The sequence below is a fragment of the Methanoculleus sp. UBA291 genome, from assembly GCF_002499755.1.
Taxonomy (GTDB): domain Archaea; phylum Halobacteriota; class Methanomicrobia; order Methanomicrobiales; family Methanoculleaceae; genus Methanoculleus; species Methanoculleus palmolei.
Window position 1 is genome coordinate 1 of record NZ_DANC01000024.1, and the last position, 52031, is coordinate 52031.

A 52031-nucleotide genomic window follows, 5' to 3' on the forward strand; every position below is an offset into this window, starting at 1 on the left:
ATGTTAGGTGCAATGGTCCACTACCGACATATGGGAACCAACGGTGCCGTTCGGCCCTGGATTTAAGGGTCGCAAGCGGCACTCTTCACGTATCCGTCCCCCATTCCTCCCGCGAATTCCCCTCATTTGGCGGCAAAGGTTGCCATCTTCTTCATGTATTTAGGACGCGCCCGTCAACGTTATCTGGATCACACATGGCCAGATTACCTGAAACAGAAGCGAAGAAGTTCGCGGAAGAGTTCGAACGGGCAACCCCAAAAGAAGTCCTGCATTGGGCGGGAGAGAAGTTCAAGGGAAAGATCGCTCTTGCCTCCAGTTTCGGCCTCGAAGACGTCGTTCTGATCGATCTCATCGCGAAATCCGGTGCCGATATCCGGGTCTTCACGATCGATACCGGAAGGCTTCATCAGGAGACCTACACGCTCATGGAAAGAATCGAAGAGAAGTATTCGATCCCGGTCGAGATCTTCTTTCCGGACACAGCGGCAGTCGAGGCCATGGTCAACGAGAAGGGAATTAACCTCTTCTATTCCAGCAGCGAGGCCCGTGTGGAATGCTGCCACGTCAGGAAAGTCGAACCGCTCCGGCGTGCTCTTGCGCCGCTCGACGCGTGGGTCACCGGGCTCCGCCGCGAGCAGGCGCCGACCCGTTCGGGTATCGCCAAAGTTGAGATCGACCACGTCAACGGCGGGCTTGTCAAGGTAAATCCCCTTGCCGACTGGACCGGCGATCAGATACTCGCGTACATCAAACAGAACGATGTTCCGTACAACCCGCTCCTTGACCAGGGGTATGTCAGCATCGGCTGCGCCGCCTGCACGAGACCCATCCGGAAAGGCGAAAACCCGCGGAAGGGCCGCTGGTGGTGGGAAGACGATGCCAAGAAAGAGTGCGGCCTCCACCTGAACTTCAGTAAGTAGATCGGACGAGGTGCGATATTTCATGACAGCCTTACCTTACGGCGGCACGCTCGTCAACCGCGTCCTTTCAGACGCTGCCCGGCGAGAGATCCTCGCCGGGATCGACGGCAGAAAGACCATCGCTGTTGATACGCAGGGCGCGCTCGACGCCGAGAAGATTGCGATCGGAGCGTTCTCCCCCCTCACCGGTTTCATGGGCGAAGCGGACTACTCAGGCGTCCTCGCCCGGTCCCGGCTGAAGAACGGTCTTACGTGGACCATCCCGATCATTCTTGCCCCGCGAATCGCCGAAAACCCGGGACTCGGCGATATCCATGTCGGCGACAGTCCGGTGCTCCTGTATCACGGAGAGCCGATCGCGGTGCTCCACGTTGAGGAAAAGTTCCCCTTCGACAAGACGGAGTTCGCCCGCCGGGTCTACGGGACGACGGAGGATGCACATCCCGATGTAAAGATACTCCGGAATGCCGGGGATACGATCTTTTCCGGTCCAATCGATCTCATCAACCGGGTCTCCGGCGCCGACGAACTCACCCCTGAAGAGACACGAGAGGAGTTCGACCGGCGCGGGTGGGAGACCGTCGTCGCGTTCCAGACCCGGAACCCCCCGCACGTGGCTCACGAGTACATCCAGCGCTGCGCCCTCGAACAGGTCGACGGCCTCTTCATCCACCCGGTCGTCGGCGAACTCAAAAAGGACGACTTCCCCGCCGAGGCCGTCATCGAGAGTTACCAGTATCTCGTCGATCACTACTATCCGAAGTCCCGGGTCTTCCTCGCGCCGCTCGCGATCTCGATGCGCTACGCGGGGCCCAGGGCGGCGGTCTTCCTCGCGATCATCCGAAAAAATTACGGATGCACGCACTTCATCGTCGGCAGGGACATCGCCGGCGTCGGAAACTACTACGATCCCTACGGCGCCCACGCGCTCTTCCGGAACCTCGATCTCGGTATTGAAGCGATGCTCTTCCGGGAGTCGTATTACTGCCGCAAGTGCCGGAGCATGGTAACGGAGAAGACCTGCGGCCACCCGGAGTCGGATCACTCCCGTGTCAGCATGACCCAGATCCGAAAGATGATCGTCGCCGGAGAGCAGCCCCCCATTGAGGTGATGCGCCCCGAGCTCGCGGACCTTCTCGTCAAGTACAGGCCGTACCTTGAAGCGGGCTTAAAGTGAGGCCGGGGACGTTTCGCTTCGCCCTCCCCCTCCCGCGAGTTAAATGCTTCTTCGGCGGAGATTGAGGAGATTATTGCCGGGAAATGTCTCTATAAATGATCTCCGCCGAAATGATACACCATGCACGGTCCTATGAACGGCACCGCCTGCCCTGCTCGTCTCTCTGCCGGGCGGGGGTCCTTCCGGATCGTTTCAGTCGGGTCACCCCGGATCTTCCGGATGGACCATCCCTGCAATTCACACGAGGGAATAAATCCATGAAAATTACCATTAATGGAAATGAAGAAGAGATAGCGTCTGAGATGACAGTCCGCGATCTGCTCGCGGCGTGTAACGTAGAGTCTCCCGATATGGTCTCCGTCGAGCACAATGGGACCATCCTCAATCGGTCCGAATTTCCAACGGTCGTCGTCCGGGAAGGCGACGTCATTGAGTTCCTCTATTTCGTGGGAGGCGGCTCGCTTTCATGAGTCCGGGTTTCTCGACACGGGCGATTCATGGTGCCGGCCCGGGGACCGAACCCCGTCGCGCCCTCCAGTTTCCCATCTACGCAGGGGTGGCACATGACTTCGAGTCCGCCGAGGCGATGGGGGCGACGTTCTCCGGCAGGAAGGCCGCGTTTGCGTACTCGCGGATCGCGAATCCCACCGTCGATGCCTTTGAGAAGAAGATGGCGTTACTCGAGGACGGACTCGGATCGGTTGCGGTCTCCTCGGGCATGGCGGCAATCTCGACCACGCTCCTCACCCTGCTCGCGGCAGGGGATAACATCGTCTCCTCCTCATCGCTCTTCGGGGGGACGTTCTCTCTCTTCCGAAACGTCCTCTCCCCGCTCGGTATCGAGACCCGGTTCGTGCCGATCGACGATCCGGATGCAATAGAAGCGGCTATCGATGGACAGACACGGGCGATCTTCCTTGAGACGATCTCCAATCCCCGCACGGTCGTCCCCGATTTTGCGGAGGTCTCCCGGATCGCACGAGCTCACAGACTTGTCCTGATCGCCGACAGCACCGCGACGACGCCGTATCTCTTCTCCGCGAAGCGACACGGAGCAGACATCGCCCTTCATTCGACGACGAAGTACATCTCCGGGGGAGCGACGAGCATGGGCGGGGCTATCGTCGACCTCGGTACCTTCGACTGGTCGGCGGTACCGGCCCTCGAAGGGTATCACCGGTTCCGTGAGATGGCGTTCATCGCCCGGCTGAGGAAGGAGGTGTACCGCGATACCGGGAGCTGCATGTCCCCCTACGACGCCTATCTTCAGAGCCTCGGCCTCGAGACGCTCGCCCTGCGCATGGAGCGCGTCTGCGAAAACGCCCGGGCTATAGCGGAGTTCCTGGCCGGAGAGGATGCGGTGAGATCGGTCGACTATCCGGGCCTCCCCTCCTCGCCGTATCATGATCTGGCGAACCGGCAGTTTGACGGGAGGTACGGGGGGGTCCTCGCGTTCTCGCTCCCCGACAAGGCCTCCTGCTTCCGGTTCCTGAACCGGCTCCGGCTCATGCGGCGGTCGTCGAACCTCGGCGACAACAAGTCTCTTGCGCTGCATTCGTCGACGACGATCTACGTGGAATTCACCGCAGAGGAGCAGAAGGCCATGGGCGTGGACGATACGATCATCCGGCTCTCGGTCGGGATCGAGGACCCGGACGACATCATTGCCGATCTCCGGCAGGCATTGGCCGGAATCTAAATTACAGGTGGACCATGAGAGAAGACCAGATCGAACGCTACAGCAGGAATATCATCTTAACCGAGATCGGCGGTAAGGGACAGGAGCGACTTTTAGATTCAAAAGTCCTGATTGTCGGTGCGGGGGGCCTTGGTTCTCCCGCTGCCCTCTATCTGGCAGCGGCCGGCGTCGGGACGATCGGGATTGCCGACGGCGACAGGGTCGACCTGACCAATCTTCAGCGGCAGATCATTCACTTCACGGATGACGTCGGCACAGGGAAAGCGGACTCTGCAAAGGCAAAGATTGCCCGGCTCAACCCGGACGTTGAAGTGCGGGTTCATCCCGAGATGATACGGGCGAAGAATGCGAGGAAGATCATCTCGGGCTACGATTTTGTCATCGACGGTACAGACAACTTTGCGGCCAAATTCCTCATCAACGACGCCTGTGTCCTCCAGAAGATACCGTTCTCTCACGCCGGCATCCTGAGGTTCAACGGGCAGATGATGACGGTCCGGCCTTATTCGAGCGCCTGTTACCGGTGCGTCTTTACCGCCCCGCCTCCCGCAGGCGCGGTCCCAAGCTGCGCAGAGGCAGGCGTGCTCGGCGCGATGGCCGGGACCATTGGAACCCTGCAGGCCGTCGAGACGCTGAAATATCTCCTCGGCGTCGGAGATCTGCTGACCGACCGGCTCCTGATCTTCGATGCCCTGCCCATGAGTTTCCGCGAGGTGAAGGTTAAACGGGACCCGTCCTGCCCGGTCTGCGGCGAGCACCCGACCATCACGTCGCTCATCGATTACGAACAGAAGATCTGCGGGTTGAAACGATGATCCTGCCGGCCGAAATCGTGGAGGAGATGTATGCTCACGCGGAGAAAGAAGCCCCGATCGAGGCCTGCGGCTACCTAGCCAGCTTTGGGGAGCGCGTCGTGCGCCGCTATGCGATGAGAAACATCGATCGGAGCGAGGAGCATTTTGCGTTCGACCCGGAGGAGCAGTTCTCGGTCCTGAAGACGGTGCGGAACGAGGGTCTGAGCATCGTTGGGGTCTATCACAGCCATCCTGCCTCGCCTGCGAGGCCCTCCGCCGAGGATATCCGGCTCGCGTACGACCCGACGGTCGTGTATGTGATAGTCTCGCTGCATGGCGGCGCGAGGTCTATTGGAGGGTTTCGCATCCGACAGGGAGCGGTCGAGGAGGAGCAGCTGACAATTATGGGGGAGAACCTATGACGGACAAAGTTTTCGATATCGCGGCTTTCAAGAAAGTCGGGATGATCCAGCAGAAACAGAAGGAATACTTCGCACTGCGCCTCCACGCTGTGGCCGGTGATTTTACCGCCGAACAGATGCAGAAGATCGCGGAGGTCGCAGTGAAGTACGGGACGGGCCAGATCCACTGCTCTACACGGCAGGGGATCGAGATCCACAACGTGCATCATACAAACCTTGAGGCCGCAAGGGCCGAACTGGAGTCGGTCGGCGTAGCGATGGGGGCCTGCGGCCCGAGAATCCGGATCGTCACCGGCTGCCCGGGGGCCCGGACGTGCCGGTGGGGGATCATCGATACGAAGGAGGTTGCTGCCCGGCTCGACCGCACCTGGTTCCGGGAGGAGACGCCTCACAAGTTCAAGATGGCCGTCACCGGCTGCCCGCACAACTGTGCGAAGGCGACCGAGAACGACATCGGGGTCATGGGCGGGATCGTTCCCGGGTGGATGGCGTCCTCGTGCACCGACTGCGGCCTCTGTGTGAACATCTGCCCGACGCACGCGATAGAGAAGGCCGGCGACGAATACGTGGTCGATCTTTCTCTGTGCATCAACTGCAGCATCTGCACATCGAGCTGCCCGGCGGGCGCATGGGTGGTCGTCTCAAGAGGGTATATCCTCTGGATCGGCGGTACCATGGGAAAGGTTCCCCGGCTCGCAACCCGGCTCGGCGGGCTGATCGAGTCAAAGGAGCGTCTCTATGAACTCGTGGGCAACGCTATCGATTACTACCGCAGAATGGGGCGGAAGAAGGAGCGTTTCGGGCACATGATCGATCGAATCGGTCCGGATGTCGTAAGTGAGGCGATCCTGAATGGGAGATGAGGTAAAAAAACGGGTGGACCTTGCAGGCGTCGTCTGCCCCATGAACTTTGTGAAGACAAAGCTCGCCCTTGAGGACCTTGAACCGGGCGATCTGCTGGAGGTCATCCTCGACGAGGGTTCGGCCATGCTGAATGTCCCCCGGAGCGTGAAGGAAGAGGGGCACCGGATCGTGAAGGTCGAGCCTCTTGGCGAGTCGTTCCGGGTCGTTATCGAGAAGGGCGGAAGGTAAGCCGGTTTGGGAGGTCTCCCTCCCGGCATCCCCTGAATCTCACGCCGGGGACCCGGTGGGTATAACCGCCGCCCTCGCTTGAGCGGATCGACTTTTAGTGAAGATGTTTATCTTGCGGGGGTGAAGGGGGCGGAGCGGGAAGCCCCCACCCTTCGTCATGTTCCCGGAGAGATTAGCAAAAACCATATATTATTATAAGGTTCAATATTGTTTGTATGCTCCACGCCTACAAGTATCGGATGTACCCTACTCGGACACAGATTCCGCTCCTCATGAGACACATCCATGCCTGTCGGTTTGTGTACAACCATTCTCTGGAGCAGAAGATCCGGGCATACGAGCAGGAAGGGCGTAAACTCTCCTGTTTTGACATGAACAATCATCTTCCCGCCCTCAAAGAAGAACACCCGTGGCTCAAGGAGATCAACTCCCAATCGCTTCAGAGCGCGAACAAGAACCTCGACAACGCGTTCACCCGGTTCTTCCGGAAGAAAAAGGGATTTCCAAAGTTCAAGTCAAAGAAGAATCCGGTACAGTCCTTTCAGGTGCCTCAGCATTACGCGGTGGATTTCGGGCGGCGTCGGATCAAACTCCCGAAGATCGGCGAGATCAAGACCGTTTTCCACCGGATCTTCACCGGGAAGATGAAGTACGTCACGGTCTCTGTGACTTCAACCGGGAAATGGTTTGTCAGCATTCTCGTTGATGATGGAGCAGCAACACCGGAACCCGTACCGTTTACGCTGGATACCACCCTTGGGATCGATGTCGGGTTAACGGACTTTGCAACCCTCTCGACTGGAGAGAAGGTTGAGAACCCTCGGCACTTGAAGAACTCCCTCCAGCGCCTGGAAGTGTTGCAGCGACGCGTCTCACGAAAAGTGAAAGGATCAAAGAACCGACAGAAAGCGATTCAAAAATTAGCCCGATGTCATGAGAAGGTTGCAAACCAGAGGAACGATTTCCTGCACAAACTCTCTAATCGAGTCGTGAGTGAGAATCAAGCCATAGCAGTGGAATCGTTAAACGTTGCTGGAATGCAGAAAAACCATAAATTGGCACAGAGTATTGGCGATGTATCGTGGAGTGCATTCTTTGCGATGCTGGATTACAAGTGCCGGAAGTACGGGAAGACCCTCCTCTCGATCGGGCGGTTTGACCCCTCCTCAAAAATATGCAGTAAATGTGGGTATCTCAAGCGGGATCTAATTCTCTCTGAGAGAGAATGGATCTGTCCCGACTGCGGCACTCATCACGACTGCGATATCAACGCAGCGATCAATATCAAGAAGTTCGCCCTGCAAGAACAGAACCTTGTCGGGGTAGCAGGTGCGGAACGCGCCGTCGAGCCTGTGGACTTGCCTCAGTAGAGGGAGGATGAAACAGGAAGCCCCGCCCAAAAGGCGCGGGTAATTCACTTTATTATCTTCTACGCCAAATGGAGTAGAGCAAGTTTTCTGAGAAGAAAACTTGTAAAGTGTATTCACCCGAAGGACTTGAGCATACCCCCGTAGTGTAGTGGTCAATCATGCAGGACTTTGGATCCGGCGACACCAGTTCGAATCTGGTCGGGGGTATAAGGACACGGAGTTTAAATCCCTTGCTGCGGCGCAACAATTCTCCTGGCGCGCGTTGTCCCCTTTCGGCACTATAAACACGATTTTTTGGGGAGTATCCCTCGCACCGTTATCAGCGAGATTGCCTTGCAACTCCCGTGAGGTCCACATATTTCTTAAGGCATCATCGCCCAGTTATGGTAATAATGGAAAGCGCCTTATCTATCGAGTTCCAGTTGAGCCTCCTCCTCTTCCTTGCGCTTGCAGGCTACCTTCTGGCATCCAGGATCAACCAATCGGCGACGATCGGCGCTATTCTCGTGGGAGTTCTGGTAGGACCGAGTGCGCTCGGCTGGATCACTTACACGGACTTTGTCGCGAGTCTGGCCCACATGGGAGCGATCATCCTCCTTTTCGCCATCGGGTTCGAGTTCGACATCAAGGACATCCTCAAGTTGCGCAACGGCGTCATCGCCTTCTTCGGCGTGGTCGTCCCGTGGATAGGTGGCTATGCCACTTCCGTTCTCTTCGGGTTTGACTTTGCAACTGCGGTCTTCGTCGGCGCGGCACTGACCGCGACGAGTACCGCCATCACCGCAAACGTCCTCAAGGAGATCGGCATGCTCCAGACCGATGCCGCGAAGGCGATCATCGGTGCCGCCGTCATCGACGATGTCCTCTCCTTGCTCGCGCTCTCCGTCTCCATGGACCTGGTGAGCGGGGGAGTTTCGGTGGAGGCGCTCGCCATAACGGTCGTTCAGGCTCTGGGCTTTGTCGTCGTCGCCGGCGGCATCGGGGTCCTCGGCGTGCGGAGACTCATCCAGCGGATGGACACATCGGTTCTGGCCCGGAAATTTCCCGGTTTTGTCTTCGTCTTTGCCCTGATGCTGGCGTTCCTCTACGCGATGCTCGCCGACATGGTGGGCTTATCGGGGATCGTCGGTGCATTCCTTGCCGGGGTCGCCTTCAGCGGCGTCGAGATCCGCCAGAGCAGGAGCGTCACAGAGGGCGCCGAGTATTTCCAGATTGTTTTTGCCTCGATCTTCTTCATATCGCTGGGTATTCTCGTCGATCTTCAGGCGCTCACATCCGAGATCGCTCTCTTCACGGCGGCGCTGACCGTGGTTGCCCTTGTCACCAAGATCATCGGGTGCGGTCTACCGGCCCGGGTGATGGGGATGTGCCGGGAAGATTCCCTCATCGTCGGGTTCGGGATGGCGGCGCGGGGAGAGGTGACGATGATCGTCGCGTTGATCGGCCTGAATTCCGGTTTCATCGACCAGGGGATCTTCGTGGCGTGTGTCGTGATGAGTCTGCTGACCACCCTCATAACCCCGATCATCTATCGGAGCTGGTTCTTCAAGGGTGCATACTGTAGTACCACTGAGTGATGCAGGTAGCCCTGCATTCTTTTCTCAAAATCTCTTATTCTTCTCTTCCCGGCCGGAAAAAAAGGTGGGGACGCGCCCCTCTGCCTCACCAGGCTTCCGGGAACGCCATGTTGGTGTAGATGTCCTCGAGGCGCGCTTTGTGGCCCCGCTCCATCGAGGCGAGGCTCTCGAAGAGCTCGATCTGCTCCGGGTCCACGCTGAGGCCTGCCAGCTGGGTGTACATCTGCATCGCGTCGAGCTCCTTCCTGATCGCGATGACGAGACCGTCGAGCGGCTTTAAGTCGGCCGAGAGCGGAGGAGCCTCCAGGATGTCGGCGACTTTGTAGTCCCGCTTCGTGTTGAACCCGAGTTCCCCGGGCTCTTTTGCGAGAAAGCCCTCGAGGGTCTTTCTGTGTTTGCTCTCCTCCCCGGCAAGTTCGTTGAAGAGGTTTTTCAGGTTCTCATCCCTGACCTTCTCTCTGACCGTCCGGTAGAAGGTGTACGCTTCAATCTCCCTGTCGATGGCGTTTGATATGATAGAACGATACTCTTCGGCATCCATGGTTCATGCACCGGTGGAGAGTAGCATTTGAGGCATTTAAAGATTGTTCGGGCCGGGTACCCGCGCAAGCACAGGGGCGGTATGCACGTGAGAACCTGCGGAAAAAAGTATCGGGATTCAGACCTGGATGCCTGCCCGGGCAAGGGCATTCTTAATGGAGGTGAGCTCTTTTTTGATCTCTTTGAATTCGTCGTCAAGATATTTCCCGGTATCTTTCCGGAGCGCTGCAATCTCTTCTTTCGTCTCAATACCAACCTGAAGCATCTGGTCCTGTTTATCCAGCATCCGGTCCTGTTTATCCAGCATCTGATCCTGTTTCTTCAAACTCAGTTCAGAGTTCTCCAGCGTTTGATGCATGATTGTGCCGGCATAATCTATCCGCTCAAATATCTCCTCCTGGATATCCCCGCGGATGATCTCAAAACTCGTGTACTCCCCGGTAGCCTCCTGCCATTTGATGGTGAATGACTTGACCGCAATAGGGTAGCGAATGATATTGATCGCGTTTGCGAGGGCGCGAAGGTCCTCTTCGCTTCCCTCCGCGACGATCTCGACCTTTCCGGTGTCGAGATTCTTTACATATCCGGTGATATCCTTTTCAAACGTCTCTTTGTAGACATGTTCCCGAAATCCAACCCTTTGCACGCGCCCCGCTGCAATGGCAGAAAACCGTTTCATCAGAATGAACTTAAGAACGGTCGACTTAAATAGTTTCCTCCGACTGCCCGGTGGCGGATCATGGGAGGAGATCGTGTTGTCGCGTCGCGAGACCCCCAGGGCGGCCCCGCGAAAAAAAGTTGGTTAGATGAACCGAGGCTTTTTGGAGAGGAGCCTCGGGGTGTAGAGCGGGCGGAAGGGCTTTCCGGTGGTCTCCATCTTCACCGCCTGGATGAGTTCGTCTTCGCTCATCGACTCTTTGTAGGGCTTCTTATTCTCCGAGAGTCTCCGAACGGTGACCGTGAGCCGGCCGGTCTCGGCCTCCTGGTCTCCGATCACCGCAACGTAGGGCACCCAGTCCATCCCGGCTTCGCGGACCTTCTTGTTCACGCTCTCGTCCCGGTCGTCGACGTCCGCCCGGAGGCCGGCGGCGTTCAGGCGGGTGCCGATCTCTTCGGCAAAGCAGACATGCCTTCCCGCCACCGGCACCAGCCTGACCTGGGTCGGGGCGAGCCAGGTCGGGAACGAGGGGACCTCCTCTGTAGCGGTGTTTTCGAGCATCGCGCAGATCACCCGCTCAAGCGAGCCCGTCGGCGAACAGTGGAGGATCGGGGGGTGGACCTCGGCGCCCTCCGGGGTGTAATACTTGATGTCGAACCGGTCCGCACTCTCGACGTCGATCTGGACCGTCGGGTTCTCGATGGGTCTCCCCTGTGCGTCGATCGCCGCAAGATCGACCTTTGCTATCCAGTAGTGGCTCCGCTCCGAGAGGAGCTCAATGAGCATCGGCACACCCGACTTTGCAACAATCTCCTTTACCCAGAGTTCGTACTGGTCGAAGAAGTCCCGGGTGCATCGGAAGGCTCCCACGAGCGGGGTTTCAAGGTCCACACCGCTCTGCCAGCCAATTGCGAGCTGTTCCTCAAAGCTCGCGAGCGCGTCGTCCACGTCGCGGCAGAGGGTGTGCATATCGGGCATCGTGAAGGCGCGGAGGCGCTTCAACCCGATAACTTCGCCCTTCTGCTCGTGCCGGAACGAGTAGGTTGAGAGTTCATAGAGCTTCATCGGGAGGGTGTTCGGCGAGATATGCATGTCGTGCATGGTGCAGAACATCCCGAAGCACGCCGCGAACCGGAGCATCATGTCGCGATTGCCGCTCCTGAACCGATATTGCCGCTCCCCGAACTTGGCGGCGTGTTCCGAGATCGCCTTATCGCCGAGGTCGTACATCACCGGGGTCTCCACGGGCATTCCGCCGTAATCGAGCACCCGCGCAAGGATGTAGTCGCTGAGGAGGTCCCGGATCAACTTGCCCCGGGGCATCCAGCGGAGGTTCCCGACGTCCGAACGCGGCTCGTAATCCACGAGTTCCTTCCCGCGCATCAGGTCCACGTGAACCGGCTCGCCTCCCTCCTGCCCCGGATGGCCGAGTTCTTTCCTGATCAGGGAGGCAAAACGCGTGTCCTCTTTCAGGTAGTCGTCCACGTTTTTGCGTTCCCCTTCGGGCGTGAGGACAAAGAACTCGTGCTCGATCTCTTTCTTTTCGGCGGCCGCTCCTTCACCGGGTACGATCGTCCGGGAGAGTTCCGAGAGCGGGTGGCCCTTGCAGGAGATCGAGAAGGCCTTGTACCAACCGAACGGTGCGCGCTTCACAACAAAGCCGCCCTTCCTCGCGAGGGCGTCCTCGATACCCCGGAGAGCGCTCACCGCCGCTTCCGGCGATGCAAGGTCGGCGGAGAGGTGGGCATAGGGGTAGATCATGATATTGGTAGTGCCGAGCTGCCCGGCGGTGGCGACAATCTCGTCTACCGCCTGCCTGACGGCATCCTCGATGTTCTCCTCGTCGACGGACTCAACCGCGCAGAAGACGGTGAGGGCCTCATCGAGAGCGTCTTTTGGGACGACGTTCTCTTCGGCGACCTTCGTCTTCTTCCGGGTCTCGTATTCGATATGATCAGAGTGGATTAGAAGAAGTCGCATTGCTATCCCCAGTTGAACCGTTTAATATCTGTTTTCCTGCTATATAGTGCATAATGCTCTTCGGGTGAGATCATGGAGCATCCCGCCCGTTTCCTCCCCGCCGGATGGGGCGGCGGGGTGCGGCTTTGTCCGATTGTCGGCGACGTGAATCACGCGCGGCGCGCGTTCTCATGGTAGCGGGAGAGGGTCGCCTGCTGCTGGTCCATGTACTTCGCGTCCTTCTTCATGTTGTACGGGCGCGCGGCACGGTCCGTGCGGTAGAATACCAGTTGTCCGATCGGCATCCCCGCGTAAACCCGCACCGGCCGGGCGTTCACGTTGCACATCTCGAGGGTGATCGTTCCTCGAAACCCTGCATCAATCCAGCCGCCCGTCTGGTGGAGTTCAATCCCGAGGCGCGCGATGCTGCTCTTCCCTTCGATGCTCGCCACGACATCGTCGGGGAGCTCGATCGTCTCCAGGGTCTCGGCGAGGAGAAATTGCCCGGGGCGAAGGACGATTGAGTCGGCCACCGTCTGCTCGGTGTTCGAGCAGACGCTCTCTTTTTCATAGGGGTCGATCACGGAGTCTCCCGGAACATACCAGACGAAGTGGGAACCGAGTCTGATATCGAGGGAATTGGGCTGGATCAGGCCGGGGTCGTAGGGATTCACCTTGATATACCCATGCCTGATGCGGTCTTCGATCTGCCAGTCGACAAGAATCATTCTTCTAGATCTCTCCCGCAAACTATTCTTTGTTTTCGAGATGCCACTCCGTCCGGCGCATCAGCCCGTGAAGCGTGCTCACCTCGCGGGTGGTCAGTTTCGTCCGGCCGAGCACCCGGTGAATGAGGATCATTGTGTTCTCCCGCTTGAAGTCCGGGTGATCGATCCGGTCGAGGAACGCATCGAGGTGCCGGTAGAGCGACTCCATCTCGGTGGGTCCCGCGAGGGGGTAGGTCCCACGGGGCAGGTTTGCAAGTTCGTAGCAGAGGATGCCCACTGCGTGAGAGAGGTTGAGGATCGGGTAGACCTCCGAGGTCGGGATGGTGCAGATGAGGTTTGCCCGTTTCAGTTCCTCGTTTGAAAGCCCCCAATTCTCCCGCCCGAAGAGGATCGCGACCGTTCCGTCTATGTCGGCGACGGTCTCCCTGACTTCCGTCGGGGTGTAGTAGGGCAGCCGCATCGGGGTGCAGACCGATTTGCTGACCTCGCCGGTCGTCGCGACCACGAAGTCGAACTCCCGGTAGACCTCGTCGACCGTCATCCAGCGGGCGTTGTCGAGGACGTCGCGGGCATGAGAAGCGCGCATGACCGCGTCGTCGCCGAGCGGACAGGGGTTGACCAGCACCAGCCGGGTGAATCCGAAGTTCTTCATAACCCGGGCGGTAAACCCGATATTCCCGTCGTAGAGGGGCTCGACCAGGACGATTGAGACTTCAGGCATATCTCACTGTATCGCTCGAACCGTCGCCCGGAGCACATCGATCCCTTCCTCGTAGACTGCATTTCCAATGACGATCGTGTCGGCGATGCGGCCCATCTCCGCCGCCTGCTCCGCCGAACGGATCCCGCCGCCGTAGTAGAGGGTAGCGTTCTCAACCGCATCGGCTGCCGCCTGCACAATTTTTGGGTCTCCGTAAGTCCCGCTGTACTCGATGTAGACGATCGGGAACCGGAAGTACCGATCCGCCACCTCCGCGAATGCGGCCACATCCTCCCCCGAGAGACTGCAGTCCGCCCCCGTCACCCGCCCGACGGCGGAGTTCGGGTTGAGGACGATGTAGGCCTCGGGCACCACCATCTCCCAGTCGATGCCGCTCGCGTGACGGAGCCAGGCGTGGTGTTTCCCGACGATCCAGCGGACGTCGTTTGCGTTCATCACGCTCGGCACAAAGAGGTGGTCGATCGCCCCGTTGAAGATGGCGCAGTCGGGGCTTGCCGGTTCCACCACAAGCGGCAGCCCGTAGGAGGAGACCTGGTCCAGGAGTTCGCAGAGGTTCTCCTGCGTCACGTTCAGGGTGCCCGAGAGCATCAGGGCATCGGTCCCGCTCGTTGCGATCTCCTCGATGACGTTCCGCGGGAGGTGTTTGTCGGGGTCCAGTTTCGTCACATGTGCCCAGGTCTTCCAGTTCGCGTGCATGGTGTCACTTCAGATGGCTGATGTAGTCGTGGAGTCTGGCCTTCGGGATGCCGGTGATGGAGGAGACCGCCTCCGCGTCGGCTTCACGGAGCGTCGCGGCGTTGTAGATGCCCGCAAGGTAGAGCCTCTCCACGGTCGCCTCCCCGATGCCCGGAATCGCCAGCAGTTCTTCCCGCCCGCGTTCGAGCGCTGCTTTGGTGACCTTTGCCGGGGTGGGGCGTCCGAGGTACCTGCAGACCATATCCACATGCTTATGTACGGTTTCCGGATTAATGGCGGTTTTGCTTGAGAGGTAGGGGATGGGGAGATAGCAGAAGTCATCGGGGCTCCCGACCTCTCCGGCCAGATACTTCTTCAGGCTGACCGCGGGAACTCCTGCTTCCCGGAGGGTGCGCTCGTTGCAGAGTGCGCGGGCCGCCTCGAGGAGTTCCGTTGCCGCCGCATCGCCGATGCCGGCCTTTTTCAGGACCGCAGGGTCCGCACGGGAGAGCGCGGAGATGTCGCCGATCCCCTGTTCGAGGAGATTTTTGTTGATCTTCGCGTGGCTCCGGCCTTTCCTCGGGGGGACGATCTTCCGGATGAACTTCCGGAGTTCCGATCGGCGCCGGAGGATATCCAGCGCGTCTTTTGCCTCCTCTATGAGTCGTCCGGCCTCATCGCTTCCGACACCGAGGGCGTCTGTGAGGTTGCCGGGCTGCATTCCCGCGATCTCGGAGACCGTGTAGATATGGCGCGCGTGCAGACGCTGCACGAGTTCGTCGGTCATCGAGGGCATCATCCGGAGCGCCTCGACGTTCGAGGCGATGTGGCTGCAGAGCGGACAGCCTATCGTCCACGGGGGGGAGCCTTTCCGGATCAGGCGGACGTGGGAGAGCCCGTGCTCCGGGCAGGTCTCCTCCGTCCGGATCGCCCGTCCCCAGATGCTGCCGGGCAGGCTGATGTTGAACCGGCACTCGGGGTAGCCGGTGCAGCCGATGAACTGGGAGGCGCCGAGGTGTCGGATCCGGAGGTCGCGGCCGCAGACGGGGCAGGGGCCGACGGTATGCTCCTCGGCGGTCTGCTCCATGATCTCCTCGCCGATCTCCTTCTCGTGCTCCTCGAGTTTGTCAAAGACCCGGTGGAGCATCTCGCGGGACTCGTTGACGACGTCTTTATGGGAGCGCTGCTTCTGCTTGATGAGTTGCATGTGCTCTTCAAGCGTCCGGGTCATCTCGGGCTCCGTGATCGTCTCCGCGTGGTTGTCGAGCGCTTCCGTGACGGCTCTGCCGACGAGCGTCGGGCGGAGGGGGTTCCCCTCCACGTAGCGGCGGGAGACGAGTTTGCCGATCACTTCGTGCCGGGTGCTCTTCGTGCCGAGGCCGAGTTCCTCCATCACCTGAATGAGCCGGCTCTGGGAGTAGCGCGCCGGCGGCTGAGTCTGTTTCTCCTCAAGGTTCACGCTTTTAATCGGCAGGCGTTCGCCCGGGGAGAACGCTGGAAGGATATTCTCCTTCGCCTCCGAGTAGGGGTAGACCCGGCGCCATCCGGCGGAGACGAGCCGTCCGCCCGTTGCCGTGTAGGGTTCGCCGGACGCATCGAAGAGGCATTTGGTGGTCGCCCACGTCGCGTCGGGGGAGAGGGTCGCGAGAAACCGCCGGACAACGAGTTCGTAGACCTTCCACCGGTCGGAGCCGAGGGCCTCGCGTGCGGCGGCGCCCGTGGGGTGGATCGGCGGGTGGTCGGTGCTCTCCTTCTTGCCGCGCGTCGGGACCGGACGCCGGTGCTGCTGTACCCAGGCGATATCCGCATCGAACGCCCCCCCCCTGAGCGCTTCAAGGATACCGTTCAGGTTCAGGGACTTCGGGTAGACCGTGTTGTCGGTTCTCGGGTAGGAGATGTAACCGTTCATGTAGAGGTCTTCGGCGATCCGCATCGCGTTCGCCGCCGAGAGGCCCAGGCGGCTTGCCGCGACGATGAAGGCCGTGGTGTCGAACGGCGTCGGCGCCCGGTCGGTCTTCTGCCCCTCTTTTACATCCGTGACCACGAGCGGCTCCTTTGTCCCTGCTTCGGCGGCGAGGGCCGCGTCGTGGTCGGTGAACCGCCCGGCGGTATGCCGCGCCTCCACCGGCACTCCGTCCTTCTCGGTCGCAAGCGAGAGCATCCAGTAAGTCTGGGGGACGAAGTTCTCGATCTCGCGCTCCCGGTCGACAATCATGGCAAGCGTCGGGCTCTGGACCCGGCCGACGGAGAGGATGTTCTTGCCGCCCCGCCGGGCCGCGAGGCTGATGAACCGGGTCAGCGACGCTCCCCACATCAGGTCGACCGTCTGGCGTGCCTCACCGGCAGCCGCAAGCGCGAAGTCGAGGTCGGCCGGGCTCTCGAAAGCCGACCGGATCTCCGCCGGGGTTATCGCGGAGAACCGGGCCCGGTTGATCCTGACCGTGGGGTTCACCGCACGGACGAGTTCGTAGGCCTCCTTTCCGATAAGTTCTCCTTCCGTATCGTAATCGGTGGCGATAGTAACGAGGTCCGCTTTCTTTGAGAGTTTCTGGATGAGGTTGACGATCTTCTTCTCGGTCGGCTTCTTGACGGTGCCTGCATCGATGAGGCTTCGCGGGGTGTGGACCTCGCTACGCCAGTTCGTGTAGCCGGGCTCGAAGTCGACCTCCACCACGTGCCCTTTGAGGCCCACCACCGTCTTTGTGTCGAAGGAATAGGTGGTTACGCTCCCTTCTTTGACCGCCCTCACCTTCTCGTTGCCGGCGAGGATCTGGGCAATCCGGTTTGCCGATATATTCTTCTCTGCGATGATCAGATGCATGGCAGATTTACACCCTGTCTGTATCGATACATTCGGATACGATCCGTCCGAGTTCCCGCGGGTCCGCCCTGCCCCGGGTCTCTTTCATCACCTGTCCCACGAGGTAGTTCAGGGCCCCTTTCTTGCCGGCCCGGTAGTCCTCCACCGCCTGCGGGTTTGCAGCGATCACCCCCTGCACGATGGGAGCGTATTCGCTCCCTGTGGCCTTGCCGAGCCCTTCGCGCTTCATGATTGCGACGGGGCTCTCGCAGGGGCTGCCTCGCGCGCAGGCATCCAGCATCTCTCTGAGCACCTGGACGCCGGCCGCATCAGTGATGGTCTCTGTCTTGAGAAGGCCGAGGAGTTCTCGTATATGGCCGGGCGGGACGGCGGCGATATCCATGTCGCGGTAATTGAGCTCCCCGAGGAGGGTGTCGGCCACCCAGGTGGCGGCGAGGACCGGGTCGATCTCGGCGACTTCTTCGTAGAAATCGGCGAGTTTCGGGTCTCCGGTCAGGGTCCGGGCGTGGTTGAGCGATATGCCGTACTCCGCCATGAACCGGTTTTTCCGGGCGACGGGCAACTCGGGGAGGTCGATTGCCGCCACCCAGTCTGCGACACGGAGCGGCCGGAGGTCCGGTTCCGGGAAGTAGCGGTAGTCGTGCTCCTCTTCCTTGCTGCGGGCGGAGGTGGTGATCCCGCGCCCCTCCATGAAGTGCCGGGTCTCTCGCGTCACTTTCTGCCCGCGCCGGAGCAGGTTCTTCTGCCGGGTCACCTCGAAGGTGAGGGCTTTCTCGACCCCTTTGTAGGAGGAGATGTTCTTGACTTCGACCCGTTCGGACCCTTCAAGGGAGATGTTTGCATCGACGCGGAGGGAGCCTTCCCGGTCGCCGTCGAAGACCCCGAGGTACTCGAGGACCGTGCGGAGTTTATTGAGGAACCGGCGGGCCTCCTGCGGAGACCGCATGTCCGGCTCGGTGACGATCTCAAGGAGCGGGATACCGGACCGGTTGTAGTCGACGAGCGAGTATTTCGATCCGCCTGTGACGTGGACGAGTCTCCCCGGGTCTTCTTCGAGGTGCACCCGGGTGATCCGGACGAGCTTCTCGTGCCCTTCGTCGTCCTCGATCTCGACGGTCCCCGCGACCGCGAGCGGCTTGTCGTACTGGGTGATCTGGTAGGCCTTCGGGAGGTCGGGGTAGAAGTAGTTCTTCCGGGCGAACTCCGATTCTTCCGGAACCTCCATATCGAGGGCTTTTGCCACCTTCAGGCCGTACTCGACCGCTTTTCTGTTCAGGCGGGGGAGCGCTCCGGGAAGCCCGAGACAGATCGGGCAGCAGTGGGTATTGGGCTCGTCGTCCCGGTAGTCCGTTGAGCACCCGCAGAAGAGCTTCGTTGCCGTCGCGAGCTGGACGTGGATCTCGAGTCCGATGATCGTCTTCATGCCCTCACCTCCTGCTCGTAGGCAAAGGCAGCGTCGACGACGCGCTCGTCCTCAAACGGCCTTCCCATCAACTGGAGACCCACGGGGAGACCGTCCACTCTGCCGCACGGGACCGATATAGCCGGGATTCCGGCGAGGTTCGCTGGCACGGTGAGGATGTCGGAGAGGTACATCGAGAGCGGGTCGGTCTTCTCGCCGAGGCGGAAGGCGACCGTCGGCATCGTCGGGCCGGCGACGATGTCTACTTTGCGGAAGGCCCGTTCAAAGTCCTGCTGGATGTTGCGGCGGGCCAGTTGCGCCTTCGCGTAGTACCTGCCAGCGTAGCCGGCCGAGAGGGCGAAGGTGCCGAGCATGATCCGGCGCCGGACCTCAGGCCCGAACAACTCCCGCCGGAGGTCCTGGTAGGCCTCGTGCCAGGATTTTCTGGTGTCGACCGCCGGACCGTAGCGAACGCCGTCGAACCGGGCGAGGTTCGAGGAGGCTTCGCTCGTGCAGATGACGTAGTAGGCCGCGAGCGCGTGGCGCATGCCGGGGATGCTGACCGGCACCGTGCCGGCCCCGAGGTCTTCGAGGACGCCGACGGCGTCCCGGACGGTCTTTGCGATGCGGGGGTCCACGCCTTCGCCGAAGTACTCCTCCGGCACCCCGACCCGGAGACCCGCGATCTCGGCTATGGGTCGGTGGTTGTAGGGTTTATCGAGCATCGTCGAGTCGTGGGGGTCGTAGTTCGCGATCACCGACATCAGTCTTGAAGCGTCCTCCACCGTCCGCGCCATCGGCCCGATCTGTTCGAGGGAGTTTGCATAGGCAATGAGGCCGTGGCGGGAGACCCGGCCGTAGGTGGGTTTGAGGCCCACGACCCCGCAGAATGCCGCGGGGCACCGGATCGAGCCGCCGGTATCGGTACCGAGCGCCATCGGGACGAGTCCTGCAGCGACCGCGGCGGCGCTCCCGCCGGACGACCCGCCGGGCACCCTTGTTTGGTCGACCGGGTTTCTGGTCGGGCCGAACGCGCTCGTCTCGGTGGTGGACCCCATGCCGAACTCGTCCATGTTGGTCTTGCCGACGATTGCGGCTCCGGCGTTCCGGAGGAGTCCCACGACGTGGGCGTCGTACGGCGGGACGTAGCCTTCGAGGATCCGGGACCCGCAGGTGGTCTCGATACCCGCCGTGGAGATGTTGTCCTTGACCGCGACGGCGACGCCGGCGAGCCTACCGTCGGAAAACGGTGCCTCGCGGCAGGTGGTGATGAATGCGTTGTACCGGTCGTCCGGCGAGAAGTCCAGGGTTCCCGCCACTTACATCACCCTCGGTGCTTTTATAAACCCGTTCTCGGTCGAGCCTGCGTTTACAAGGGCCGCATCCTGCGAGAGGCCCGGCCGGGGCTCGTCTTCCCGGAAGACGTTGGCGGTCCCGGCGGCCGGGGCGCTTTCGCCCTCTACGGTGTCGAGGACCTCAAAGTAGTCGAGGATCGCGTTGAACTGGGTGGTGAACTCCGGCACTTCGTCTTTCGATATGCCGATATCTGCAAGTTCTGCTATATGCTCAATATCGCTCTCAGTGATCATATTCCGCCCTACTGATCTCCGTTAAGTACCCTTGTACCGACTTTTTATAACCGTTCCTACGGGTGAGCCGTTGGATTGTCCGCCAGATTCCGCTCCCGTATTGCATCGCTTTCTTATCGGCCCGGGCGATTTCTGCAGGGATATGCCGTTCTGCAACCACCCGTAAGGGATGCTTTCTCACCCCTCCGCGCACCCTCTCGTCCGCCGGGATCACCCGTGCGGCGCGCACCACCCGGGTATCGAGGTAGGGCATCGAGAAATACACCCCGTGGAGCGCCGCCACCGCCTGGTCCCGCGCCCCCTGGCGTCCGAGGTCTGCAAAGTCCCGTTCGAGGTCCGCAGCGAGGTCGGGGGAGGAGAGGTAGCGGGCGTAGCCGCCGAAGAGTTCGTCGGCCCCCTGTCCGGCGAGGACGCGGGTATGTCCGTGCTCTCCCGCCCAGGCGGCGGCGAAGGCGAGGGTCGTTGCAATCGCTGCGTCTACCGGGTTCGTCGGGTCGGGGATGACCCGGACCACCTGCGCGAGTTTCTCCTCGATCTCTTCTTCGGTCGGGGTGACGATCTCGAGGTCAAGTTCCAGCGCTCGTGCGGCCTTTGTCGCCCATGCGATGTCGTGCGACCCCTCGATGCCCACCGTCACACAGGGGAGGCGGGCGAGGTGGGCGATCAGGCCCGAGTCCACGCCGCCGGAGAAGGCCACCACGCCCTCGTCGCTCCGGAGGTCGACCGCGGTGACAATTGCCTCCTCAAGCGTGCATGGCGGGGGATCGGGGAATATCCGGGCGGCCTCGCGCCCGCCGCAGTATATGGTTCCGGGGGGGACCGGGCCGGGCATGATGCCGAAGGCGTCGCGGGCGATGCAGTCGCCCCGGACGAGGAGGAACTCGCCGCCGCACCGGGAAAGAGACTGCGGCCCCTCTTCGAGCATCCGCTCCACGTCTGCTGGGGAGAGCCGCACCCCGTCACGTTCCATCCAGCCCTTCAGGTTCATGATAGACATATCTCGCAATCCGGCATGGTTGCCATGAGGCGACCGGGTACTGCGCCGCCTCAAAAAACGGATCACCGTCAATGTTTGCATCGGCCAACTATAAATATATGCACAATATTCTCTGTGAAATGTGCCCTATTTCGGGGATTTAGGCTGGATACGGCGTTACCCGGCGGAAACGGCGGCCCGGATCAGGCGCAGCGTCACCTCCGGGTGCGCTGCCCGATCCCGGCTGTTCTCGGGATGGATGTGTAATTGACGATATGGCTTAGATCGCGTTTCGCGGAAGGTGTCTGCAGGTCAGAATCCCCTCGGGCCTCTCTGCGCGTTCTTCCTCTCGCACCACACCACTCAGCTGAGAAGGGGTTTCTCGGTTTCAATCGTGTTCGTCGCGAGTTTCTTCTTGCGGACCACAATCATCGTCATTCCACTGTTTTTTACCCTTCGAGCGGCTCTGATGCCCAAAACGGATCTCACGCATTTGCCATACGATATGGGGTTAATTTCTCTCATGTATCAATTATATTAAATTATATAATTTTACAATCGATAAAAGTTAATATGTTTTTGTTACCAAGTACCGATATCCCAACCTACTGGGGTGTTTTCTGTCGTGCCGGAAAAAGTACGAGAGAAGGTGGAAGTTAAAATGAAATTAAAATTGCAGACAAGCCGGGATTCCGCGGTATCTCCCGTCATCGGGGTGATGCTGATGTTGGTGATCACCATCATCATCGCAGCGGTCGTCTCTGCGTTTGCCGGCGGACTGTTTGGGGGAAACAACAAGGAGACCCCGACTCTCGCCATGGACGTAAAGATCGTAAACTCGGGAAATGCCGCGGATAGCGGATTTTTCGCAACGGTTCTCAGTGTTAGCGAACCGACATCGACGAAACAGCTTAAGTTGACGACATCGTGGGTGGCGACGATGAATGCCAATTCCTCCTATGATTCGGGCACCGTACTCGGATCTACTCCGGATGGAAAGGCGTTCGCCGGAGGCAACACAACCGCGGGCAATGTGACAGCCACAGACGCTGTGCCTTACGGGTTCGGCCCGGGAGTGACCGGGGACGTTAATCTGACAACTTACACTGTTAACCAGTCCTTCGGCAACTTCACGCTCATGCCCGGCACCGGGCTGATCGCCGAACCTGCATCGACTTATTCAGGATATAGTCACATTTCCGGAAGCGACCTTGAGAAGGTCCTCGGGACCGGCTGGGAGCAGCTGCGCCCGGGAGACATCGTCACGGTCCGGGTCATCTACGCACCCACGGGGAAAGCGATCTTTCAGAAAGAAGTGACCGTTTCGGGAGGTTAAAATGTTAAAACGAAATGATACTGCAGTCTCTCCGGTGGTCGGCGTGATGCTGATGCTGGTCGTGACGATCATCATCGCCGCAATCGTATCGGCGTACGCCGGCGGAATTGCAAGCGAACAGAAAAAAGTCCCCCAGGCGATGATTTCCGGTACATACAGCATCTCCAACGGGTTCCAGATCGCTCATAACGGGGGGGACGGCCTTGCCCTGCACGATATGGTCTTCGTGGTCAGGAATGGCCCCATGTTCGGGCCGAATCTCGAGCGGAAGACTGCTCAGGTCCTGGATAAGACGCTGATCGCCGACCGCACGGGCCGGTCCCTCGACAACGGTGACGGGACGTCGGAAGTTACCTCGTTCAGGCCAGGAGATGTCCTGTACATCTCCGCCGAGAACGCGACCGGCAGCCGGCTCCAGCCCGGACTTGCGGATGCCGAGCACCTCTGGTTCAGCAACACCACTAATATCGGAAATGCGTTCTCCCTCGAGGTGAGCGATACCGGGGGGAACCTGATTTCGGTATCGGACGTGGTCATCTCACCATAACGGGAAGTCATGGATGCACAAAATTCGGATGATGAAGGAGGACAGAATATGAAATTGGAAAAGGAAACTGCAGTCTCCCCGGTGATCGGCGTGATGCTGATGCTGGTCGTGACGCTCATTATCGCGGCGGCCATCAGCGCGTTCGCGGGCGGGCTGATCGGGAACAACAACCAGGACGTACCGAAACTCGCTATGAACGTAAAGGTCGTGAATTCCGGATACTGGCAGTCGAGTTACTTCAAGGCGGAGGTAACGGGCGTGGACAAACCCATTGATACGCAGGACCTGAAGATCGTGACGTCCTGGTCAAAGACACTCATCAACGGAACCACGATCAACGGGGGGGCGACGATGGTTCCCGGTGAGACGAATTTCAACGTGACGTTCAACATGAATCCCTGGTCCAATTACGAAGAATGGAGATCCGTCTGTCCCCAGGGGTACGGCCCGGGGGTCGGATTGAACGGAACGGAAAGTGCAAATTTCTGGCCTTATGAGAGGAAGCCAGGTGGACCCGAGTATGTACGTGGGCCTGGACCTGGCTTGAAGGCTTCCATGGCTGAACTTGAAGTTGGAAATTTAACGAATTACTCCTGGTTTGGCAATTACCACCTCCAGGCGGGGACGATCATGTTTGCCCGGCCTTTCGGTGGAGACAAAGGGGGCCAGGGCACAGGACAATTGAGTTTTGACGTGGGTTACGGGATAACCCCTTCGGATGAAGGGAACACCGGCGGCGGTAGATATTACTATGCCTATGGTTATTCAGACAAGGGTCAGACTAAAGCCACCTTCAATGAGACCAGTGTCGACCAGATGGAGGCGGTCCTCGGGTCCGACTGGAACATGCTGCGGGTCGGGGATACCGTTAACGTGAAGGTGATCCACGTTCCGAGCGGGCAGGCCATCTGGCAGAAAGATATCGCTGTGGAGGGCTAACCGATGAAACCCATGAATGAATCGGCAGTTTCTCCGGTGATCGGCGTGATGCTGATGTTAGTCGTGACGATCATCATCGCGGCGGTCGTCAGCGCGTTCGCGGGGGGCCTGACGGGCACGGAGACCAAACCTCCCCAGGCAACCATCCAGGGAACATACGGCGTGTCTTCGGATATTCTCCAGCTGTACCATGCCGGGGGGGACGAACTGTCGACGCAAAGGATCATCCTCAAGTTACAACAGAACGACGACGACTTCGGAGGGTACCAGAGCCTTTTCACCCAGGAAGGTAGGGTTGGGGTAGGGCTGCACATCCTGAACAAATCCGAGATCAGAAATTCAAAGGGGGACCCCTGGCTTAATGCAACGACCGGTCAATCCACGGTCCCCGTATTCCGGCCGGGAGAGACGATGTCCTATAACGCAGAAATTAGCACACAGCTCGGCAGCGACGCCGTCGGGAAGTCCCTGTTCCTCGAAGTGGTCACAACCGACGGAACGCTGATCTCAAAGAGCAAGGTGATGATCGGCCCATAGGAGAGAGATCATCCTCAACAATTTTTAATTTCAGGAACGGTTTTCCTGGTAACCATTATCTTTTGAGTTAGCGTGATGCGAAGAACGAGAGAAGGATGAGGTTCAACACCGCTCAATTCCTTAACATTATTGTAAGATGAACGAAGCGTCCGATCCCTTCTGGAAGACCGCCGGGGATGCCCGGCAGTATGACGAGTTCACCAGAACGACGTTCGCCGTAATCTACCCGGTCATCGCCGGGCAGGTCCTGGAACGAACCGGGATTTCACGCGGCACCTGCCTTGACGTTGGGTCCGGGCCGGCCCCGCTCGCAATCGCCCTTGCCCTCCAATCGGATTTCCTGGTCACTGCCCTCGACATCTCGCCCGGGATGCAGTCGCTCGCTGCCCGGAATATCCGTGACCGGGGGCTTGAGGGCAGGGTTATCCCCGTGCTCGGCGATGTTCGCGCGATCCCTGCAGACGGGGAAACGTTCGACCTCGTGGTGAGCCGTGGTTCTTACCATTTCTGGGAGGATCTCCCCGGGGCGTTCCGGGAGATCTACCGGGTCATGAAACCCGGCGGCATGGCGTATATCGGCGGGGGATACGGCAGCCCGGAGGCCAGAGAGAGCGTCCTTGCTGGCCGGAAGGAGCGCGGGATCGTGGACGACCCGGACAACCCGTCCAGGCCGCGGTTCCGGAAGTTCCGGCCCGGGGAGATCGAAGATTCGATTGAAGCCGCCGGGATCGGGGATTACCGGATCATCAACGATGATTCCGGTTTCTGGATACTGTTCGGTAAATGATCCCGGTCGCTCCGGGGGATATTCCGCGCGAAGTTTTTCCCCGGGCTTACGCTGTAAAAACTGATTCTCAAACGAGACGTCCGATACCGGTCTACTGTTCTTCAAGGCACCCGACGTTGTACTTCCTCTGGTGCTTCCGGAGAGCCGTCTCCATATCCGGCGCGTTCATCACATCATATTCGAACCGTGCCGGGTCGCTGATGGCAACGGACATCGCAACATTGATCCCGTTCTCAAAGAGTACGTCCGGGATCAACTGCGCACTCGAGCCGTAAAGCGCACGGATTCTGGCATGTTTCGCGTACCCGACGACTTCTTCAAAGGTGCCGTTGACGAGCGTAGAACCGGTGATGATGGCAATATCAGCATCGTTAAGGACTTCTTTGTTTTCCCCGGCCGGGTGGACCATGATACCGGCCGGCCCGTACGTGATCATGTCGCCGACAATCGTTGTCCGGAATGTCTCCGGCGGCCTCTGGTCGGTGACGTGCAGTTCGCGGCACCTTCCCGCATAACTCTTCACCAGCCCGCCGTACCCGACGATGACCATCGTATCGTCGTTTTTTACCATGTCCTTGATATCGAGTCCCACAGAAAATCCCTTAGAGACGAGCATGTCATCGGTGACAAACGGCTGGGAGATTGCATTGAGCGCAGCAAGAGCAACGGAACGCCTGCCGATACGGGGATCGTCAAGGCCCGCGGATGCAACCTCGAAGAGGGGTCTCCCGACAAACGATCTCAAAAAATTCAGGTCCTGCATGGTTTCTTCGGTGCCATAGAGTGGGTTGTTGTCCACAAAACTCATGGCAACCCCAGAGCACCCGCCGGTCCCGATCACAGCATTCCAGCCCGGGTTGAGACCGAAGTTCCTCACCGTCGGTTCCGGCAGGTCGAGCCTCCGGTATTCGGCGAGGAGTTTTACGTACGCCTTTTCAAGAATTGTTGCGGAAGTATCGTGTATCATTGTCCTGATCTCTGAAGTCCCGGTTACCGGGAGTTACCTGCTTCGTGGAACATCGTACCAGGCGAAAATCTGGTGGGAAAAGGAAGGGTGATCCCATACCCGGATCACCTTCAGTCCGCCTCTGTATAATACGATCCCCGTGCGCAATTGCCGCACATGATCGTCTCTTCCGTCACGATCTCCTTGTCGTCCAGGATCATTTCGCCGCATCTGCTGCAGCGAGCCCGGTGCTTTGGGAGGCCGGGAAGGTCCCCGTCCGGGATCACGACCCTGACTTTCTGCACCCTGAAGAGATCGTCCTCCGGTGCGTCACGCAGAATTTTTCCTGCTTCTTTCATTGCTTCGGGACCGGATTTCTCTGTCCGCTTCTTCTCCAGGACCGAGACCCTGACGGCATCCTGTGTCGCGAGGTTGATGAACGTGGCGGCAAACTTGCCGTAAGGCAGGTATTTTAGAGTACGATGACCGAGTGAGCACCCCGTGATCGCCTGGATTGCATCCGCAATGCAGCGATCGATCTCTACGTACACGATAAGATCTCTGTTTCTTATCATCGGGTCCATGTGGAGCTCCCGCATCCCGATCATCGTCATCCGGGTCCCAAGTATGATCCCGGCGCACATATCGCCGTGGAACTCTTTTGCCCGTGCCAGAAGGAGATCGATGTCAGCCATCGTTTCTCCTGGCTCCTGTCATCCGTTCCAGCAACTTCATGGTGTATATATCTCGGGCGAGTAAACAAATAATTTTTGATATTCCAATAAAGTTAAATAAATATCCTTATTTGTCCGGGAGTGAAACCAATATTCAGTCCATTTCGCGCCCGACTGCTCATAGGCGAAGAACTGGACCCCCGAATCCATTGGGGTGACTGGAATGAACGAGGATATTGTACAAAACAATGAATTAGACGGAATGTCGGTGTACAAAGAAACTGTACAAAAGAGTGGATTAAGCAGAATAACAAAGTATTTCTCTTTGCGCGACTGGGGAGTGATCCTCCTTCTTGCGTTCCTCGCATTCGCGACGAGCAGTTACGGGCTTCCCCATATCCTTCCGGGAGGGACTGCTCCGGGGCTGGTCCATGGATTCTTAAAATTACCCGGCCCGGGAGCGGGTATCTTCATCAGCAGCGCCTTTGTCTGCCTCTGGTTCGTCTTTGGCCTGCTCGTGACCAGAAAATTCTGGACCGCGATCTCCATGGCCGTCCTGATCGTGGTCTTCCGGCTAGGAGCCGGACTGGTCACAGGGACCACACCGCGCTTAGACCTCCTGTTGATCGTCGTTGCGATTATCATCTCGTGTATCGGGCTTCTTCCCATCGAGAAAAAACCCTGGCAGAACATCTTCCCCCTGTTTATTGGAATCATGGGGGTCATTCCCCTCGTCCTGATGCTGACCGGGAACGCCAAGATGGGCGAGAGCGGAGCAGTTGCAACGGTTTTCCCCCTGGGGTATGCCGTGACCGGGATTCTCGCCCTCGCCCTCGCAGTCATCTGCTGGTTCTTCCCGATGAAGTACGTTGCCGGTGCAGGATTGGCTGAAATATTTTACATCGTCTATTGCTGGCTTTTCAACGGGAAAAGCGGTTTTGCGACCTGGGTCCCGGTACCGGCTGCAATCCCCGCCCTGCTCGCCTTTGCCCTGGTCTGCGGGGCAGTGATGGCGTTCCTGGCGTACTGTGTATACGTTCTTTTCCAGGCCTATCGGGGAGAAGGCCCGCTGGCACAGTTTAACCAATGAAGGCAGGAGGGATCAAATGACGCAACTGCTTTGGGATGTGCGCCAATGACCGGAAAAAAGGTGAAATCAACCGGATATTTCTCCTTCGGGGAACTGGGGTTCATCACTCTGCTCTCTGTACTTGCCGTTTTCAGCGGTACGTATGCGCCGGAGTATCTTCTGCCCGGCGGTAGCATTTCCGGGTTCGTCCACGGGTTCCTGATACTGCCCGGCCCGGGAGCGGGTGTGTTTGTCTTCGGGGGCATTCTGTGCTTCTGGCTTGTGCTCGGCCTTCTCCTCATTAAAAAAACGGGAACCGCGGTGGTTATGTCGCTGCTGATTGTCGCCATCGACCTCCTCATTGGAACGCAGGCTATCAGCATCCACGCAATCGACGTGATAGTACTCGTCGCTGTGATCATCGAGGTACTGATCAGGCTCCCCCTCAAGGACACTCCACTGAAATATGTGACCCCCGCGTTGCTGGCCGTGTTTGGTGCGACAACCCTGCTCCTTTTCCTTGCCGGACAGGCCAAGATGGGAGAGAACGGTGCGCCGGCTACCTCGTTTCCACTCGGTTACGTCGTTATCTCGCTCATTGCTCTCTGTTACGCAGTGATCTGCTACCGCCACCCGGCAAAGTATCTAACTGCATCCGCCATTGCCAACATGTACTACCTCCTTCACTTCTGGCTGTTCTGGGGCAGTTCATTCGCAGGAAGATTCCCTGTAACTCTGGATATCATTCCGGTACTGTTCTGCGTCGCCGCAGTCGGCGGAGTGCTATCTGCATCTGGTGCATATGCAATCGATCTTCTCGTGAAGGTATACAGCAAAACAGAGGATAGCCCGGTGCATGGTCAATGAGGAATATTTATCTTTTTGTAAAAGTTATGTATATTTATGAAACCAAGGGAGGTGAACTCGCGTGTGCATACCCGTAATTCTTCCTGAAGCGGCGATCGGCCTTGCGGCGGCCCACATCCTGGGTGTCGGACTGATTGCAGGAATCGTGGTGATAAACTCCAATGGTGTAAGGAGGGCAATGGGTGCTCTTCTGGGCATCGGGGAAGATCCAAGGACGGAGCCGGATATCGTCCATGCCACGAAGGCACCGTAAGATACAGTATGTCAGTTTATGACTATGCAGTACCTCCGATCCTGCAGCTGGAACCCACGACGGCCTGCAACCTTAATTGTCCGTTCTGTTTGCGCAGTTCCCTGAATCGATCGGAGGAATTCATCTCTTTTGAGGTGTTCCGAAAGATAATCGATGCCTCGAAGAGTCGGTTCCTAACACTCCATGGGTGGGGGGAGCCGCTCCTGCATGCAGATCTTCCTGAGATGATCTCCTACGCTTCCGGAAAGAAAATGTCTGTGAATTTTACTACGAATGCGACGTTGTTGCCCGGAAGAACAGACGAACTCCTGAACGCCGGACTTGATGCGATCGCTTTTAGTTTTCCCGATTCACACATGTTTAGGTCGATTATCGAGAAAAATGTCAGCGGATTTATTCGGGAGCGATCCGCCAGAAACCAGAAATCCCCGAAGACGTACCTGAACATTGCCCTTATAGAGGGTAATGCGGGTTGTATCGAGGAGGGGCTTGGTCTTGCCCGCGCGACCGGAGTTGATGCCGTGAACTTCGAACGCTCCTTTCCGTGGAATGACGGCCAGACGAAATCGGAAAAAGACCTTTTTGCCTATATTAAAACTGCCGCAAAAAAAACCGGGTGCAGGGTGACCTTGCCGGTGGTTCACTCCCGGCCCTGCCCCCTCTTCAGGCTAACCCTTTTTGTCAGATGGAACGGGGATGTTGCTCCTTGTTGCTACCGTGCCGATCTTTCGCTCGGGAATCTGTTGGTGGATAACCTGGCAACGATCCTGAAGAACAGGAGAGTATTTCAGAAAAAAATGAACCTTGACCCGGTATGCCGCACGTGCCGGGTGTAACGTTTGTTCCTGCATGCGGTGACGTACATCCGGATTAAAACTGTTCACTCCCCGGCGGCGGGGAGATGCCGGGCTTTACCGGAGAATGAGGTGCGGGGAACCGGCCCCTGCCCGCACTCTGCCACGCTTCACTGAGCCTGCATTTTCAGGGCTGTTCTTTCTGCAGGTTCTTCCTTATCTTTTTTGAAGCCATGACGGGACGCTTGCAACCTCAGCAGATCCTTCTACCCTGCAACGATCCTGGGATTCAGCAGGGAATATGCCTGTTCTAAAACGAAGTACTGGGAGAAGAGGTCTGACTCTTGTGGGGCGATAGACGGATTTTCACCGTCGGGATAGCCGGGTATGCGCACTCACCGGGCGGAGACGACGACCCGGACCCGGCGTAGCGTCACCCCGGGTACGTCGCCCTCGAAGGAGAGCATCGCTGTGCCCTCTTCAGAGGGGATGTAGTTGATATTGGTGTAGGTCTCGTTCATCTCCTGCAGCCTCCTGTTGCACTTCTCCAGCAGTGGTGCGTTCAGCGGGACCGGAAGAGTCGTGTTGATCGCGATCTCCAGCGTGGAATCGGCGAGGGTGATCGGTATCTCCTCTACCGACGCATCCAGAGAAAGCGTCGCCACACCGCTCCCGCTCGTGAAGGCGTGCTCCCCGGCTTCGAACGTCACGAGCGTTATCCGGACGGCGGTGCAGGCGCCCCCCCGTGTGCCCTCGGGCTCGATATCGATGAGCGAGGCGGCGAAACTCGAGTTCTCTGCTAACACCCTGCTGACTTCATCCATATCCGCGTACTCGAGCGGCGTCCGGAGCCCCCCCGCCCCGGTGACGTTGGTGTAGCCGTACTGCCAGGTATACCCCTGGTCGCGCCAGAAGTTGCCGTTCGGGGTGTAGGAGAAGTTCACAAGGCTGCAGTTGTAGGGAGGCTTCCCGTCCAGGGTCACGTTGGCAAGCGTGCCTCCCGGGTCCACCCGGAGCGTCCCCGCCGACCTGACCGGGTCGAGGCCCGTCTCGCCCCCGCCGAGGGGGATGCGTTTTGAGAGTTGCAGGTCCCGTTTGAGCGCCGCGGCGGTGGTCATGTCCGACCCGAACGCAAGGAACGACTCCTCGACCGCGTGCAGGTGCTCCACCTCCGCCTGCTGCTTGAACGAGGGAACGACGACGGCGTTGTAGGCCGAGAGGAACGTCACCAGGACGACGAGGAGGAGCATCGCCGCGACGACCGGTGCGACGGCGCGTTCGTCCATTCACTTCACCTCCCCGCTGAAGAGGACCGCGCGCGGCGTGACGAGGCGGACCTGCTTGTCGCCGTCCTGGTATGGCACGGTGATGCTGCTCCCGATATCGAAGACCTGCTTCTCCGGCGGCGAGAGGGTGAAATTGCCGAGGGGATACGTCCGGGTCGAGTTGGTGTCCGCGACGATGACCTCGAGGTCTTTCGCCTGGACCCAGTCGCCGCCCTTATGGTAGAGCGTGATGTTATTATCCGTCATGTTGGTGGTCATCATGACGGTGACCGTCGGCGCCCGCTCGGTGGGGAGGAAGTTCCCGAGCGATGCGGCGAAGACGGCGATGAGGAGGAGCACGAGGGAGATCATGAGCATCTCCCCGACGACTTCGGATACCGCTTCGTCCTTCATACCCCGCCCCCTCCGATGAAGACAATGAAGACCACGACCGTCGCGATGAGGAAGACGATGGTGTGCTTGAACCCGGACAGGATGCTGTTTGCGCTGAGCTGACCTGCCATGATGCCGGAACTTGCTCCGAGGACGATGGCGATGTGGAACATATCGGCCACGTTCCCGGCGATATCCAGGGAAACGTTGAACGCCGTGAAACTCGCCACGAACCGGGTGTTGAGTTCGAGGGCGGTGTAGAGGTAGACGCCGAAGGAGAGGTAGACGACGGCAACGTAGGTGAAGGCCGAGTTGAATCGCTCCCTCTTCATCTTGAGGTAGTGCTCGAAGTCGCTGATGGCGACCATAAGGGTCTCCCGCAGATGGTCGGTGATCTCGCTTGCCTTCACCACGAGCGAGATCGCACGTTTCACCGAGACAAGCCCGATCCGCTCCTCCATCCGGACGAGGGCGTTGCTGATGCTGACGCCCCGCCGGATCTCTTCGGAGGTGATCTGCAGTTCCGAGCTCAGGAGCCCGAGTTTTGTGTTTGCAATCCGGTGGATCGCCGACTGGAGCGTCATGCCGATGTCCTTCATGTCGGCAAGTTCGCGCAGGAACTCCGGCATCTGACGCTCGACGTTGTTGACGTACCACCGCCTCCCCTCGTAGGCGATCATGACGGGGAAGAGGGAGACACAGATGATGATGCAGACACCGACTTCCAGGGTGTATGCCGGGAACCACTCATCGAGGCGGCCGAGCAGGAGCAGAGCGGCGGCGACGGCGCCGCAGAGCATCGCGAGCACGAGGCTCCAGTCGTAGTTCGATATGTAATGGCGGAGCGGCCGTTTCAGCGCCTTTATCATCCTGAGGGCACGGTTCCGGCGCCGCACGGTCTGGAGCAGACGCTGGTCGACTTCCCCTCCCGGCTCCGGGACGTCGAGGCGCTCCCGGTCCCCGACCTCCCGCCGGCTGATCTGGAGGTTCTCCGCGGGGAGGAGGATATACAAGATCCCGATCATCACCATCGCCCCGATGGGGATGCCGAAGGTGATCAGCGGCATCCAGTTCCCGAGGTCCCCTTGACCGGCGAGGTTCTGAGAGAGGATCATGATCATGATGACGATCGGGCCGGCCACGAACGCCGTGACGTAGACTTCGGCCATGATCTCGATGGTCTGGAGCGCCATCTCCTGTTCGCGCTCCGCGACATCCCTGAAGAACCCTGAGCGTGCCGCAAGGAACTCGGTGATGTCTCCTCCGCTGTCGGAGAGGAGGGCGAGGTCGTTGAAAAAGTCGGCGAGGTTCGACGACGGGGTGGTGCGCTGGAGGTTCTTCATCGCCGTATTCAGGTCTTCTCCGAAGAACTCCACGTCGCGCACGATCATGCCGAACTCTTTTGAGACCTCTCCGAAGAGGTCCATCTCCTCGTAGACCTTCCGGATGACCTCGTAAAGGGTCATGGTGGTGGAGAGGGCTTCCATGTAGGTGATTGCATAGGGGAGGTCGAGGTCGATCTTCGTCTTCCTCCCCTGTGCGACGAGAATGGGGTAGCAGTAGAAGGCGCCGGAGATCCCTATCGTCAGGAGGAGGAAGAGGATGATCTTTGTGACGGCATCGGGAACGACGGAGAAGAGAAGGATTCTGTACCCTGCGTAGGTCAGGTAGGCGATGCCCGCGAGGTACACGGCTGCCGCACCGACGACGGCGAGGACGGTCCACCGCAGGTAATCGCGGTACGGGACGGGGATGTGCGCCATGCGCAGCGCCGTCCGGAGCTGGTTTCCGTCCGGCAGGAGCGTGTTACCCGAAGTTTGCATCTCTCTCTCCTCCAAATGCGGTTATCCGGCGGATCAGGCTGTCCACGTCGGTACATCCCTCTGTGCGCATCCGTGCGAGGAAGTCCGCGCGGCGCGCAAGTTCTTTCTCCAGTTCATCGTCGGACCATCCGCGGCTTCTGGCGATATCTTCGAGGACCCGCGACCTGCTTGCTTCCCGGCAGAACCGGTCGGTGTGGGGGTCCCAGCGGTAGAGGCAGTCGTGGACGATCTCCCTCCCCCGCTCGACCCGGATCTCGTGGAGCGAGTCGCAGCGTCTGGCGGTTCCGCCGTCCAGGTAGTGGAGGGACTGGATGACCATCAGGTCCAGTGCCCCGAGCATCGCGACCGGCACATTGATCGGGTCGCTCACCAGGCGGTTGATCGCCTCGTCGATGCTGCCGGCATGGAGGGTCGAGAACGTCGTATGCCCGGTGTTCATCGCCTGGAAGAGCGTCTGGGCCTCGCGGCCGCGGACCTCTCCGACGATGATGAACTCGGGACGCTGGCGGAGCGCCGCTTTGAGGAGGGCGAACATGTCGACGTCCCCTTTCGAGCCCCTGACGTTGATCTCGCGGGTCTGGGTCGGCAGCCAGTTCTCGTGCGGGAGCTGGATCTCGCGGGTGTCTTCGATGGAGACGATCTTTGCATGGTGCGGTATGAAGAACGAGATCGCGTTCATCGTCGAGGTCTTGCCGCTCGCCGTCCCGCCGACGACGATCATGCTCTTGCGGTTCTCGACGGCAAGCCAGATGCACGCGAGCACCTCAGGGCTGTAAGTCCCGTACTCGATGAGGGATACGGGAGTCATCGGGTCTTTGCGGAACTTCCGGACGGTGAACGAGCTCCCTCTGGTGGAGACGATGTCGGAGAACGTCAGCTGGATACGGGAGCCGTCGGGGAGCGATGCATCGACGAGCGGCGTCGTGAGCGAGATCTGACGATCTGCCTTCTGGGCGATCTTGAGAACGAACCGGTTCAGTTCGTCACCCACAAAACTGATGTTCGTCGGCATGCTCTCGTAGAGCCGGTGGTAGACGTAGACCGGGATGCCGGCGCCGTTGCAGCTGATGTCTTCGAGGTAGTCGTCGTGCATCAGGGGATCGATCCTGCCGAAACCCTGGAAGTTGCGTCTCAGGTAGTAGTAGAGAACCTTGATTCGGTCTTCGGTCAATCCGGATGCGAACCGCCGCAGGATCGGCACCACGTCGTCGTAAGCAAGGTCGATCTCGTTCTTTTCCCGGGGTGAGTCAAAGAGGAAGACGTCGCGTATGTAGTCGTTGGCCTCGTTGAGGAGGATGTACTCCGAAGGTTCCAGCGTGGGCTCGAAGACCTCGTATCTCAGGCCTGAACTTTTGTCCCTGGTGACGACGGCGTACGAGAACCCCGGGTCCAGCCAGTAGGTCTTGACCGTGCCGTTGCCGACGGCGGGGAGGGTCGGGCTGCCGGGGGCAGATGAGACGCACGTGTGGTCCCGCCGTATCCTGATGCGTGCAGCCAGTGTTTCAAGACTTTTGGGTATCCTGAACGGAGACCTCGTGGTTGAGGGGGTCTCGCCTTCCCCGTTCGTCTTACTTTTGTTCTGGCGCCGCAACACTTCAAGCCCCTGTCTATGTATTATAATTTACTTTACCTATTTGTTAATCATTTGTTTTCGTGTGGCCCCCGGTACCTTCTCCGGTGCGACGACAACGGCGGTTCGGTTCGCACGACTGCCGTGCAGGCATGCTCCCGACTAGAAGGATGCGTTTTCTGATCTTATTGATCAATTGTAATATTTATTATATAAACTATGCCTGATCGTAATACTTGTGCCGATTCATCGGAGAGCCTAAATGATGGGGTCCGGATGAGGTAGGGCCGTGCAGGTGATATCCTCTGCGGTGAATGCCGTTCTGCTGGTCACCGTGGGCGTCGTCGTCGCGAACATCCTCGCGGAGACGGGGATCTTTTCCCGGCTTTCGTCGTTCACCGGGCCGCTCTGTCGGGTCTCCGGCCTCTCCGACGCGTGCGTCCTCTCGATCGTCGCGATGGGGGTCAACGCCACGGCGGGAAAGTCGATGCTCGCCGAGTACTACCGCGACGGGAAGGTGGCGGAGCGGGAGGTGCTCCCGTTTCTCATCACAGGCGCGTTCCCGGTGGTGTTCGGGGAGTCGCTCTTCCGCGTCCAGCTCCCCACGGCCCTGGTCCTCCTCGGCCCGGTTGTCGGGGGGATCTACACCGGGCTGAACCTCTTCTCAAGCGGCATCCAGGCGCTTTTTGCTCTCCTCTACAGCCGCCGGTTCCTCGCGGGCCCTGGCCGCGCGCCGGTCCCGGTCTCTCCCGCATCCGCGGCCGCTCTTGCGCTCAACCGGGAGGTCGTGCTTGCCGGGTGCAGGAAGGCGGTCCCGACGCTCCGGCGGGTCGCCCCCATCACCTTGGCCGCGCTGATTGCTTTTGCCCTTCTCTCCGCAACGGGGGTCATGGACGGCGTCGCCGCTGCGTTCGATCCGCTCCTCCGGGCCGCCGGCCTCCCGGGAGAGAGCGCCGCGGCGCTCGTGGCCCAGTTCATCCACTTCTCGGCGGGGTATGCGATCGTTGCGTCCTTGCTCGGCGGCGGCATTCTCACGCTTGAGACGGCGCTTGTGACGCTTGTCCTCGGGAGCATGGTGGTCGTCACCCTGATCTACATCAAGTACTCCGTGCCGCTCTACCTCTCGCTCTTTGGCCGGTTCGGCGTCAGGGTCTCAATCGCCACCTACGCGGCGAGCATGGCCGCGAAGGTGGTCACGGTCGCGCTGGTGATGGTTGTGTTCTGAGGGGCCGGGTGCCGGGGGATGCTCGCGGGGTGTGCCGTCCTTCGTCGGAGAGCAGGGGTGCAAGAACGATCCCGGGAAACCCGGCAACTCGCATGCGAAAGGCGGTACCTATTTAGCGCTACATCGAACTCTTCTGTCTCATCAGCCTCACATAGCGACGGACGGTGTTTCTGAAGAAACCGGGAGGCCGCCCTTCAGGCGCGTCCGGCGTTCATCGGCCGTGAAGGCCAAAAAAGAGAAATGAGTGGTGCTTCGCCCCGATTACGGCTCGATCTTCACCTTGGTCTTGGCGAATACCTTCCCGTTCTGGTCCGAGAGCTCCACCCAGAAAGAGTTGCCCTGATTGGCCGTGCTGTTCAGACGATAAGCCGAACCCGCTCCGGGCTGCAGGAAAGAGTATTCATGGTACGGCGGCAGAATATAATGCCGCTCCCCGACCTTGAACGACTTCACGCCGGTGTAGCCCTCTGGCCGGAGCCAGTAACTTCCATTCAGAGGGCTTCCGGTCAGACCGGTAGTGTCCTTGTCGCTGATTGTTGACTTGTTCACCACCCAGACCATGTGTTCGGAGTTTCCGAACGAGTCCGACAGGCGGACCATCACCGTCGTACTGAAGGTGCTGATGTCGTCCGGGCCCTGGTTCTCGATCCACATGCCTCCGGTCTGGCTGTAGCCGGCATCGATCACCACGTTCGGGGCCTTATCGCTGGCCCCGGTGATCCCAGCAAAGGCGGAGACGACCGCGGCGATAATGATCGTCACGACGAGCATCAGCATCACGCCGACGACCGGCGAGACCGCTTCTTCATGTCTTTGCTTGCATGACATGACTTATCCCTCCTCCACCACGACGTCTTTGTCGAAGATCACTTTCTGGGACGGGACGTGGATGAGCTTGACGTTCACGACGCCCCCGGGCCGGAGCTCATACCAGTCCGGGCCAAGGATGGCCATCATGGCATCGACGCCGGACTCACCCGGCCCCAACCCATAACTCCCGGTCGAATACTGATATCTGGTGTCCGGAGAGACGCCGTATCCGCCCGTGCTCGTACCCCAACCGGCAGCCGTGTTATGCAGCCGTGTCCCGGCCATGAGGGTGTAGTTTCCGTAGTGCTGGTCAGTGTGATAATTCCCCGAATACGCGGTCTGGTTCACTCCGGGCCCGAACCCGAGCGGAGAGTTATAACTATAAGTTGAGTATGCAGTATTCGGTACTGTTGAGGGGCCCGTGACGACCGTCGACAACGAGGTTCCGTTGCTCCGGGTCCACGTCGTCACCAGTTTGAGGTCCTTCGTGGGAATCGGCTGGTCGGTGGCTACGCAGAGCAGGTCGAAGGTGCTCGTCCCCCAAGCCCCGGAGTTGGCGATCCGGGCCTCGAAGGAGGCTGCCGGCGCCTTCTCCTGGGTGCTCGCGAGCCCCCCGGCGAAACCCGAGACGACCGCGGCGATGATGATCGTCACGACGAGCATCAGCATCACGCCGATGACCGGCGAGACCGCTTCATCGTTCTTTTTTCTCACATTAGTCATTGTTTATCCCTCCCTCAACTCGTCGCCACCGTGAATTCCGGCACTGGAATCTGTCCGGAGCTGATGAGCTTCCTGCTGTTCTTGTCAATCAGGTCGTAGGTGAGCACGTCGCCCTGTTTGATCGGGAACGGGTAGGCTCCGCCCTGCTGGTGCCAGCTGATGTACTGACTCCCAGTCTTCGCGCCGTAATCGGCGTGGAGCACAAACCGGTCGCCAGGTGCGATGACGATATTCTCCCGGTCTGAGTACTTCTCGAGATACTTGTTCCAGTCTTTGCTCCATCCGGGGATCAGCGATTTATCTCCGATCGTCCCAAAGTTGCCCTGGGACGTGACCAGGTCCGGCCCATCCTGCGGCGTGAGCGCCCGCGAGATCAGCGAACTCACCTGCGGCTCGCTCAGTTTGCCGAGACGCAGTTCGACCATGTCGAGGTTGAGCGGGTCCCCGCCCTTGTGCTCGAAGGTCACGTAAATGTCGGCAGCGGCACCGGTTCCCTGGTCTGGCTGCGCAATGCCCTGACCAAATGTACTGGTTGCGTCGGTGTCAATGACGCCTTTCACGACGAATTCGGTGGGAACGACGGAGGCCTGGGGCGCCTTCTGGACGTCACCGGTCATGCCCCCGGCAAACGCGGAGACGACTGCGGCGATGATGATCGTCACGACGAGCATCAGCATCACGCCGATGACCGGCGAGACCGCTTCATCTTTGGTTAGTAGGTGTTTCATCCCTTTTCACCCCTGCAGCGTGATGGTCCTGTCCAGGATGTACTTCCCGCTCGGCACGTGGAGCAACTTGATCTCCAGCTTGCTGTTCGTCTGGACGCTCTCCGTCAATGCCGCGATTCCGGCATCATACGCCACATCATCCCTCGGATACGGATCGGCGATGAGACCGACGAAGTTCGCAGTATACCCGTTGTGGTAGGTCCGCGCGACATCCCCGGGTAACCAGACAGCCTCTCCGAACCAGGCAGGATTTGCCACCTCTTGACCGGTCTCATTGAATCCGACAATGGTCCAGTTGGAGGAGCCAGAGGGTATGGTGGCATTGTTCTCCGGGTTGCAGGGATACGCGTACTTCTGCGGGTCCGTCAGGTGCGGGCCGCGCGAGTAGAAGTACACACCGCCGGGACCCGTACCTCCGGCCGCCAGTGGCGACGTGGGCGTCTGCACATGCTTGATCACGGTCCCGTTCGGGAGCGTCAGGAAAGTGATGAACTGGCACTCCTTTGTGCGGATCGGGTCGCCCCCCTGGTGCTCGAACGAGATGTCAAAGTTATCGCCGACGTATCCGGTCTTCACCGCGATGCTTGCCTGCGGGGTCTTCTCCTGGGTGCCCGCGAGCTCCCCGGCGAAACCCGAGACAACCGCGGCGATAATGATGGTGACGACGAGCATCAGCATCACTCCTATCACCGGCGAAACGGCATCTTCGGCTACATGCTGTTCTTTCATGTTTTCAACTCCCTTCATTTTTTTTAAGATCTGGTAATACAGATCGATCGATCAATAACATTAAGTAGCATATTAATGTTGTTATTTAACAAAAGTTTCCGGAGTACTGCTCCGGGGAAGGGGGTGATCCAGAACCTCCTGTATCCGCTCCGGGATGTTCCGGTGCGGCAGTCGCCGAAAAGGGTTTACGCAGTACAGGCTGACGTCTCCCTCTCCAGGGGAGAAACCGGGTTCACATCACCGGGAATTTTCTAAAGGGGTCGTCCCTAAACACCTCTGCCGGGAGGGGGACACCCACTCAAAACTCTTCGAGTTTCTCCCGCTCCTGCCCTTCGGCCAGTCGTTCCTTGAAGACTTTTGATCTTCTCGAACTCCAGACCCGCACCTTCGGTACTCCTGCTCCGTTCCGTTAGAATGCCGCACCCTTCAGTCCATCGCCCTTCGCGCCTATCGGTGCTCCCGCTCACTGCATTCACGGCTTGAAACGCTTCGAGTTTCTCAAGTTCCCTTTGGTCGCTCTCCCCGGTCCCAGAGTCAAAGAACCCCGGTTTTCCCAGTATCCGTGTGTCCTCGGGAGCAAAGCTCAAGCACTGCTGGAAAATTTGTGCCTATATCGCCTCCCCTATGCCGTGATGGGCAGAACGTCTCGGCCGTCGATCTGCCAGCCTCACAGCGCCCCGGAGCCAAGGGTAATTTCCGAACATAGATAGGCAGGGACGTGTACGATATCAGTATGACCCCGTGCGCTTCAGGCACCGTGGGAGGAACATTCCATGGACCTTCATTCTGATAAATTCTTTCAGGAACGCCTCTCCGGGGAAGTAACTTTATGGCTCCCCACCGCCGTCGTCGTTGCCGCCGCTGTAGCCCAGGCAGGATTCGTTGGCCTCTTCATCTCTTCCATCAACCGGCTCATTCCTTACCAGGGTCTCCTGGACCCGGCCATGCCGGTGGTGCCGATCTCATGCCTCATCACCGAGTGCGTCATCTGGGTGCTTCTGGCCGCTTACTTCTGGATCTTTTCACCGGGACCTGCCGGAAGCCCCCGGCAGGGATTCTTCAGGAAGGCTCTCGCCGTCTCGGGGTACGGGAGGGTTCCGGTGGTTGCAGGCTACATCATCCTCTCGGTCCTCTTCGCAGTTGTCTGGCCTATGGCTGGGATCGCTCCTCCCTCCGGGGAAAAATACTCCGAGTACGTGGATGCCGAGGCCGATATGAGGGCGTACCTGGACCCGCAGAACTCATCTGAGATGCAGAAGGCTCACGAGTTGCTGCCGCATGTAATATCGCTGCAACGTGAGGCGCGGGAAGAGGCGCTCGCCGGCTACAATCAGGTCATCGATCAAGTGAAGCAGAGCACGATCATGATTGCGTTCTTTGCCGTTGCAAAAGGGCTGCTGGTAATCTTTATACTCTGGGGCGGGGCGATCATGGCGTTCGGCCTGAAGCAGGCCGCAGGGATCTCCATGAAGGCCGCGGCGATCCTGATGGCGGTTCCCGTGGGCCTGCAGATCCTGCTGCTCGTCATGAGCGGACAGATGCCGTAGAACCGAAAGGATCGAAAGTCGCGGTAGGAGGATCGACACGGTCCCTCGACGAGAGGAGGATAGTTGACTGCTCTCTTCTCTCCCCCATGGTCGCGGAGAGTATCTGCGGTCGCCGATAGTAATACTTATTATTTATTTTATAGTATATCGTATTCCTTTTTTGGGAATTCAGGAGTTTTGAATATGGCGGACAGGAGTAGGGGGTGGCAGGGGTTGCCGTGCAGGTGATCTCTTCCGCAATAAACGCCGTTTTGCTGGTCACCGTGGGCATTGTCGTCGCGAACATTCTCGCGGAGACAGGGGTCTTTTCCCGTCTTTCGTCGTTCACTGGGCCGCTCTGCAGGATCTCCGGCCTCTCCGACGCGTGCGTCCTCTCGATCGTCGCGATGGGGGTCAACGCCACGGCGGGAAAGTCGATGCTCGCCGAGTACTACCGCGACGGGATGGTGGCGGAGCGGGAGGTGATCCCGGTCCTCATCATGGGCGCGTTCCCGGTGGTGCTCGGGGAGTCGCTCTTCCGCGTCCAGCTCCCCACGGCCCTGGTCCTCCTCGGCCCGGTTGTCGGGGGGATCTACACCGGGCTGAACCTCTTCTCAAGCGGCATCCAGGCGCTTTTTGCTCTCCTCTACAGCCGCCGGTTCCTCGCGGGCCCTGGCCGCGCGCCGTCTTCCGTCCCGTCGCCAGCACCCGCGGCCGCTCTTGCGCTCAACCGCGGGGTCGTGCTTGCCGGGTGCAGGAAGGCGGTCCCGACGCTCCGTCGGGTCGTCCCCATCACCCTGGCCGCGCTGATTGCTTTTGCCCTTCTCTCCGCAACGGGGGTCATGGACGGCGTCGCCGCTGCGTTCGACCCGCTCCTCCGGGCCGCCGGCCTCCCGGGAGAGAGTGCTGCGGCGCTCGTGGCCCAGTTCATTCATTTCTCGGCAGGGTATGCGATCGTTGCGTCCCTGCTCGGCGGGGGTGTTCTCACGCTTGAGACGGCGCTTGTGACGCTCGTCCTCGGGAGCATGGTGGTCGTCACCCTGATCTACGTCAAGTACTCCGTGCCGCTCTACCTCTCGCTCTTCGGCCGGTTCGGCGTCAGGGTCTCAATCGCCACCTACGCGGCGAGCATGGCCGCGAAGGTGGTCACGGTCGCTCTGGTGTTTCTTCTGTTCTGAGAGGGAGCGGCGTCGGCATACCCCGGGTGACGGGAAGGGCCTTCCAGACCGTCCGGGATCTTGAAACCGCCCGTTGGCCGGCACGCACCCCTTCATGGAACCGTGCCGTGCCTTGAGAGCAGGGGGGCGGTTGATGAGGTCGTATGCAGACAAACTCACCCCGTCGTCCTCGTAGGTCCGGTTCGTGAGGTTCAAGCCCCGGTTGTACACGAACCGGCAGCACCCGAGTTGTTTGGCGATCAGGACTCCCTGATCGGCAGTTGGATACAACCGGTACCGGTAGGCCCCGCAAAACCATACGATAGAGGCGTGCGGGACCCCAAATAGGATTAATGTGAGCCATGCGGGGGGAAGTGAACCCGAAGAAGGGGCGCCGCTTCACGGAAGATGCGGAGTATCTTCCTGACAGGCACAACCCAAAGGGTTGTGCCGTGTCATCCCCACCCCTTAGGTGGGGTCTTCCCCGAGAGCCCCGCGGGATAACTACCAAAAAACTTTAATCCACGTGATCAATGATATGATCATGAAATATACGGTAGTGCTCGAACCACAGGAAGAGGGTGGGTTCACCGTCCAGTGCGTTGAGATCCCGGGGGCGATCAGCCAGGGCGAAACGCGGGAAGAAGCACTTGCCAACATCAAAGAAGCAATAGAACTCGTTCTTGACGTGCAGCGGGAAGAACTGTACCGGAAGAGATCAGTCGCCCGTCGCGAGATATCAACGGTCGACGTAGCTGATGTCACATAGGCTGCCGGTCATTTCCGGGGAAGAGATGGTAAAGTACCTTGCCCGGTATGGTTTCATCCCGCAGCGGCAGACCTCGTCCCATGTTGTCGTGCAGAAAGAATGGCGGGTCTTTTCCGTACCTCTGCACCGTGAGCTGAAGAAAGGCACCCTGATTGGTATCCTCAAGCAGGCCGGGATTGATAGGGAAGAATTCAGGCGTACCTTCAAGTGAGGGGTTGAATTGTGTTCAAAGCGACCCCTTCGGGTTCATGCGGTGCCGTTTGCGTAGATCCCATCAAACGGCCGAAATTCTTTTTGAAGCGAAGAAAAGAGGGTGCGGGGTCACTGCTTCCTGAGGTAGTACCATCCCGCCGCCAGGACCGCGGCCGCGATGAGCGCCCATGGGGCTTCGCCTTCCGTGGGCTGCTCCGAACCGGACGGCGTTTCACCGGGCACGGTACCGACCGGACCGGTGGTTGCCTCCGCCGGCGGTGCGGCAGTCCACATCAGGGCGAAGAGGCTGAAGTGCGCGACCTCTGCCGTCAGGGTTCGGGTTGCCGGGTCCACGGTTGCGTGGACCTCCTGCCACGCGCCTGTCCCGGGGTTGTACCACGACACCCTCAGGGTGGCGGGGTCGCCGATCCGGGCATCGTCAGACGGGCAAGCCCGAGAAAAAGGATGACAAGAATTGGGTTTCAGCAACGGCCAAAAAAAGGTATTCAGTCTCTCCTCACCAGGAAGAAGAGGAGTCCCAGCGCCAGGAGTGCCGTCCACACCGGGAGCGGGGTGGGCCGGGGCGTCGCCTGGGTCTCGTCGGCCGGTGGAGCCGTGGTTCCCGCGGTCTCCGTCCCGACCGGTGTCTCGGTCTCGCCGGGCTCCGGTGTCGGGGAACCGACACCGGGGGTCGTGCCGGCCGCTGTGATCGCAAAGAGACCGAACCCGTCGGTGTTCGCGATAAAGACTGCCTTGCCGTTCTCTTCGTCGAGCACCTCAACCGGGATCTCCTGCCACCGGGTACCGGTGTTCCGGAAGAGCGTGACATCTCCTGCGGTGCAACCGTGTTCCGCGAGCCAGGTGTTCGGCACGGCGAACCGGAACTGGATGCCGCTGAAATCCTCTACCGCTGCCTTATAGAGGGTCGCCTCGACATACTGGTAGACGGTGCCCGCCGGGAGTTCGGCGGTCCGTGGAAGCGAGCCCTTCGCCATGGTCACCATGACGTCGTTGACCGCGTTCTTCGCGGTCAGTGTGATCGCCGAGACGGCGGTCCTGTCCACCGTGAGGGTGACGCTCTCTCCGGGCTTGAGGGTGCTCGCCGCACTGACCGCCGTCGAGGAGCTGCCGCCGCCTCCGGATGCGGGGGACTGCGTTGTCTGCGGTACCGCCGAGACCACTGCCAACCCGAAGATTGAGAGGCCGTTTGATGATGCGGCTTCAAAGACCATGTTTCCACCGGCATCGGTGCCGACGAGCCTTGTTGCGAGGACTTCTTTCGTGCCGTCCTCGGCGGACCGGATGATCCGGATCGCGTCCACGCCGCCGTGGGCTTCGACCCACGCGGGGCTGACCGTCATCCGGATCGTGGCACCGGCGATGTCCTGGCCGTTCTCAAGGCTCGTTCTCAGGATGTTCATTGTGTAGGCGACGTCGCCGAGGTCCAGCCCGTCGGTGCTTGCGGCGAGCTGGAAGGCACTCCGGGCATCGGGGGAGACCTCCTGCGAGATGGTCGTCGTGAGGCCGGCTCCGTCGGGAAGGCCGGTCAGGTCCACCGATACGGAGGCGCTGACCGCGCCGACCGACCCGAGTTCCGTGACAACCGGCTGGGTATCGAGGTGGATGGCCGCTATCGTCCCGGAAATCGTGCCGTTTTCGACTGTGGGAGCATCTTCCGTTTCAATCGTCAGGGTGTAGGCCGCCTGCGGAATGGTAATGGTGTTCCCGCTTACCCTGGCGTCGGTTTCGGCGAGGTCGATGTCAACCTGCGTCTTGCCGCCGCTTGCCGGGGTCAGGGTGCATCCGGGGATATCAAGGGGCGTATCAACTGTCTGGTCGCCCTGTAGCAGGGTCACGGTTATGTAGTCCGTCTTCGCCGTGCTGTTGCTCCCGTCGGCATTCGTGACCGTCTGGGTGACCGTGTAGGTCCCTGCGGTCAGGTAGGCGTGGACCGGGTTCTGGTCGGGCGACGTCCCTCCGTCACCGAAGTCCCAGGCCCACGCGGTTGCGTTTCCTGTGGAGGCATCGGTGAACCGGACCACAAGCGGCGCATCGCCGCTCGTCACGTCGGCGCTGAAGTCGGCCACCGGCATCACCATGACCCTCTCGAGGTCGAGGTGGCAGGACACGGTCTCCCCCGCCGTGACGGTCAGGATCTCCTCTGCCGTCTGGTAGCCGTCCAGTTCCACGCGGACGGTGTGATCGCCGGGCGGGACGTTCGTCAGGGTGGCGTTCGTCATCTCACCGGTCTCGGTGCCGTCGAGGAAGATCCTGGCGCCGTCGGGAATCGAGGTGACGGCGATGCTCCCCGTCGGGGGGACAAGACCGAAGTGGACCGGTGCGGTCTCGCCGTGTTCGACCGTGACGTTTGCCGCCGCGTCCGCATACCCGGCTATCTTCACGGTGACGGTATGCTCTCCGGCGGGGATGTCGGTGAGGGTAGCGTCGGTCGTCCGGCCGGTCTCGATGCCGTCGATCCAGATCGTTGCGCCGGTAGGCGTCGAGGTGACGGCGATGCTCCCGGTGGCCTCGATGAGGGTGAGGTGGAGGGTGGCGGTCTCGTTCTCTGTGATGGTTACTCCGGCCACGGCGTCGACGTAGCCGCCCTTCTTGAGGGTGACGTTGTGATTGCCGACGCCGACCCCGTCGATGGTGGCGTTGGTGACCTCACCCATATCCTCCCCGTCGATGAAGATCGCGGCGCCGTCGGGCGTCGAGGTGACTTCAAGGCAGCCGATTCGGTCGGTCAGGGCGAGGTCGACCTCAGACATCTCGCCTTCGGCGACCGTGACCGGCGTCGAGGCGTTGGCGTAGCCGTCGAGTTTCAGGGTGACGACGTGGTCGCCGGCCGGGACGTTTGTCAGCGTGGTGTCGGTCACCTGCCCGGTGTCTTCCCCGTCGAGCCAGACCGCCGCACCGGCGGGGGTCGAGGTGACGAAGATGCTGCCGGGAGGAGCCGGGTACTCGAGGATCAGGATGGCGGTGGCGGCGTACATGTTGTCGCCGTTCGAGCCGGGATCGTAACTCTGGAGGCGTGCCTCGTTCGCGCCGTCCAGAACCGCATCGGTCACGTTGTAGGCGGAGAACCCGAGTTGCGGGCCTGTCTGGTAGTCTATCCAGAACCCGGGATACTCCCGGTCGTTGAAGAAGAACTTACTCTTTTCGGCGTCGCCGGCCGAGAAAAGGACGGCAATCGCCCGGGCGTTCAGGAGGTCGGTGGTATCGACGCTCGGGAAGGATGCATACGCCGTTGCTTCGTCGGACGTGGCTGCATAGGAGGCACGGGCATAGAGCATGTCAAACTCATCGTTGATCAGGATGGTCTTCTCGGTCTCCGAGGCGTCTTCGTACACGACGACGAGGTAGGCGCCGTAGAGACCGTAGTCGTTCCCTTCTTCGGGGATGAGGGTCATGCTGTTGCCGGCGGGATCGAATTGATCGGTTACGTCATAGACGTACAGCCCGTAGGGGTAGCTGTACGACCCGAAGTTCTTGACATCCCGGTAGGTCGCCGCGGGCGTGACCGTATTGCCGTTGAACGAGAGCGTGAATGCCGGATCGCCTCCCATCTTGTTGTAGGTGTAGCCCTGGTAGAGCCGGGCGCTCACGATCGTGGCGTTTTCGGGGATCGGGAGATCGGTAACGGTCCAGTTCCCGGTCCGCTCGGTCCACGACGCCCCGTTGTAGGCGGTGTCCCCGGCCGAGTAGACGACGCCATACCGCCCCGAGAAGGACGCCTGTGTCGTCAGATCGTCGCCGCCGGTCCAGCGTTTGCCGCGGTAGCCGTTGTCAACGACAGTGTTCTCGATGCTGAGCCTGTTGTTCTCCTCGTTCGATTCGGTCACGGCGTTCTCCGCATCGACGACGGCGGTGATCGTCACGATGTCACCCGCCTTGCGCACGGTCTCGTCGGTCCAGGTGACGGTGGTGTTGGCGCCGGCCGCAAGGCCGTCCGTGACGGTAACCGTGCCGGCTACGCCGCTGACGTTGAACTCAACGAAGAATGCGCCGGTGTCGCCGGTGCCGATGTTGGTGATCGTCGCCGTGTAGGTGTTGCCGGCGGCGGAGAAGACCTCGCCGTTGTTCGACGCGAGGGTGCTTACCGTGAGGTCGGGGACATCGCCGCCGGAGGGGGCGGTGACCGTGATGTAGTCGGTCTTCGTCTCGGTGTCGCTGCCGGCCGCGTTCGTGACCGTGAGGTTGACCGAGTAGGTACCGGCGGTGGCGTAGGTGTGGACGGGGTGCTGTTCCGCAGAAGTCGTGTTGTCCCCGAAGTCCCAGGCCCAGGAGGTCGGCGAACCGGTGGAGGTGTCGTTGAACTGGACCGCAAGCGGGGCCTCACCGGCGGTCACGTTCGCCGTGAAGTTCGCGGTCGGGACGGCGGTATCGTCGGCATACTCCACCACGAGGAAGGTCAGCCCGGCGACCATCGTCGGCGATTTCCAGGTTTCGTCTCCCTGGATCGCCGCCTCGTTCCCGGTCGCGTTCAGGTGCGTCGTCACCTCGCGCTCGTCCACGGCCACCTGCGAGTTGTCGGAGGCACCGACCGTCCGCGGGCCGAAGTTCCAGACCCCCGCCCCGACCTGTTCGCCGTTGAAGTAGAGGTTGCCCTCGCCGTCGTTGCCCCACGGGACGAACGTCGTCAGGTTCGCGCGGACGACGTCCTCCTTCTCGATGGTCATGCCGGAGAACGGCACGTACGCCGTTGCCTCGGTCATATTCGTGCCGTAGTTCTGTGGATCGGCGCCGAGGATATCGAACTCCTCATTGACGAAGATCTGCTTCCTGGCGGCGGAATCGTCCTCGTAGATCACGGCGAGGGTGAACCCGGCCGGCGAGATCTTGGCGCCGGCATCCGTTCGCGTGAAGAGCGCCGTGTTGTTGGCGCCGGCTTCGTAGAGATCGGTCACGTTGTAGGTTATCAGGCCGTAGACGTGATCGCCGTACATCCCGAAGTTCGATGCGTCGTGGTACCAATCCACGTAGGGAACCCGGACGCCGTTGAAGTCGATCGAGACGTTGTCGGGCGCCTGATTGGAGTTATCCCAGCAGTAGGGCACGTAGAGCCAGGCGTCGTGGACCGTCGCACCCGCCGGGAGTGAGAGGTTGCCTGCCGTCCAGGTCACGGTGTAATTCGTCCAGCCCCCCGTACCGAAACTCCCGGACATATACTGGCTGTCGCCGAAGGAGTGGACGATGTCGCCGCGGATGTCGTAGGTCCGCGCTGTGGTGACGTTGCTGCCGCCATCCCAGTACGTCTTGCCCTTATAGCCGTTGTAAAGAACACTCTTATCGGCGAACCCGAGTTTGAAGTTGTTGGTCTCGTCCGTCTCGGGGATGAGGTTGTCGGGGTCCACGGCGGCGGAGTACCTCACCGTGCCGCCCTGGAGGTCGCGGATCGTGGGGTCGAGAATGTTCGTCACGGCGATCTGTGACCCTGCCGGGATCGTCTCGATGGTGGTCGTGTTGACCGCGACGGTGCCGTTGGCGACGTCGCTTGCATACACGGCGACCACGACGTTGGTCGCGTCGTCCTCCCCGTTGTTCCCGATGTTCCGGACCACGACAGGGTTGGGTTCCCGCGCAAAGACCGCGGAGCCGAGTGCCGGGTTTACGACACCGGCGATGGTGAGATCGACCTGGGCGGCCGGACCGACCGTCACCTGTGCGGTCCCGTTCACGCCCTCCGCGGCGGCGGTGACGGTCGTCGTCCCCTCGGCGAGCGTGGTGAAGAACCCGGTCTCGTTCACCGTGCCGACGGTCTCGTTGCTGCTCGACCAGTCGAAGGAGACGCCGGAGATCTCGCTCCCGGCCGAATCCTTCGCGGTAGCGTTGAACTGTCGCGTCCCGCCGATCGCCAGGTTCACCGTTTCGGGAGATACCTCAATGGTTGTCAGGGCGGGTGTGGCGCCTGTGGTCACCATGGCCGACCCGTTCACGCCCTCCGCGGCGGCGGTAACGGTCGTCGTCCCCGCCGCAAGAGCGGTGAAGTATCCAGTCTGGTTCACCGTGCCGACGGTCTCGTTACTGCTCGACCAGTCGAACGTGACGTCGATCATCTCGATGCCGTCCTGGTCCTTCGCAGTGGCGGTGAACTGTTGCGTTCCGCCGACCGCCAGGTTCGTCATCGCAGGGGAAACCTCGATCACAGTCAGGACTGGCGCGACGCTCCCGGTGGAGTAGGTTACGTTCAGGTAGGGTCGTAGTGCGGAGTCGGAATACTCACGGCTTCTCAGCTGGGATCTCTGCTCCGTGAGGGGTGTGGATTCGTCAGGAAACACGAGCAGCCACCCGTAATTCGGGGTGCCCTGCACGTAAGCCTGTACGTCCTGCGTGACGTCCCAGCCGATCCAGACATTCGCTGTTGGACCAGGGTCGATTACGCTGGTTGGCTGCGTATTGTTGGAAGGCGCATTGTTCCATGTGACATCTGTCTCGGTCCACTCTCCGGTCACGCGGTATGCGGCGACCTCTCTGTCGCCCATCCTGCTGGATATATATCCGTGGAGTGTCGCCGACTCGATCGTTGCACCCTCGGGGATCGAGGAGAGGTCGAAGTGGATAAGGCTCCTGTAGAGTGCTCCAGTCGAAGTTCCCCAGGGATCGCCGGATTGTCGAATAAAAAGACTCGTGGAGGTACCATAGTTTGTCTCTCCAACCGCGCCACCCCATCGGATGTACGTGTCGGCGTCTGCCTGGTACGTCTCGGTGGTCGTCGCCGCCGCTACGGGTGCGGCGAGTGCTGTCATGCATAGCAGTGTGGCTATGCAAAGAATCAGAAATGTTCGTTGCATCGTTTTCAGCTCCTTTTGTGTTTCATCTTGCCCGGCAGCATCGGTATTCCGGCCCGGTGGCTGAGGGCGCTGATGGTCAAACAGGATGATCAAAAAATATTATTTAGTTGTATATAAAATCTGATCATTCATACCTGATCATAATATTTATTATAAATTTATTAGTTTAGGCACAAACTTTGGAGATTCGTGCCACTCAGGCGGGCAATCATGCCGGACCGGATGTTGCCGGAACGGGAGAGGCGGCGGTTCTCCGGGCTCCCGTGCCGGTCAAAAAACGTAGGTGTCGATCGTCGGCCGAGTGGCCGACGACCGGTTTTGCGTCGTTTACCCCTAATTGCGGGGTCGGCGTTGCGTCACGGCATCCTGCCGCGAAACTGCGCGCTTACTCCTCCTCCTCCACCGTCAGCAGGGCGAGCGGGATCTTGAAGTAGCCACTATAAGAGCCGGAATCGGTGGAGTTCCGGTCAAACGTCATGGAACTGTCTCCGCCGGTGATGTAGCTGGTGACGTCCCAACTCTGAGAACCTAGATATGGCCAAGTCGATGGACTGGCCCAGGGAAGGGCGTTGCTGTTAAAAGTGTAGTTCCCGTTGTAACTTGCCAGGTAGATGGCAGTGAGGTTTGCATTAATGGGAGATGTGATCCCGGATGTGCTGAAGTCGGTCTCCCCGATGTAAGAGTAACCGTTAGCATCGGCAACATATGAGTCGGTGTCGTGGCCCTGGTTCACCCAGTAGTAGATCTGGTCATAATCCCCGTCGTTGTACGCCACCACCAAGGTGATCATCTTCACCCTGCCGTCGAACGGCTGGCCGCCGTCCGGTCTGGCCGTGTGCACGCGCGCCGCGACATTTGATGAGGTGATCTGATCCTTCACGTCGTACCACATCAGGTGGTCGCTCGTCACCCGGGTGGAGTTGTTGATCCAGATTGTCCCGTCCTCGCCGCTGCCCTCCGGGAAGGTGTAACTCGTGTTCATGATCTCGGAGCCAAGTGTCACGTAACCCGACCCACCATCGAACTCCACGGTTGTGTTCAGAGGATAATTATTCCTCATGTTCCCAATGTAGGAGTCCACGTAGAGCCGCGCCCAGACAATATCGTCAGGATCGAATACTTCCTCAGGATCGAACGGCAAATTGAACTCCTTCTCGATCGGAGTCGGGTACGCAGATTCGAAATCCCCGTACATGTCGAACCAGAGGCCGCCGGATACTACTCCGGACGTTCCGTTCGCGGTGACAAGGGGGTCTCCTCCAATCCACGGGTCTGCCGATGCCGGCGCTGCCATCGCGAGCGCCACGATCAGTACCAGCATGCCCGTCAGCATACCTTGTCTGGTTGTTTTCATGTTTTTTCCATCTCCTCTTTGGTTTGTTTAGATTCCGGAGGGCCATCCCCCCGGCATGAGGGAGATCATTTTAGTACAATAAATACTTTTTTATTTAATATTTTATCTGATATTCTTCTAATTATGACTTAATTAGTAATTACAATCTGTAAATTGGTAATACCAATCGGTATCACCCGGTACCATTCTCAAAGGAGGTCGTGCCCGGCGCGGTCCAAAAGCAGCCGGGCGCGCGGGAACCCCGCCGTACCGCCCGGGAGCGCTCTCTCCTGCCCAACGGGATGCCGCCGCTCCCGGAAATCTCCATCGGGCCGCGAAGGCCCCTTCCGGATGCAGGAGAAAACCCGGTCGCCTGTATCTGGAAAAAACGTTTGTAAAAACACCGGATCGGAAGAGTGTGCGATCTACTGCGCCGGAACAGGCGACGGAACCCGTCCGGCGCAGGAGGATGGCCCTGTAAAACCCAATGAGGAGATGGTTGAATAAGGACAGGACCGTCTTTATTGTTCGTACCCGTACATTATCATCCTGTCGGAACGTCGCGCCGCAACCTCAAATTAAGGAGTCCCGGTACTCATCTCCTTCCCCCGTCGGGCAATCTTCATCATCTCCTCGCTCCCGGATACCATCAGGAGGAGGCGGAACCCGTATGAAAACTCAGGTCCGCCGGAGGAAGAAGAGCATCTTCGTTGACAGGCTGGAGGAGGCACTCCCGCTGCTCCGGGAGCGGTTCGGCGTGGCGAAGATCGGCATCTTCGGATCGACCGCCCCAGGCGTTGACCGGCCCGGGAGCGATGTGGATGTGCTGATCGAGTTTGCACCCGGACAGACGACGTTCCGAAACTCCATGGAACTCGCGTTCTACCTGGAGGCCCTCTTTTGCCGTCGGGTGGACCTCGTCACTGAACTGGGGCTCAACCGACACCTCCGGCCGTATATCGAGCAGGAAGTCGCCTGGTGTGAGGCGTGGCGATCTCTTTCTTCGGCACATCACGGACGAGATTGCATTTTTCCGTGAAGTCGGCAGGGAACTGACATATGAGAGAGGTCGTCCCCAAACACCTCAGCCGGGAGGGTGCATCCTCGAAGAACTTCGTTCTTCTC

General features: G+C 59.8%; 50 protein-coding genes and 1 tRNA gene. 26 read left to right on the forward strand and 25 right to left on the reverse strand.

The genetic code is table 11. The features are described from left to right. The first annotated feature begins 194 nt into the window (after window positions 1-194). The 11 genes from BP737_RS05850 (at window position 195) to BP737_RS05900 (ending at window position 9051) form a co-directional block, all read left to right on the forward strand. Window positions 195-920 carry a phosphoadenylyl-sulfate reductase gene (locus tag BP737_RS05850; RefSeq protein ID WP_292406181.1) on the forward strand — a complete coding sequence of 242 codons (726 nt, stop codon included), beginning with the start codon at window positions 195-197 and terminating at the stop codon, window positions 918-920. Between the two features lie 22 nt (window positions 921-942). Next, window positions 943-2097 carry a sulfate adenylyltransferase gene (gene sat, locus BP737_RS05855; protein WP_292406183.1) on the forward strand — a complete coding sequence of 385 codons (1155 nt, stop codon included), beginning with the start codon at window positions 943-945 and terminating at the stop codon, window positions 2095-2097. A 257-nt stretch (window positions 2098-2354) separates the two neighbouring features. Next, window positions 2355-2567 (forward strand): sulfur carrier protein ThiS, encoded by a 213-nt coding sequence (gene thiS, locus BP737_RS05860; RefSeq protein WP_292406185.1) that lies wholly within the window; start codon window positions 2355-2357, stop codon window positions 2565-2567. Beyond that, window positions 2564-3796 (forward strand): O-acetylhomoserine aminocarboxypropyltransferase/cysteine synthase family protein, encoded by a 1233-nt coding sequence (locus BP737_RS05865; protein ID WP_292406187.1) that lies wholly within the window; start codon window positions 2564-2566, stop codon window positions 3794-3796. The genes thiS and BP737_RS05865 overlap by 4 nt, the downstream gene beginning before the upstream one ends. 14 nt (window positions 3797-3810) lie before the next feature. After that, window positions 3811-4611, forward strand: coding sequence for a HesA/MoeB/ThiF family protein (locus BP737_RS05870; protein WP_292406190.1), 801 nt, complete (start codon window positions 3811-3813; stop codon window positions 4609-4611). Then, complete coding sequence (locus BP737_RS05875; RefSeq protein WP_292406193.1) at window positions 4608-5012, forward strand: M67 family metallopeptidase; 405 nt, start codon at window positions 4608-4610, stop codon at window positions 5010-5012. Before BP737_RS05870 ends, BP737_RS05875 begins: the two co-directional genes overlap by 4 nt. Continuing rightward, window positions 5009-5875, forward strand: coding sequence for a 4Fe-4S binding protein (locus BP737_RS05880; protein ID WP_292406196.1), 867 nt, complete (start codon window positions 5009-5011; stop codon window positions 5873-5875). Before BP737_RS05875 ends, BP737_RS05880 begins: the two co-directional genes overlap by 4 nt. Continuing rightward, the gene (locus tag BP737_RS05885) at window positions 5865-6104 is read left to right on the forward strand and encodes a sulfurtransferase TusA family protein (RefSeq protein WP_292406198.1); all 240 of its coding nucleotides are present in this window, start codon (window positions 5865-5867) and stop codon (window positions 6102-6104) included. The genes BP737_RS05880 and BP737_RS05885 overlap by 11 nt, the downstream gene beginning before the upstream one ends. Before the next feature lie 215 nt (window positions 6105-6319). After that, window positions 6320-7474, forward strand: a complete 1155-nt coding sequence (tnpB, locus tag BP737_RS05890) for an IS200/IS605 family element RNA-guided endonuclease TnpB (RefSeq protein WP_292406199.1) — start codon at window positions 6320-6322, stop codon at window positions 7472-7474. Between the two features lie 134 nt (window positions 7475-7608). Then, a tRNA-Gln gene (locus BP737_RS05895) sits at window positions 7609-7681 on the forward strand. Window positions 7682-7866: 185 nt separating this feature from the next. Further along, window positions 7867-9051 carry a cation:proton antiporter gene (locus tag BP737_RS05900; protein WP_292406202.1) on the forward strand — a complete coding sequence of 395 codons (1185 nt, stop codon included), beginning with the start codon at window positions 7867-7869 and terminating at the stop codon, window positions 9049-9051. A gap of 85 nt (window positions 9052-9136) precedes the next feature. On the opposite strand, the gene BP737_RS05905 is transcribed toward BP737_RS05900, so the two are convergent. The 11 genes from BP737_RS05905 to BP737_RS05955 all read right to left on the reverse strand — a co-directional run bounded on the left by BP737_RS05905 (window position 9137) and on the right by BP737_RS05955 (window position 21141). Further along, the gene (locus BP737_RS05905) at window positions 9137-9592 is read right to left on the reverse strand and encodes a ferritin-like domain-containing protein (protein ID WP_292406205.1); all 456 of its coding nucleotides are present in this window, start codon (window positions 9590-9592) and stop codon (window positions 9137-9139) included. A 117-nt stretch (window positions 9593-9709) separates the two neighbouring features. Next, complete coding sequence (locus tag BP737_RS05910; RefSeq protein WP_292406208.1) at window positions 9710-10270, reverse strand: acylphosphatase; 561 nt, start codon at window positions 10268-10270, stop codon at window positions 9710-9712. Window positions 10271-10393: 123 nt separating this feature from the next. Further along, window positions 10394-12229 carry a threonine--tRNA ligase gene (locus tag BP737_RS05915; protein WP_292406211.1) on the reverse strand — a complete coding sequence of 612 codons (1836 nt, stop codon included), beginning with the start codon at window positions 12227-12229 and terminating at the stop codon, window positions 10394-10396. Window positions 12230-12378: 149 nt separating this feature from the next. Continuing rightward, on the reverse strand, window positions 12379-12936 hold the full coding sequence (dcd, locus tag BP737_RS05920) for a dCTP deaminase (protein WP_292406213.1): 558 nt from the start codon (window positions 12934-12936) through the stop codon (window positions 12379-12381). A gap of 22 nt (window positions 12937-12958) precedes the next feature. After that, the gene (locus BP737_RS05925) at window positions 12959-13657 is read right to left on the reverse strand and encodes an RNA methyltransferase (RefSeq protein ID WP_292406216.1); all 699 of its coding nucleotides are present in this window, start codon (window positions 13655-13657) and stop codon (window positions 12959-12961) included. A gap of 3 nt (window positions 13658-13660) precedes the next feature. Further along, on the reverse strand, window positions 13661-14353 hold the full coding sequence (locus BP737_RS05930; protein ID WP_292406219.1) for a phosphoglycerol geranylgeranyltransferase: 693 nt from the start codon (window positions 14351-14353) through the stop codon (window positions 13661-13663). A 4-nt stretch (window positions 14354-14357) separates the two neighbouring features. Continuing rightward, window positions 14358-17153 carry a DNA topoisomerase I gene (locus BP737_RS05935; RefSeq protein WP_292406222.1) on the reverse strand — a complete coding sequence of 932 codons (2796 nt, stop codon included), beginning with the start codon at window positions 17151-17153 and terminating at the stop codon, window positions 14358-14360. Between the two features lie 7 nt (window positions 17154-17160). Next, entirely contained in the window at window positions 17161-18576 is a 1416-nt protein-coding gene (gene gatB, locus BP737_RS05940) for an Asp-tRNA(Asn)/Glu-tRNA(Gln) amidotransferase subunit GatB (protein ID WP_342686007.1), read from the reverse strand. Then, the gene (gene gatA, locus BP737_RS05945; protein WP_292406227.1) at window positions 18573-19874 is read right to left on the reverse strand and encodes an Asp-tRNA(Asn)/Glu-tRNA(Gln) amidotransferase subunit GatA; all 1302 of its coding nucleotides are present in this window, start codon (window positions 19872-19874) and stop codon (window positions 18573-18575) included. The genes gatB and gatA overlap by 4 nt, the downstream gene beginning before the upstream one ends. Further along, the gene (gene gatC, locus BP737_RS05950) at window positions 19875-20144 is read right to left on the reverse strand and encodes an Asp-tRNA(Asn)/Glu-tRNA(Gln) amidotransferase subunit GatC (RefSeq protein ID WP_292406230.1); all 270 of its coding nucleotides are present in this window, start codon (window positions 20142-20144) and stop codon (window positions 19875-19877) included. Then, window positions 20134-21141, reverse strand: coding sequence for an asparagine synthase C-terminal domain-containing protein (locus BP737_RS05955; RefSeq protein ID WP_342686008.1), 1008 nt, complete (start codon window positions 21139-21141; stop codon window positions 20134-20136). The genes gatC and BP737_RS05955 overlap by 11 nt, the downstream gene beginning before the upstream one ends. Before the next feature lie 640 nt (window positions 21142-21781). Between BP737_RS05955 and BP737_RS05960 the strand changes: the two genes are divergently transcribed. The 5 genes from BP737_RS05960 (at window position 21782) to BP737_RS05980 (ending at window position 25266) form a co-directional block, all read left to right on the forward strand. Next, window positions 21782-22456: a type IV pilin N-terminal domain-containing protein gene (locus BP737_RS05960; RefSeq protein ID WP_292406236.1), complete on the forward strand. Its 675-nt coding sequence runs from the start codon at window positions 21782-21784 to the stop codon at window positions 22454-22456. Window position 22457: 1 nt separating this feature from the next. Beyond that, window positions 22458-23003 (forward strand): type IV pilin N-terminal domain-containing protein, encoded by a 546-nt coding sequence (locus BP737_RS05965; RefSeq protein WP_292406239.1) that lies wholly within the window; start codon window positions 22458-22460, stop codon window positions 23001-23003. Between the two features lie 48 nt (window positions 23004-23051). Further along, window positions 23052-23942: a type IV pilin N-terminal domain-containing protein gene (locus tag BP737_RS05970; RefSeq protein WP_292406242.1), complete on the forward strand. Its 891-nt coding sequence runs from the start codon at window positions 23052-23054 to the stop codon at window positions 23940-23942. Between the two features lie 3 nt (window positions 23943-23945). Then, window positions 23946-24479 (forward strand): type IV pilin N-terminal domain-containing protein, encoded by a 534-nt coding sequence (locus BP737_RS05975; protein WP_292406245.1) that lies wholly within the window; start codon window positions 23946-23948, stop codon window positions 24477-24479. 136 nt (window positions 24480-24615) lie between these two features. Next, window positions 24616-25266, forward strand: a complete 651-nt coding sequence (locus BP737_RS05980) for a class I SAM-dependent methyltransferase (RefSeq protein ID WP_292406248.1) — start codon at window positions 24616-24618, stop codon at window positions 25264-25266. Between the two features lie 91 nt (window positions 25267-25357). On the opposite strand, the gene BP737_RS05985 is transcribed toward BP737_RS05980, so the two are convergent. Further along, the gene (locus BP737_RS05985) at window positions 25358-26233 is read right to left on the reverse strand and encodes a Rossmann-like domain-containing protein (protein WP_292406251.1); all 876 of its coding nucleotides are present in this window, start codon (window positions 26231-26233) and stop codon (window positions 25358-25360) included. A gap of 110 nt (window positions 26234-26343) precedes the next feature. Next, window positions 26344-26907: an FmdE family protein gene (locus BP737_RS05990; protein WP_292406253.1), complete on the reverse strand. Its 564-nt coding sequence runs from the start codon at window positions 26905-26907 to the stop codon at window positions 26344-26346. 304 nt (window positions 26908-27211) lie between these two features. Here BP737_RS05990 and BP737_RS05995 point away from each other — a divergent pair, with 304 nt between their 5' ends. The 4 genes from BP737_RS05995 (at window position 27212) to BP737_RS06010 (ending at window position 29911) form a co-directional block, all read left to right on the forward strand. After that, window positions 27212-27976 carry a hypothetical protein gene (locus BP737_RS05995; RefSeq protein WP_342686009.1) on the forward strand — a complete coding sequence of 255 codons (765 nt, stop codon included), beginning with the start codon at window positions 27212-27214 and terminating at the stop codon, window positions 27974-27976. A 45-nt stretch (window positions 27977-28021) separates the two neighbouring features. Continuing rightward, window positions 28022-28822, forward strand: coding sequence for a hypothetical protein (locus tag BP737_RS06000; protein WP_342686010.1), 801 nt, complete (start codon window positions 28022-28024; stop codon window positions 28820-28822). 61 nt (window positions 28823-28883) lie between these two features. After that, complete coding sequence (locus tag BP737_RS06005; RefSeq protein ID WP_292410345.1) at window positions 28884-29075, forward strand: hypothetical protein; 192 nt, start codon at window positions 28884-28886, stop codon at window positions 29073-29075. 8 nt (window positions 29076-29083) lie between these two features. Beyond that, window positions 29084-29911 carry a radical SAM protein gene (locus tag BP737_RS06010; protein ID WP_292410347.1) on the forward strand — a complete coding sequence of 276 codons (828 nt, stop codon included), beginning with the start codon at window positions 29084-29086 and terminating at the stop codon, window positions 29909-29911. A gap of 353 nt (window positions 29912-30264) precedes the next feature. Here BP737_RS06010 and BP737_RS06015 read toward each other — a convergent pair whose 3' ends face one another. From BP737_RS06015 to BP737_RS06030, 4 genes are read right to left on the reverse strand one after another with little or no spacing between them, the layout of a single operon-like run. Further along, window positions 30265-31155, reverse strand: a complete 891-nt coding sequence (locus BP737_RS06015; RefSeq protein WP_292410349.1) for a hypothetical protein — start codon at window positions 31153-31155, stop codon at window positions 30265-30267. After that, window positions 31156-31548, reverse strand: a complete 393-nt coding sequence (locus tag BP737_RS06020) for a type IV pilin N-terminal domain-containing protein (protein WP_292410351.1) — start codon at window positions 31546-31548, stop codon at window positions 31156-31158. Beyond that, on the reverse strand, window positions 31545-33350 hold the full coding sequence (locus BP737_RS06025) for a type II secretion system F family protein (protein ID WP_342686011.1): 1806 nt from the start codon (window positions 33348-33350) through the stop codon (window positions 31545-31547). Before BP737_RS06025 ends, BP737_RS06020 begins: the two co-directional genes overlap by 4 nt. Then, window positions 33334-34944: a type II/IV secretion system ATPase subunit gene (locus tag BP737_RS06030; protein ID WP_292410357.1), complete on the reverse strand. Its 1611-nt coding sequence runs from the start codon at window positions 34942-34944 to the stop codon at window positions 33334-33336. The genes BP737_RS06025 and BP737_RS06030 overlap by 17 nt, the downstream gene beginning before the upstream one ends. Window positions 34945-35209: 265 nt before the next feature. Between BP737_RS06030 and BP737_RS06035 the strand changes: the two genes are divergently transcribed. After that, entirely contained in the window at window positions 35210-36145 is a 936-nt protein-coding gene (locus BP737_RS06035; protein ID WP_342686012.1) for a nucleoside recognition domain-containing protein, read from the forward strand. Window positions 36146-36406: 261 nt separating this feature from the next. Here BP737_RS06035 and BP737_RS06040 read toward each other — a convergent pair whose 3' ends face one another. The 4 genes from BP737_RS06040 to BP737_RS06055 are packed head-to-tail and all read right to left on the reverse strand — an operon-like array spanning window position 36407 to window position 39135. Then, the gene (locus tag BP737_RS06040) at window positions 36407-36973 is read right to left on the reverse strand and encodes a type IV pilin N-terminal domain-containing protein (protein WP_292409581.1); all 567 of its coding nucleotides are present in this window, start codon (window positions 36971-36973) and stop codon (window positions 36407-36409) included. Window positions 36974-36976: 3 nt separating this feature from the next. After that, window positions 36977-37678, reverse strand: a complete 702-nt coding sequence (locus tag BP737_RS06045; protein ID WP_292409580.1) for a type IV pilin N-terminal domain-containing protein — start codon at window positions 37676-37678, stop codon at window positions 36977-36979. A 14-nt stretch (window positions 37679-37692) separates the two neighbouring features. After that, entirely contained in the window at window positions 37693-38406 is a 714-nt protein-coding gene (locus tag BP737_RS06050; protein ID WP_292409578.1) for a type IV pilin N-terminal domain-containing protein, read from the reverse strand. Between the two features lie 6 nt (window positions 38407-38412). Further along, window positions 38413-39135: a type IV pilin N-terminal domain-containing protein gene (locus tag BP737_RS06055; protein ID WP_292409576.1), complete on the reverse strand. Its 723-nt coding sequence runs from the start codon at window positions 39133-39135 to the stop codon at window positions 38413-38415. A 773-nt stretch (window positions 39136-39908) separates the two neighbouring features. Between BP737_RS06055 and BP737_RS06060 the strand changes: the two genes are divergently transcribed. Both BP737_RS06060 and BP737_RS06065 read left to right on the forward strand, forming a co-directional pair. Continuing rightward, on the forward strand, window positions 39909-40682 hold the full coding sequence (locus BP737_RS06060; protein ID WP_292409574.1) for a YIP1 family protein: 774 nt from the start codon (window positions 39909-39911) through the stop codon (window positions 40680-40682). A gap of 203 nt (window positions 40683-40885) precedes the next feature. Then, entirely contained in the window at window positions 40886-41839 is a 954-nt protein-coding gene (locus tag BP737_RS06065) for a nucleoside recognition domain-containing protein (protein WP_342686013.1), read from the forward strand. Here BP737_RS06065 and BP737_RS06070 read toward each other — a convergent pair. Next, complete coding sequence (locus BP737_RS06070) at window positions 41768-42109, reverse strand: helix-turn-helix domain-containing protein (protein WP_394339362.1); 342 nt, start codon at window positions 42107-42109, stop codon at window positions 41768-41770. The two genes, BP737_RS06065 and BP737_RS06070, sit on opposite strands and share 72 nt — an antisense overlap. Before the next feature lie 253 nt (window positions 42110-42362). Between BP737_RS06070 and BP737_RS06075 the strand changes: the two genes are divergently transcribed. Both BP737_RS06075 and BP737_RS06080 read left to right on the forward strand, forming a co-directional pair. Further along, window positions 42363-42587, forward strand: a complete 225-nt coding sequence (locus tag BP737_RS06075) for a type II toxin-antitoxin system HicB family antitoxin (protein WP_292410361.1) — start codon at window positions 42363-42365, stop codon at window positions 42585-42587. 25 nt (window positions 42588-42612) lie between these two features. Next, on the forward strand, window positions 42613-42798 hold the full coding sequence (locus BP737_RS06080; RefSeq protein WP_292410363.1) for a type II toxin-antitoxin system HicA family toxin: 186 nt from the start codon (window positions 42613-42615) through the stop codon (window positions 42796-42798). Between the two features lie 110 nt (window positions 42799-42908). Here BP737_RS06080 and BP737_RS06085 read toward each other — a convergent pair whose 3' ends face one another. The 3 genes from BP737_RS06085 to BP737_RS06095 form a co-directional block, all read right to left on the reverse strand. Then, entirely contained in the window at window positions 42909-43133 is a 225-nt protein-coding gene (locus tag BP737_RS06085; protein ID WP_292410365.1) for a hypothetical protein, read from the reverse strand. Between the two features lie 152 nt (window positions 43134-43285). Next, window positions 43286-49528, reverse strand: coding sequence for a DUF3344 domain-containing protein (locus BP737_RS06090; protein WP_342686014.1), 6243 nt, complete (start codon window positions 49526-49528; stop codon window positions 43286-43288). Window positions 49529-49958: 430 nt separating this feature from the next. After that, on the reverse strand, window positions 49959-50894 hold the full coding sequence (locus tag BP737_RS06095) for a DUF3344 domain-containing protein (RefSeq protein ID WP_292407389.1): 936 nt from the start codon (window positions 50892-50894) through the stop codon (window positions 49959-49961). A gap of 682 nt (window positions 50895-51576) precedes the next feature. Between BP737_RS06095 and BP737_RS06100 the strand changes: the two genes are divergently transcribed. Then, window positions 51577-51945 (forward strand): nucleotidyltransferase family protein, encoded by a 369-nt coding sequence (locus BP737_RS06100; protein ID WP_292407386.1) that lies wholly within the window; start codon window positions 51577-51579, stop codon window positions 51943-51945. Window positions 51946-52031 lie beyond the last annotated feature (86 nt).

Coding starts and splice junctions, on each gene's coding strand:
- BP737_RS06075 (WP_292410361.1), top strand. CDS start 42,363: ATGAAATATACGGTAGTGCTCGAACCACAGGAAGAGGGTGGGTTCACC.
- BP737_RS05970 (WP_292406242.1), top strand. CDS start 23,052: ATGAAATTGGAAAAGGAAACTGCAGTCTCCCCGGTGATCGGCGTGATG.
- BP737_RS06040 (WP_292409581.1), bottom strand. CDS start 36,973: ATGTCATGCAAGCAAAGACATGAAGAAGCGGTCTCGCCGGTCGTCGGC.
- BP737_RS05870 (WP_292406190.1), top strand. CDS start 3,811: ATGAGAGAAGACCAGATCGAACGCTACAGCAGGAATATCATCTTAACC.
- BP737_RS05850 (WP_292406181.1), top strand. CDS start 195: ATGGCCAGATTACCTGAAACAGAAGCGAAGAAGTTCGCGGAAGAGTTC.
- thiS (WP_292406185.1), top strand. CDS start 2,355: ATGAAAATTACCATTAATGGAAATGAAGAAGAGATAGCGTCTGAGATG.
- BP737_RS06010 (WP_292410347.1), top strand. CDS start 29,084: ATGTCAGTTTATGACTATGCAGTACCTCCGATCCTGCAGCTGGAACCC.
- BP737_RS06050 (WP_292409578.1), bottom strand. CDS start 38,406: ATGAAACACCTACTAACCAAAGATGAAGCGGTCTCGCCGGTCATCGGC.
- BP737_RS05965 (WP_292406239.1), top strand. CDS start 22,458: ATGTTAAAACGAAATGATACTGCAGTCTCTCCGGTGGTCGGCGTGATG.
- BP737_RS05865 (WP_292406187.1), top strand. CDS start 2,564: ATGAGTCCGGGTTTCTCGACACGGGCGATTCATGGTGCCGGCCCGGGG.
- gatC (WP_292406230.1), bottom strand. CDS start 20,144: ATGATCACTGAGAGCGATATTGAGCATATAGCAGAACTTGCAGATATC.
- sat (WP_292406183.1), top strand. CDS start 943: ATGACAGCCTTACCTTACGGCGGCACGCTCGTCAACCGCGTCCTTTCA.
- BP737_RS06080 (WP_292410363.1), top strand. CDS start 42,613: ATGGTAAAGTACCTTGCCCGGTATGGTTTCATCCCGCAGCGGCAGACC.
- BP737_RS05990 (WP_292406253.1), bottom strand. CDS start 26,907: ATGGCTGACATCGATCTCCTTCTGGCACGGGCAAAAGAGTTCCACGGC.
- BP737_RS06020 (WP_292410351.1), bottom strand. CDS start 31,548: ATGAAGGACGAAGCGGTATCCGAAGTCGTCGGGGAGATGCTCATGATC.
- BP737_RS05980 (WP_292406248.1), top strand. CDS start 24,616: ATGAACGAAGCGTCCGATCCCTTCTGGAAGACCGCCGGGGATGCCCGG.
- BP737_RS05975 (WP_292406245.1), top strand. CDS start 23,946: ATGAAACCCATGAATGAATCGGCAGTTTCTCCGGTGATCGGCGTGATG.
- BP737_RS06015 (WP_292410349.1), bottom strand. CDS start 31,155: ATGGACGAACGCGCCGTCGCACCGGTCGTCGCGGCGATGCTCCTCCTC.
- BP737_RS05875 (WP_292406193.1), top strand. CDS start 4,608: ATGATCCTGCCGGCCGAAATCGTGGAGGAGATGTATGCTCACGCGGAG.
- BP737_RS06000 (WP_342686010.1), top strand. CDS start 28,022: ATGACCGGAAAAAAGGTGAAATCAACCGGATATTTCTCCTTCGGGGAA.
- BP737_RS05910 (WP_292406208.1), bottom strand. CDS start 10,270: ATGAAACGGTTTTCTGCCATTGCAGCGGGGCGCGTGCAAAGGGTTGGA.
- BP737_RS05885 (WP_292406198.1), top strand. CDS start 5,865: ATGGGAGATGAGGTAAAAAAACGGGTGGACCTTGCAGGCGTCGTCTGC.
- BP737_RS05930 (WP_292406219.1), bottom strand. CDS start 14,353: ATGCACGCGAACTGGAAGACCTGGGCACATGTGACGAAACTGGACCCC.
- tnpB (WP_292406199.1), top strand. CDS start 6,320: ATGCTCCACGCCTACAAGTATCGGATGTACCCTACTCGGACACAGATT.
- BP737_RS05905 (WP_292406205.1), bottom strand. CDS start 9,592: ATGGATGCCGAAGAGTATCGTTCTATCATATCAAACGCCATCGACAGG.
- BP737_RS06100 (WP_292407386.1), top strand. CDS start 51,577: ATGAAAACTCAGGTCCGCCGGAGGAAGAAGAGCATCTTCGTTGACAGG.
- BP737_RS06055 (WP_292409576.1), bottom strand. CDS start 39,135: ATGAAAGAACAGCATGTAGCCGAAGATGCCGTTTCGCCGGTGATAGGA.
- BP737_RS06090 (WP_342686014.1), bottom strand. CDS start 49,528: ATGACAGCACTCGCCGCACCCGTAGCGGCGGCGACGACCACCGAGACG.
- BP737_RS05880 (WP_292406196.1), top strand. CDS start 5,009: ATGACGGACAAAGTTTTCGATATCGCGGCTTTCAAGAAAGTCGGGATG.
- BP737_RS05935 (WP_292406222.1), bottom strand. CDS start 17,153: ATGCATCTGATCATCGCAGAGAAGAATATATCGGCAAACCGGATTGCC.
- dcd (WP_292406213.1), bottom strand. CDS start 12,936: ATGATTCTTGTCGACTGGCAGATCGAAGACCGCATCAGGCATGGGTAT.
- BP737_RS05925 (WP_292406216.1), bottom strand. CDS start 13,657: ATGCCTGAAGTCTCAATCGTCCTGGTCGAGCCCCTCTACGACGGGAAT.
- gatB (WP_342686007.1), bottom strand. CDS start 18,576: ATGAAGACGATCATCGGACTCGAGATCCACGTCCAGCTCGCGACGGCA.
- BP737_RS05960 (WP_292406236.1), top strand. CDS start 21,782: ATGAAATTAAAATTGCAGACAAGCCGGGATTCCGCGGTATCTCCCGTC.
- BP737_RS05900 (WP_292406202.1), top strand. CDS start 7,867: ATGGAAAGCGCCTTATCTATCGAGTTCCAGTTGAGCCTCCTCCTCTTC.
- BP737_RS06045 (WP_292409580.1), bottom strand. CDS start 37,678: ATGACTAATGTGAGAAAAAAGAACGATGAAGCGGTCTCGCCGGTCATC.
- BP737_RS05915 (WP_292406211.1), bottom strand. CDS start 12,229: ATGCGACTTCTTCTAATCCACTCTGATCATATCGAATACGAGACCCGG.
- BP737_RS05955 (WP_342686008.1), bottom strand. CDS start 21,141: ATGTCTATCATGAACCTGAAGGGCTGGATGGAACGTGACGGGGTGCGG.
- BP737_RS06025 (WP_342686011.1), bottom strand. CDS start 33,350: ATGCAAACTTCGGGTAACACGCTCCTGCCGGACGGAAACCAGCTCCGG.
- BP737_RS05985 (WP_292406251.1), bottom strand. CDS start 26,233: ATGATACACGATACTTCCGCAACAATTCTTGAAAAGGCGTACGTAAAA.
- BP737_RS06060 (WP_292409574.1), top strand. CDS start 39,909: ATGGACCTTCATTCTGATAAATTCTTTCAGGAACGCCTCTCCGGGGAA.
- BP737_RS06095 (WP_292407389.1), bottom strand. CDS start 50,894: ATGCTGGTACTGATCGTGGCGCTCGCGATGGCAGCGCCGGCATCGGCA.